This window comes from Pseudomonas sp. UBA4194, from assembly GCF_002379585.1.
Taxonomy (GTDB): Bacteria; Pseudomonadota; Gammaproteobacteria; order Pseudomonadales; family Pseudomonadaceae; genus Aquipseudomonas.
Genome location: NZ_DFUE01000016.1, coordinates 7,178 through 63,264, shown reverse-complemented (window position 1 = coordinate 63,264; position 56,087 = coordinate 7,178). Strand labels below are relative to the sequence as shown.

Annotated in this window: 53 protein-coding genes and 1 tRNA gene (1 of these 54 cut by a window edge); 24 read left to right on the top strand and 30 right to left on the bottom strand. The window is 62.3% G+C overall.

What is annotated here, in order from left to right:
* From B3397_RS04010 to acnA, 8 genes are all read right to left on the bottom strand, one after another.
* Positions 1-236, bottom strand: partial view of a metal ABC transporter permease gene (locus tag B3397_RS04010; RefSeq protein WP_296247503.1) — the beginning only. It extends 664 nt beyond the left edge of the window; 236 of the gene's 900 nt are visible here — the first part of the coding sequence; its start codon is at positions 234-236; the stop codon falls past the left edge of the window.
* Positions 236-985, bottom strand: coding sequence for a metal ABC transporter ATP-binding protein (locus B3397_RS04005; protein ID WP_296247500.1), 750 nt, complete (start codon positions 983-985; stop codon positions 236-238). Before B3397_RS04005 ends, B3397_RS04010 begins: the two co-directional genes overlap by 1 nt.
* Complete coding sequence (locus B3397_RS04000) at positions 982-1,911, bottom strand: metal ABC transporter substrate-binding protein (RefSeq protein ID WP_296247499.1); 930 nt, start codon at positions 1,909-1,911, stop codon at positions 982-984. Before B3397_RS04000 ends, B3397_RS04005 begins: the two co-directional genes overlap by 4 nt.
* A gap of 35 nt (positions 1,912-1,946) precedes the next feature.
* Positions 1,947-2,510, bottom strand: a complete 564-nt coding sequence (locus tag B3397_RS03995; RefSeq protein ID WP_296247497.1) for a DUF6162 family protein — start codon at positions 2,508-2,510, stop codon at positions 1,947-1,949.
* Positions 2,507-2,842: a hypothetical protein gene (locus B3397_RS03990; RefSeq protein WP_296247495.1), complete on the bottom strand. Its 336-nt coding sequence runs from the start codon at positions 2,840-2,842 to the stop codon at positions 2,507-2,509. The genes B3397_RS03995 and B3397_RS03990 overlap by 4 nt, the downstream gene beginning before the upstream one ends.
* On the bottom strand, positions 2,839-3,378 hold the full coding sequence (locus B3397_RS03985; RefSeq protein ID WP_296247494.1) for a thiamine pyrophosphate-binding protein: 540 nt from the start codon (positions 3,376-3,378) through the stop codon (positions 2,839-2,841). Before B3397_RS03985 ends, B3397_RS03990 begins: the two co-directional genes overlap by 4 nt.
* Complete coding sequence (locus tag B3397_RS03980) at positions 3,375-4,583, bottom strand: PepSY-associated TM helix domain-containing protein (protein WP_296247492.1); 1,209 nt, start codon at positions 4,581-4,583, stop codon at positions 3,375-3,377. The genes B3397_RS03985 and B3397_RS03980 overlap by 4 nt, the downstream gene beginning before the upstream one ends.
* Positions 4,584-4,885: 302 nt before the next feature.
* Positions 4,886-7,633, bottom strand: coding sequence for an aconitate hydratase AcnA (gene acnA, locus B3397_RS03975; protein ID WP_296247490.1), 2,748 nt, complete (start codon positions 7,631-7,633; stop codon positions 4,886-4,888).
* A gap of 136 nt (positions 7,634-7,769) precedes the next feature.
* Here acnA and rlmM point away from each other — a divergent pair, with 136 nt between their 5' ends.
* Both rlmM and tusA read left to right on the top strand, forming a co-directional pair.
* On the top strand, positions 7,770-8,834 hold the full coding sequence (gene rlmM, locus B3397_RS03970) for a 23S rRNA (cytidine(2498)-2'-O)-methyltransferase RlmM (RefSeq protein WP_296247488.1): 1,065 nt from the start codon (positions 7,770-7,772) through the stop codon (positions 8,832-8,834).
* A gap of 136 nt (positions 8,835-8,970) precedes the next feature.
* Positions 8,971-9,219, top strand: coding sequence for a sulfurtransferase TusA (tusA, locus tag B3397_RS03965; protein WP_296247485.1), 249 nt, complete (start codon positions 8,971-8,973; stop codon positions 9,217-9,219).
* A 2-nt stretch (positions 9,220-9,221) separates the two neighbouring features.
* Here tusA and B3397_RS03960 read toward each other — a convergent pair whose 3' ends face one another.
* Entirely contained in the window at positions 9,222-10,082 is an 861-nt protein-coding gene (locus B3397_RS03960; RefSeq protein WP_296247483.1) for a universal stress protein, read from the bottom strand.
* Positions 10,083-10,217: 135 nt separating this feature from the next.
* On the opposite strand from B3397_RS03960, the gene B3397_RS03955 reads away from it, so the two are divergent.
* The 3 genes from B3397_RS03955 to B3397_RS03945 all read left to right on the top strand — a co-directional run bounded on the left by B3397_RS03955 (position 10,218) and on the right by B3397_RS03945 (position 12,213).
* Positions 10,218-10,844, top strand: a complete 627-nt coding sequence (locus B3397_RS03955; protein ID WP_296247481.1) for a tRNA-(ms[2]io[6]A)-hydroxylase — start codon at positions 10,218-10,220, stop codon at positions 10,842-10,844.
* A gap of 369 nt (positions 10,845-11,213) precedes the next feature.
* Positions 11,214-11,558, top strand: coding sequence for a YggL family protein (locus B3397_RS03950; protein ID WP_296247479.1), 345 nt, complete (start codon positions 11,214-11,216; stop codon positions 11,556-11,558).
* 220 nt (positions 11,559-11,778) lie between these two features.
* Complete coding sequence (locus B3397_RS03945; RefSeq protein ID WP_296247478.1) at positions 11,779-12,213, top strand: NUDIX hydrolase; 435 nt, start codon at positions 11,779-11,781, stop codon at positions 12,211-12,213.
* 30 nt (positions 12,214-12,243) lie between these two features.
* Here B3397_RS03945 and B3397_RS03940 read toward each other — a convergent pair whose 3' ends face one another.
* The 6 genes from B3397_RS03940 to B3397_RS03915 all read right to left on the bottom strand — a co-directional run bounded on the left by B3397_RS03940 (position 12,244) and on the right by B3397_RS03915 (position 16,444).
* Positions 12,244-13,002: a response regulator gene (locus B3397_RS03940; protein WP_296247476.1), complete on the bottom strand. Its 759-nt coding sequence runs from the start codon at positions 13,000-13,002 to the stop codon at positions 12,244-12,246.
* A gap of 45 nt (positions 13,003-13,047) precedes the next feature.
* Positions 13,048-13,674, bottom strand: a complete 627-nt coding sequence (locus B3397_RS03935) for a response regulator transcription factor (protein ID WP_296247474.1) — start codon at positions 13,672-13,674, stop codon at positions 13,048-13,050.
* Positions 13,675-13,954: 280 nt separating this feature from the next.
* Positions 13,955-15,286: a deoxyguanosinetriphosphate triphosphohydrolase gene (locus B3397_RS03930; RefSeq protein ID WP_296247645.1), complete on the bottom strand. Its 1,332-nt coding sequence runs from the start codon at positions 15,284-15,286 to the stop codon at positions 13,955-13,957.
* Positions 15,287-15,400: 114 nt separating this feature from the next.
* Positions 15,401-15,742 carry a hypothetical protein gene (locus tag B3397_RS03925; protein WP_296247472.1) on the bottom strand — a complete coding sequence of 114 codons (342 nt, stop codon included), beginning with the start codon at positions 15,740-15,742 and terminating at the stop codon, positions 15,401-15,403.
* Positions 15,739-16,128, bottom strand: coding sequence for a phage holin family protein (locus B3397_RS03920; RefSeq protein WP_296247470.1), 390 nt, complete (start codon positions 16,126-16,128; stop codon positions 15,739-15,741). Before B3397_RS03920 ends, B3397_RS03925 begins: the two co-directional genes overlap by 4 nt.
* A gap of 1 nt (position 16,129) precedes the next feature.
* On the bottom strand, positions 16,130-16,444 hold the full coding sequence (locus B3397_RS03915; RefSeq protein ID WP_296247469.1) for a DUF883 family protein: 315 nt from the start codon (positions 16,442-16,444) through the stop codon (positions 16,130-16,132).
* A 190-nt stretch (positions 16,445-16,634) separates the two neighbouring features.
* On the opposite strand from B3397_RS03915, the gene B3397_RS03910 reads away from it, so the two are divergent.
* Both B3397_RS03910 and B3397_RS03905 read left to right on the top strand, forming a co-directional pair.
* Positions 16,635-16,949, top strand: coding sequence for a transcriptional regulator (locus B3397_RS03910; protein WP_296247467.1), 315 nt, complete (start codon positions 16,635-16,637; stop codon positions 16,947-16,949).
* Positions 16,950-17,016: 67 nt separating this feature from the next.
* The gene (locus tag B3397_RS03905; protein ID WP_296247466.1) at positions 17,017-17,907 is read left to right on the top strand and encodes a pseudouridine synthase; all 891 of its coding nucleotides are present in this window, start codon (positions 17,017-17,019) and stop codon (positions 17,905-17,907) included.
* Positions 17,908-17,969: 62 nt separating this feature from the next.
* Here B3397_RS03905 and B3397_RS03900 read toward each other — a convergent pair.
* From B3397_RS03900 to mobA, 3 genes are all read right to left on the bottom strand, one after another.
* Positions 17,970-18,046, bottom strand: a tRNA-Pro gene (locus B3397_RS03900).
* A 111-nt stretch (positions 18,047-18,157) separates the two neighbouring features.
* Complete coding sequence (locus tag B3397_RS03895) at positions 18,158-18,379, bottom strand: YgdI/YgdR family lipoprotein (RefSeq protein WP_296247464.1); 222 nt, start codon at positions 18,377-18,379, stop codon at positions 18,158-18,160.
* Between the two features lie 105 nt (positions 18,380-18,484).
* Positions 18,485-19,069: a molybdenum cofactor guanylyltransferase MobA gene (mobA, locus tag B3397_RS03890; protein ID WP_296247462.1), complete on the bottom strand. Its 585-nt coding sequence runs from the start codon at positions 19,067-19,069 to the stop codon at positions 18,485-18,487.
* Between the two features lie 74 nt (positions 19,070-19,143).
* On the opposite strand from mobA, the gene moaB reads away from it, so the two are divergent.
* Positions 19,144-19,683 (top strand): molybdenum cofactor biosynthesis protein B, encoded by a 540-nt coding sequence (gene moaB / locus B3397_RS03885; RefSeq protein WP_296247459.1) that lies wholly within the window; start codon positions 19,144-19,146, stop codon positions 19,681-19,683.
* A gap of 22 nt (positions 19,684-19,705) precedes the next feature.
* A complete protein-coding gene (gene glp, locus B3397_RS03880) occupies positions 19,706-20,890 on the top strand; it encodes a gephyrin-like molybdotransferase Glp (RefSeq protein ID WP_296247643.1) in 1,185 nt (394 codons plus the stop codon).
* Between the two features lie 15 nt (positions 20,891-20,905).
* Here the strand turns inward: glp and B3397_RS03875 are convergent, their stop codons facing one another.
* Positions 20,906-22,375: a mannose-1-phosphate guanylyltransferase/mannose-6-phosphate isomerase gene (locus B3397_RS03875; protein WP_296247457.1), complete on the bottom strand. Its 1,470-nt coding sequence runs from the start codon at positions 22,373-22,375 to the stop codon at positions 20,906-20,908.
* A gap of 368 nt (positions 22,376-22,743) precedes the next feature.
* On the opposite strand from B3397_RS03875, the gene yegS reads away from it, so the two are divergent.
* The 3 genes from yegS (at position 22,744) to B3397_RS03860 (ending at position 25,536) form a co-directional block, all read left to right on the top strand.
* On the top strand, positions 22,744-23,658 hold the full coding sequence (yegS, locus tag B3397_RS03870) for a lipid kinase YegS (RefSeq protein ID WP_296247455.1): 915 nt from the start codon (positions 22,744-22,746) through the stop codon (positions 23,656-23,658).
* Positions 23,659-23,739: 81 nt separating this feature from the next.
* Complete coding sequence (locus B3397_RS03865; protein ID WP_296247453.1) at positions 23,740-24,669, top strand: chemotaxis protein CheV; 930 nt, start codon at positions 23,740-23,742, stop codon at positions 24,667-24,669.
* A gap of 66 nt (positions 24,670-24,735) precedes the next feature.
* Positions 24,736-25,536, top strand: coding sequence for an MOSC domain-containing protein (locus B3397_RS03860; protein ID WP_296247451.1), 801 nt, complete (start codon positions 24,736-24,738; stop codon positions 25,534-25,536).
* 39 nt (positions 25,537-25,575) lie between these two features.
* Here B3397_RS03860 and B3397_RS03855 read toward each other — a convergent pair whose 3' ends face one another.
* The gene (locus tag B3397_RS03855) at positions 25,576-27,507 is read right to left on the bottom strand and encodes a transglycosylase SLT domain-containing protein (RefSeq protein ID WP_296247449.1); all 1,932 of its coding nucleotides are present in this window, start codon (positions 27,505-27,507) and stop codon (positions 25,576-25,578) included.
* A gap of 178 nt (positions 27,508-27,685) precedes the next feature.
* Here B3397_RS03855 and B3397_RS03850 point away from each other — a divergent pair, with 178 nt between their 5' ends.
* Positions 27,686-29,605, top strand: a complete 1,920-nt coding sequence (locus tag B3397_RS03850) for an ATP-binding cassette domain-containing protein (RefSeq protein WP_296247448.1) — start codon at positions 27,686-27,688, stop codon at positions 29,603-29,605.
* A 91-nt stretch (positions 29,606-29,696) separates the two neighbouring features.
* Here B3397_RS03850 and B3397_RS03845 read toward each other — a convergent pair whose 3' ends face one another.
* Complete coding sequence (locus tag B3397_RS03845; RefSeq protein ID WP_296247446.1) at positions 29,697-30,140, bottom strand: universal stress protein; 444 nt, start codon at positions 30,138-30,140, stop codon at positions 29,697-29,699.
* Between the two features lie 109 nt (positions 30,141-30,249).
* On the opposite strand from B3397_RS03845, the gene B3397_RS03840 reads away from it, so the two are divergent.
* From B3397_RS03840 to B3397_RS03810, 7 genes are all read left to right on the top strand, one after another.
* The gene (locus tag B3397_RS03840) at positions 30,250-30,687 is read left to right on the top strand and encodes a hypothetical protein (protein ID WP_296247445.1); all 438 of its coding nucleotides are present in this window, start codon (positions 30,250-30,252) and stop codon (positions 30,685-30,687) included.
* A gap of 519 nt (positions 30,688-31,206) precedes the next feature.
* Positions 31,207-33,384, top strand: a complete 2,178-nt coding sequence (gene fadB / locus B3397_RS03835; RefSeq protein WP_296247443.1) for a fatty acid oxidation complex subunit alpha FadB — start codon at positions 31,207-31,209, stop codon at positions 33,382-33,384.
* A 3-nt stretch (positions 33,385-33,387) separates the two neighbouring features.
* Entirely contained in the window at positions 33,388-34,563 is a 1,176-nt protein-coding gene (fadA, locus tag B3397_RS03830) for an acetyl-CoA C-acyltransferase FadA (RefSeq protein WP_296247441.1), read from the top strand.
* A 78-nt stretch (positions 34,564-34,641) separates the two neighbouring features.
* Entirely contained in the window at positions 34,642-34,893 is a 252-nt protein-coding gene (locus B3397_RS03825; RefSeq protein WP_296247439.1) for a DUF1653 domain-containing protein, read from the top strand.
* A 98-nt stretch (positions 34,894-34,991) separates the two neighbouring features.
* The gene (gene topA, locus B3397_RS03820; protein WP_296247437.1) at positions 34,992-37,604 is read left to right on the top strand and encodes a type I DNA topoisomerase; all 2,613 of its coding nucleotides are present in this window, start codon (positions 34,992-34,994) and stop codon (positions 37,602-37,604) included.
* 124 nt (positions 37,605-37,728) lie between these two features.
* Positions 37,729-38,250, top strand: a complete 522-nt coding sequence (locus B3397_RS03815) for a DUF6586 family protein (RefSeq protein WP_296247435.1) — start codon at positions 37,729-37,731, stop codon at positions 38,248-38,250.
* A 50-nt stretch (positions 38,251-38,300) separates the two neighbouring features.
* Complete coding sequence (locus B3397_RS03810; protein ID WP_296247433.1) at positions 38,301-38,534, top strand: hypothetical protein; 234 nt, start codon at positions 38,301-38,303, stop codon at positions 38,532-38,534.
* A gap of 76 nt (positions 38,535-38,610) precedes the next feature.
* Here B3397_RS03810 and sulA read toward each other — a convergent pair whose 3' ends face one another.
* Positions 38,611-39,087: an SOS-induced cell division inhibitor SulA gene (sulA, locus tag B3397_RS03805; RefSeq protein WP_296247432.1), complete on the bottom strand. Its 477-nt coding sequence runs from the start codon at positions 39,085-39,087 to the stop codon at positions 38,611-38,613.
* A 9-nt stretch (positions 39,088-39,096) separates the two neighbouring features.
* Positions 39,097-39,705, bottom strand: a complete 609-nt coding sequence (gene lexA, locus B3397_RS03800; protein WP_296247429.1) for a transcriptional repressor LexA — start codon at positions 39,703-39,705, stop codon at positions 39,097-39,099.
* A gap of 230 nt (positions 39,706-39,935) precedes the next feature.
* Here lexA and B3397_RS03795 point away from each other — a divergent pair, with 230 nt between their 5' ends.
* Positions 39,936-40,643, top strand: coding sequence for a TetR/AcrR family transcriptional regulator (locus B3397_RS03795; protein WP_296247428.1), 708 nt, complete (start codon positions 39,936-39,938; stop codon positions 40,641-40,643).
* A gap of 153 nt (positions 40,644-40,796) precedes the next feature.
* Complete coding sequence (gene nagZ / locus B3397_RS03790) at positions 40,797-41,795, top strand: beta-N-acetylhexosaminidase (protein WP_296247641.1); 999 nt, start codon at positions 40,797-40,799, stop codon at positions 41,793-41,795.
* A gap of 1 nt (position 41,796) precedes the next feature.
* Here the strand turns inward: nagZ and B3397_RS03785 are convergent, their stop codons facing one another.
* Both B3397_RS03785 and B3397_RS03780 read right to left on the bottom strand, forming a co-directional pair.
* On the bottom strand, positions 41,797-42,744 hold the full coding sequence (locus tag B3397_RS03785; protein WP_296247426.1) for a D-2-hydroxyacid dehydrogenase family protein: 948 nt from the start codon (positions 42,742-42,744) through the stop codon (positions 41,797-41,799).
* A 23-nt stretch (positions 42,745-42,767) separates the two neighbouring features.
* Positions 42,768-43,784, bottom strand: coding sequence for an alpha/beta fold hydrolase (locus tag B3397_RS03780; protein WP_296247425.1), 1,017 nt, complete (start codon positions 43,782-43,784; stop codon positions 42,768-42,770).
* 202 nt (positions 43,785-43,986) lie between these two features.
* On the opposite strand from B3397_RS03780, the gene B3397_RS03775 reads away from it, so the two are divergent.
* On the top strand, positions 43,987-44,760 hold the full coding sequence (locus tag B3397_RS03775) for an enoyl-CoA hydratase (protein WP_296247424.1): 774 nt from the start codon (positions 43,987-43,989) through the stop codon (positions 44,758-44,760).
* Between the two features lie 319 nt (positions 44,761-45,079).
* On the opposite strand, the gene B3397_RS03770 is transcribed toward B3397_RS03775, so the two are convergent.
* From B3397_RS03770 to B3397_RS03760, 3 genes are all read right to left on the bottom strand, one after another.
* A complete protein-coding gene (locus tag B3397_RS03770) occupies positions 45,080-46,231 on the bottom strand; it encodes an acyl-CoA dehydrogenase family protein (RefSeq protein ID WP_296247423.1) in 1,152 nt (383 codons plus the stop codon).
* A 14-nt stretch (positions 46,232-46,245) separates the two neighbouring features.
* Positions 46,246-47,337 carry an enoyl-CoA hydratase/isomerase family protein gene (locus B3397_RS03765; RefSeq protein WP_296247422.1) on the bottom strand — a complete coding sequence of 364 codons (1,092 nt, stop codon included), beginning with the start codon at positions 47,335-47,337 and terminating at the stop codon, positions 46,246-46,248.
* Between the two features lie 258 nt (positions 47,338-47,595).
* Complete coding sequence (locus B3397_RS03760; protein WP_296247420.1) at positions 47,596-48,867, bottom strand: nitrate regulatory protein; 1,272 nt, start codon at positions 48,865-48,867, stop codon at positions 47,596-47,598.
* A gap of 222 nt (positions 48,868-49,089) precedes the next feature.
* On the opposite strand from B3397_RS03760, the gene B3397_RS03755 reads away from it, so the two are divergent.
* Positions 49,090-50,016, top strand: a complete 927-nt coding sequence (locus tag B3397_RS03755) for a Gfo/Idh/MocA family protein (RefSeq protein WP_296247418.1) — start codon at positions 49,090-49,092, stop codon at positions 50,014-50,016.
* Between the two features lie 152 nt (positions 50,017-50,168).
* Here the strand turns inward: B3397_RS03755 and B3397_RS03750 are convergent, their stop codons facing one another.
* Together B3397_RS03750 and mfd are read right to left on the bottom strand one after the other, a co-directional pair.
* The gene (locus tag B3397_RS03750) at positions 50,169-52,493 is read right to left on the bottom strand and encodes a DEAD/DEAH box helicase (RefSeq protein WP_296247416.1); all 2,325 of its coding nucleotides are present in this window, start codon (positions 52,491-52,493) and stop codon (positions 50,169-50,171) included.
* Position 52,494: 1 nt separating this feature from the next.
* Positions 52,495-55,944, bottom strand: a complete 3,450-nt coding sequence (gene mfd, locus B3397_RS03745) for a transcription-repair coupling factor (RefSeq protein ID WP_296247415.1) — start codon at positions 55,942-55,944, stop codon at positions 52,495-52,497.
* Positions 55,945-56,087 lie beyond the last annotated feature (143 nt).

Genomic DNA, 56,087 nt, shown 5'->3' with positions numbered 1-56,087 from the left:
TAGGGTTCGCCCAGCAGGATGCCGATGGCCACACCGGTCAACGCTGCGTGGCCCACGGCTTCGGAGAAGAACGCGAACCGCTTGACCACGACCAGCGTACCCAGACCGCCCAGCACCGGACCGATCAGCAGGCCTGCCAGCAGCGCGTTGACCACGAAACCATAGGCCAGCGCGGCGGGCAGGTAGCCCGACGAGGCCAGGCCCTGGATGAACAGGCGAAAATGCTCGTAATCCATCAGACACTGGCTCCGCTGCGGGGATGGGTAGAGAACAGGTTGAGCAGACGCTCCGGGGTCAGGGCCTCGCTGGGTGAGGCGTCGAACAGCACTCGGCGGTTGAGCCCGGTGACCCGGTCAGCCAGGCGCTTGACCGCTTCCAGGTCATGCTCGATCCACAGCACGGTGATGCCGGCCTGTTGCCAGTCCTGCAGCAGGCGTTCGAACACCTGAATACCCGCTTCGTCCAGCGCCGACATCGGCTCATCGAGCACCAGCATCTGCGGCGCCGGAATCAGCCCCTGGGCCAGCAGCACACGTTGGCGCTCGCCGCCGGACAGGGCGCCCATGCGCCGCTTGCGCTTGTCCTGCATGCCAACGCGTTCCAGGGCTTCGCCGATGGCTGGGGCGTAGTGCCGGGACAGCCCGAGGAAGGCCGGGCGGCGTTGGCACATGGCAGCCATGAAGTCATCGACGGTCATCGGCAGGCCCCGGTCGAACTCCAGCGCTTGAGGCACATAGCCGAGTATCCCCGGCGTGCCGGGCCAATGCAGGCTCAACCGGCCGCGGTGGGGCATCTGCCCGAGCAACGTCTTGATCAGCGAACTCTTGCCGCCGCCATTGGGCCCGACGATGGCATGCACGCTGCCCGCGGCGACCTTGAAACTCACGGCTTGCAGAATGTCGGTCCGACCCAGGGTCAGGCCAACATCGGCGAACTCGATGGCGGGGCCTTGGTGAGCCAGCCGCAACTGCTCCACTGCGGTCATGCGCCGGACTCCTGAATGGCGCGCACGACCGTGTCCAGGTTGCCCTTCATTTCCTTCTCGTACTTTTCCGGGCTGTATTCGCCATAGGAAATATGGGACAGCGGATACAGCTTCACGCCGGATTCGCGCTGGATGGTCTCGACGTAAGCGGAGGGGAAGTCCATCTCCGAAAAAATCACCTTCACGTCCAGCTCGCGCAACTGGTCGATGGTCTTCTTCAACTGGCTGGGGCTGGGCTCGATGCCGTGCGCGGGCTCGACCACAGCAGTGACTTCCAGGCCGAACTCGCGCAGCAGGTAATCGTAGGCGGCGTGCACGGTGGCCACCCGCAACTCGGCATTGGGTGCCTGGGTCAGCTGCGCCAGCGCATCCGCGCGCAAGGTGCGCAGGCGCTTGCCATAGGCCCGTGCGTTGGCGGTGTAGAACCTGGCGTTGTCCGGGTCCAGCTTGCCCAGTTCCCGGGCAATGTTGTTGACCTGGGCGATGGAGGCGCTGATGGACAGGAAAGTGTGCGGGTTGACCACCTTGCCCGCGCCGCGGGCCATGGTGCCGGTGGCGGCCAGCAACGGCACGTCCGCGTTGGCCTCGATGACGGCGATGTCCGGTTTCTCGCTGGCCTCGATCATGCGGTCGGCGAAGTCATCGTGGCCTACGCCATTGAGCACGATCACGTCCAGGCTGCCGATGCGCTTGATATCGTCGGCGCGCGGCTCGTAGGCGTGGGGGTTGAAACCTGCGGGGATCAGCGGCACCACCTCGGCCTTGTCACCGACGATGTTGGTCACATAGCTGTAGTAGGGGTGCAAGGTGATGCCGATGCGCAGCTTTTTCGCCGTATCGGCGTAGGCGGATTGACCCAGCAGGGCGGCCAGCAGGCCGAAAGACAACAACCGCAGCAGCGGGCGACGATTCAATAGGTTGGGCATGGGTAAGCGGTCTTCTGGTCGAATAGGGCGGGGGATCAATGGCGATGCTGACGCGTCACGCCGGCATCGAACTGGGCAACCACTTGCTGCCAGCCGGCCTCCATCAAGGCCTGGTCACCGAGTGCAGTGGGGGCGACTGCGCCAGGGGTGCGGTTGACCCAGACGTCGGCGTCCGCGTCCGGCGCGGTGACGCGCAGCAGGAACGAGCCGGCCACTGCAGGCGCCTGACTCAGGCCCAGATAGGCGCCGTGCAGCAGTTGCCAGGCATGACTGCCGCGGCTGACCGAGCTGGCGTCCTGGGCAAAGGGGGCAAACCCTTCTTCGGCCAACTGCGCCGGAGTAACGGGGCCCTCCTGCTCCTGAGCCAGCAGCCTGACCTCGTCCAGCGTCACCCGCAGATCGGCGTAGATGCCCTGTTCGGCGGCGGTCAGGTCGCGCCGGGCGTCCAACTGGTGCGCGGGCACCTGCGCCACGTCGTGGCTTTCGCCGTGCAAAGCCACCACGCCAGCGGCCGCCAGTAGGATGAACAGGCTCAGCAGGGCCACGTAAAGGGTTTCATGACCGGCCCCGGCGGGCCGCACGACATGGGTGGTGGTCATGGTGCCTGGATGTCCGCTTGGTCGATTTCGACGACATGGCCGGGACCGGCATCGAACAGCACATAGAATTCGGCATTGGGCTTCTTGAAGGTGACGGTGGAGTCACTGCCCAGCTTGCCGGGGACCAGAATGCTCTCGTCATAGCCCACGACATCCAGCGTCACCCCAGGGGCGCCACTGCCGTCGGAGAAACCGCCGGTGCATTTGATCTGCTCGGCGTCGATCTGCTTGCATTCGCACATCGGGTTGTGGGCAACGGCCAGGCCGCTGAAACCGGCGCTCAGCAGCGCCATGGCCAGGGCCGAAGCGTAGCGGGAGAAGGTCTTGTTCATGGTGTGTTTCCTTGTGCGTTCAGCCAGGCGATGGTGGCAGGCGAGGCCTGGCTCAAGGGAATGGAGGCCTGATGCATGGAGCCGTCCCAGCCTTCCATGGTGATCCACAGCTCGGAATCGACAGGCGTACGGGTGGGTATCGGCAAGCCGGCGAACATGCGGTAGCCGCTGCCGAAGAAGATCACCCCGGCGGCGCGCAGGCTGCGCGGTTTGCCGATGCGTAGGTAGGTGGCCTTGACCTGGTTGACGCAGGCCTTGCACAGCGCGGCGTGGAAGGACTTGATGTCCTGGCCGGCGGAAGGCTGCGGGCCTTCCATGAGCGGTTCGGCCAGGGTCAGGCTCCATGGGCCCACGGCGATATCGCCGACGATGCGCTCGCCAAGTCCTGCATCACCGCGCTCCCGGGCGTTCTCGGCGAAGTAGTGGGGCATGAAGCTCAGCGGGATAACCACCAGCGCGACGTTGAGGTGAAAGCGCCATTTGTGCCAGAACTGGCCAAACGTCGAGCGCCGGGGCGCGGCAGCGGTTCTGCTCACAGGTTACCCTCCCGGGATTCTTGGGTCATGGGGCTCAACTGCCGGGCCGGCGCGCGTTCGGTCTTGGCCGTGCGTTTCAGCGCCTGAGCGGTGGCCAGGGCGGTGCGCTTGCTCCAGATCAGCAGCCCGCTAAGCACCATCATGCTCAACAACAGGCCGAAGAAGGCCCAGATCAGCTTGATCCACAGGCCGCCAAAGTCTCCGGTGTGCAGCGGCCGCATGGATTCGGTGACGAACTCCAGCTTGTTGCGGTCGCTGAGCAGGTGCGAGCTGATCAGTTGGCCGGTGTAGGGGTTGATGTTCGCGGTCTGGAACATCAGCGGATACCAACTGCGACCGCCGACCTCCATGGGGCTGTAGGCGTTGAGCGGCAGCGACACGTAGCTGGCATCCAGGCCAGGCACCTGTTGGCGTACCACGGCGATGGCCTGCTCCACAGGAATCATTGCAGCGGGCTTGCCATCGGCCATGATGGGCACATCGGCGCGGGCGATAACCGAGGTCACCGGGTTATAGCTGGAGATACTGATCTGGTTGTCCCAGAGAATCGCCCGAATCAGGAACCATACGCCGGTGATGGAAATGACCGCGATGAACCAGATCGACCAGATCCCGCTCAGGCGGTGAAAGTCACCCCAGAAGATCCGCGCGCCCTGATTGAGCCGCAGGGTGGGTTTGAGGAAACCTTTCCAGAACTTTTTGTACACCACCAGCCCGGTGATCAGCGATACCAGCATCGGCAGGCCGAGGAACGACACCAGGTACCAGCCCCACGAGAAGCCGTTGGTGAAGGGCACCAGCCACCAACCGTGCAGGGCCCGGGTGAAGGCCGGAAAATCGAAGCTTGGGCTCAGGCCCTGAAGCACCCCGGTGTACGGGTTCACGTAGACCGTCAGCGAGCGACCGTCCGGGTAGGTGACGCTGGCGTTGACCGCGAAGTAGTCGCCGTCGGGGTGCACCAGGTTGCTCACGCTGAGGTCAGGGTGGTCGCGCTTGAGGGTGCTCAACAGTTGGTCGTAGTTGAGCATCTGGGCATCGTCGGCGGGCCTGTTGGCGCGCATTTCCGGGTTGATCAGCCATATGATTTCGGTGCTGACCACTGCCAGCGTGCCGGTCACGCACACGATCAGAACAAAGAACCAGATAGGCAAAGCCAGCCAGCTGTGCACCAGGAACCAGATTTTCGAGCGAGATTTCTTCGACATGGGGTAACGGTCTCTATCCACGACACCGGCGCTTCAACGAGCGCAGCGGTGCAAGCGAATGTCTAGCCAAGGGTGGAAAGCGGCTATTGCAATCGATAAACGTGAATGAGAACAGGAATGTCTTACATATGTAGCTGAGTTATTTTTTACTAAATGTTTCTGAGGGTGGTGGGATGTGCGGGGGACGGTCCCCTCTCACAGAGAGAGGGAGCCAACCACCGATCTGCCTTTAGTCCCCTCTCCCTCAGGGAGAGGGTTAGGGTAAGGGGACCATCCACCTCGGTCCTACCTGCTATACCAGATCAAGCCACCTCACCAATCAACTGCCGCAACACATAATGCAGAATCCCGCCGGCCTTGAAGTATTCAACCTCATTGAGCGTATCGATGCGGCACAGCAGCTTGACCGTTTCCTGCTCGCCCCCCTCACGGGTAATGCGCAGATCCAGGCTCATGTGCGGCTGCACCTGGGCACCACTCAAGCCGACGATGTCCAGGGTCTCGCGACCGGTCAGCTTCAGGCTCTTGCGGCTTTGGCCATCGGTGAACTGCAGCGGCAGCACGCCCATACCCACCAGATTGGAGCGGTGGATACGCTCGAAACTTTCCGCGATCACCGCCTTGACCCCCAGCAGGTTGGTCCCCTTGGCGGCCCAGTCACGACTCGAACCGGTGCCGTACTCCTGACCGGCTATGACCACCAGCGGCGTGCCTGCCTGCTGATAGCGCATGGCTGCGTCGTAGATCGCCAGCTTTTCACCCGTCGGTATGAACAGGGTATTGCCGCCTTCCTCGCCGTCGAGCATCTCGTTGCGGATGCGGATGTTGGCGAAGGTGCCACGCATCATCACCTCATGGTTGCCGCGCCGTGAGCCGTAGGAGTTGAAATCACGTGGCTCCACGCCTTTTTCCCGCAGGTAGCGCCCGGCAGGGCTGTCTGCCTTGATGTTGCCGGCCGGCGAGATATGGTCGGTGGTGACCGAGTCGCCAAGGAGGGCCAGCACGCTGGCGCCGCGCACGTCTTCGATCACCGGCAGAGGGCCGGCGATGTCGTCGAAGAAGGGCGGATGCTGAATGTAGGTGGAATCGTCCTGCCAGACATAGGTAGCGGCCTGAGGCACTTCGATCGCCTGCCATTGTTCATCGCCGGCAAACACCTCGGCATATTCCTTGTGAAACATCTGCGTGGTGACCTGGGCCACCGCCTCGGCAATCTCTTTCTGGCTGGGCCAGATGTCACGCAGGTACACCGGCTTGCCGTTCTGATCCTTGCCCAACGGCTCGCTGCTGATGTCGACCCGCACGCTGCCGGCCAAGGCGTAGGCGACGACCAGGGGCGGGGAGGCGAGCCAGTTGGTCTTGACCAGCGGGTGCACCCGGCCTTCGAAGTTGCGATTGCCCGACAGCACCGATGCCACGGTCAGGTCGGCGCTCTGAATGGCCTTTTCGATCGGCTCGGCCAGGGGGCCGGAGTTGCCGATGCAGGTGGTGCAGCCATAGCCCACCAGGTCGAAGCCCAGCTTGTCCAGATACTCGGTAAGACCCGCAGCATGGTAGTAATCGGTCACGACCTTGGAGCCGGGGGCCAGGGAGGTCTTCACCCATGGCTTGGTCATCAGACCTTTCTCCACCGCCTTCTTGGCCACCAGGCCCGCCGCCATCATCACGCTGGGGTTGGAGGTATTGGTGCAAGAGGTAATGGCCGCGATCACTACGGCGCCGTTCTGCAGGCTGTAGGTCTGGCCTTCCCAAACGTATTCCGCACCTTCGGCCTGGTCGGCATTACCGACCGCCACGCCACCGCCGCCTTCACTTTCCAGGCGGCCTTCTTCCTTGCTGCTCGGTTTGAGCTGCAACCCGATGAAGTCGTTGAACGCGGCACTCACGTTGGGCAGCGCAACACGGTCCTGTGGACGTTTGGGGCCGGCAAGGCTGGCCTGCACTTCGCCCATGTCCAGGCCCAGGCTGTCGGTGAATACCGGCTCCTGGCCGGGCTCGCGCCACAGGCCCTGGGCCTTGCAATAAGCTTCCACCAGTTTGACGGTGTTCTCGGGACGCCCGGACAGGCGCAGGTAGCCCAAGGTCACGTCGTCCACCGGGAAGAAGCCACAGGTGGCGCCATATTCCGGGGCCATGTTGGCGATGGTGGCGCGGTCTGCCAGGGGCAGGTCGGCCAGACCGTCACCGTAGAATTCAACGAACTTGCCCACCACGCCTTTCTTGCGCAGCATCTGGGTCACGGTAAGCACCAGGTCGGTGGCAGTGATCCCTTCGTTGAGCTTGCCGGTCAACTTGAAGCCGATCACTTCAGGAATCAGCATCGACACTGGTTGGCCGAGCATGGCTGCCTCGGCTTCGATACCGCCCACGCCCCAGCCCAGCACGCCCAGGCCGTTGATCATGGTGGTGTGCGAGTCGGTGCCCACCAGGGTGTCGGGGAAGGCATAGGTGCGGCCGTCTTCCTCTTTGGTCCACACGGTTCTGCCCAGGTACTCCAGGTTGACCTGGTGGCAGATCCCGGTGCCCGGTGGTACCACGCTGAAATTGTCGAAAGCGCTTTGACCCCAGCGTAGAAACGCGTAGCGCTCGCCGTTGCGTTGCATTTCGATGTCAACGTTCTGTTCGAAGGCTTGGGTGGTGGCGTATTTATCGACCATCACCGAGTGGTCGATGACCAGGTCCACCGGCGACAGCGGATTGATTCGCTGTGGATCGCCCCCGGCCTTGGCGACGGCGGCGCGCATGGCGGCGAGGTCGACCACTGCCGGCACGCCGGTGAAGTCCTGCATCAGCACGCGGGCAGGGCGGTACTGGATCTCGCGATCCGAGCGGCGCTCGTGCAGCCAGTCGGCCAGTGCTTGCAGGTCGGTGCCGGTAACGGTCTTGCCGTCCTCCCAGCGCAACAGGTTTTCCAGCAGGACTTTGAGCGACATCGGCAGCTTCTGCAGGTCACCCAGGCTCTTGGCAGCGTCGGGCAAGCTGAAGTAATGGTAAGGCTTGCCATCGACGTCCAGTGTTTTGAGGGTCTTCAGGCTATCGAGGGAGGGCATGAGCAAACTCCTTATTGGGCCCGCACGGCACGGGCCGATTATTCAAGTTCTGTTTGAGGGACTTCCTTTGCATGTCGAGGGTTCCGATTTCCTTTATCATGCGCCGATTTCGGCCCATGGCGATGAAAGTCAGTTTATGAATACCTTGTTTATGCATTGCCGCCCCGGTTTCGAAGGAGAGGTCTGTTCCGAGATCGCCGATCATGCGGCCCGTCTGGGTGTGGCGGGGTATGCCAAGGCCAAGCCGCAGAGCGCCTGCGCCGAATTCATCTGCCACGAACCGGCCGGTCCCGAGCGGCTGATGGCGCAGCTACGGTTTAGTGACCTGATATTTCCGCGGCAATGGGCGCGGGGCGATTTCGTGCAGTTGCCCGAGACCGACCGCATCAGTGTGCTGCTTGAGCATCTGGTGGAGTTTCCGCGCTGCGGCAGCCTGTGGCTGGAGGTGCTGGACACCAACGACGGCAAGGAGCTGTCGAACTTCTGCAAGAAATTCGAGGCGCCGCTGCGCAAGGCGTTGATCCAGGCCGGTAGGTTGGTGGATGACCCGCAACTGCCGCGTTTGCTGCTGACCTTCAAAAGCGGCCGTGAAGTGTTTCTGGGGATGGCACCGGCGGACAACCTGGCCATGTGGCCAATGGGAATTCCCCGCCTGAAATTCCCCCGGGAGGCGCCCAGCCGTTCGACGCTGAAGCTGGAAGAGGCGTGGCATCACTTCATCCCTCGCTCAGAGTGGGATGAGCGCCTGCATGGCGACATGACGGGCGTCGATCTGGGCGCCGCGCCTGGCGGCTGGACCTATCAGTTGGTGCGTCGCGGCATGCTGGTGACGGCAATCGACAACGGCCCCATGGCTGAGAGTCTGATGGACACCGGCTTAGTCACGCATCTGATGGCCGATGGCTTTACCTACCGCCCGAAGCAGACGGTCGACTGGATGGTCTGCGACATCGTCGAGAAGCCGGCGCGCAATGCGGCGCTGCTGGAAACCTGGCTGGGCGAAAACCTCTGCCGCGAGGCGGTGGTCAATCTGAAGTTGCCGATGAAACAGCGCTACGCCGAGGTCAAGCGGTTGCTGGAACGTATCGAAGACGGCTTCAGGGATCGGGGCATCAAGGTGCAGATCGGCTGCAAGCAGCTGTACCACGATCGCGAGGAAGTGACCTGCCATCTGCGCCGGTTGGAAGGGGCCAAGCGGTAGGGTGTGTGGCGCCTGGGCTGGCGGCTTCGCGGCTTCACGCCGCTCCTACAAGGGGGGGCAGGATCCCCCACCAACAGCCATGCTATTGCCGCCACCGCTGCTACGGTTACAATGCCCTCCTGATCTGGAGCCCCCTATGACCGAACACTCGACCATCGACGCCACCCTCGATGCCACTGGCCTGTTTTGCCCCGAGCCCGTCATGATGCTTCATCAGCATGTGCGCGATCTGCCCGCAGGCGGGCTGCTCAAGGTCATCGCCACCGACCCTTCGACGCGCCGCGACATCCCCAAATTCTGCGTTTTCCTGGGCCACGAACTGGTCGAACAGCAGGAAGAGGCGGGCACCTACCTCTACTGGATTCGCAAAAGCGCCAGTGCCTGAGCTCAACCGGCGGCCTGTGCCTGGAGCTGGTCGATGATGTCCTGAGGCTTGAGCACCAGCACATCGCTTTCAAGCGCATCCAGGACCGTTTCTGCGGTGTTGCCGATCAACGCACCGGACAGCCCGCTGCGCGCCACCGTGCCGATCACCGTGACCACTGCGTCCAGTTCACGGGCGGTCTGGGTTATCGATTCGTCTGGCGGTCCCTCGGTGATATGCAGGTCGAATTGATCGATGCCGTAGGTTGCCTGAAACGCCTGGCATTGCTGACGATAGCGTTCGTCGATGCCGCCCTCGGTGTTTAGCACCGGTTCGGCGGTTGCCATGATGGGCGAAGGGTAGGCGCTGACAACGTGCAGTTGCCCCTTGGCCAGCGCGGCAATGTCGTGGGCATGGGCAACGATGCTGTGGTGCAGGCTGCGATGCTCACCGTCCGGGTTGGCAACGTCGACGGCTGCCAGCACGGCACCCTGCGCCCAGCGGCGGCGGGTCTTGACCATGAGCACTGCGCACGGGCAGTGGCGCAGGAGCTTCCAGTCCAGCGGCGTAAGCAGAGCCTTGGCCACACCGCTATCGGGCACATGCTGCTTGATCAGCAGCTCGCAGCCGTAAAGGGCCAGCTCGAACAGAATGGTCTTCTCGACGCTGTCCTGCCAGGCCTGCTCGCCCTCCGCGGTATAGCCAGCATCGCGCATGCAGCGCACCAGTTCGGCCATGGCATGGGAGTGGTCGGCCTGCTGGTCGCAGATCAACAGTTGCAGGCGGGCCCCGGTCTTGCTGGCGATCAGCTGGGCTCGATGCAGCGCCAGGTCATCCTCGGCGATGGCTTCCAGGTACACCAGGATACTGCGGATCTCTTGCATGGCGGCATCTCCAGGCGTGCGGGGGGCTTGTTCGATCAGCTCACTATAGCCGTCTGGCGCGCAGGCTCCAGCCCGCATACCCAGTTCGCTGACAGCTGGGTATAATCGCCCCCTTTTTTGCCTGGGGCCTGCGCGATGTTGTCTGAAATCCATGACTTTCTGGGATGCCGCACCCCTGACGCCTGGGTCGAGGCGGCCCTGGCCGACCCTGAAACCATGCTGATCGACCACAAGAACTGCGAGTTCAAGGCCGCCTCCACCGCGCTGAGCCTGATTGCCAAGTACTGCACACATCTGGACCTGATCAACATGATGTCGCGTCTGGCCCGTGAAGAACTGGTACACCATGAACAGGTGCTGCGCCTGATGAAGCGGCGCAAGATCGAGTTGCGCCCCCTAGGGGCTGGTCGCTATGCGTCGTCGCTGCGCAAGCAGGTGCGCTCCCACGAGCCGGTCAAGCTGGTGGATACCTTGGTGGTCGGCGCCTTCATCGAGGCCCGCAGCTGCGAGCGCTTCGCCGCGCTGGTGCCGCACCTCGACGAAGAACTGAGCAAGTTCTACAACGGCCTGTTGATGAGCGAAGCCCGCCATTACCAGGGGTATCTGAAGTTGGCCCACCAATATGGCGATGCCGCTGATATCGCCCGCGTGATCGAAAAGGTTCGCGAAGCCGAAGCCTGCCTGATCACCTCTCCAGATACCGAATTCCGTTTCCACAGCGGCACCCCCGGCGGGGCTGGGGTGCCCGTAGGAGCGGCGTAAAGCCGCGAAGGGGCCGGTGTGAACGCCAGGGATGTGCGCCTGCCCGTGCGGACGTCTTCGCGGTTGCACGCCGCTCCTACAGGGGGACAGTGTCTCCACGGTTGTACGCCGACCCTGCAGGTGTGCGGATGTCTTCGCGTTGTGCGCCGATCCTGCGGGGGTGCGGATGTCTTCGCGGTTGTACACCGATCCTGCGGGGGGCTGGGACACCTGTAGGAGCGGCGTAAAGCCGCGAAGGCGTCCGTGCCCGCACTGCACATCCTCAACCCCCCATCCAGCCCTCGGACCGCCGGGCACCGGTATTAGGTTTTAACGCCCCGAGCTGCTAAAGTGCCGCGCGTTATTACTTAAGCTTGAGAGGATTGTTTCATGGCCACTAACCGTTCCCAGCGTCTGCGCAAAAAGCTCTGCGTGGATGAATTTCAGGAACTGGGTTTCGAATTGAACCTGGATTTCAAGGAAAACCTGGCGGAAGAAGCAATCGATGCTTTCCTCGACGCCTTCCTCAAGGAAGCCATGGAGGCCAATGGCCTCGGCTACGTTGGCGGCGATGACTACGGCCTGGTTTGCCTCGGCAAGCGCGGTTCGGTCAGCGAAGAGCAGCGCAGCACCGTCGAAGCCTGGCTTAAAGGCCGCGACGAGCTGACCAAGGTCGAAGTCAGCCCGTTGCTGGACGTCTGGTACCCGGAAAAGCCGATCAACCCGGTCGCCTGATCCGAACGGGAGGCCGCAGCCCTGCGGCCTTCCGGTTGTAAACATCGCGCATCCCGCGCACCCTCGCTAAATACTCCCGCCATTCCCCGCACCGTCGACCGTTTTTCCACGTCGCACTGAACTTACGAAATCATCGAAAGGTCATCTTACCGACACCTTGGTGAAGCATGCTCATCCATGATTTGTGTTCAGAGCAGCCTGACCAACCGAGATCGACCCCATGGGATCAACAACAGGTGCATCGCAAGCCAACCCTGCCGCGCGCAAGGGTTTGAAGCAGCGTGCGACGGTCATCTACCGTCGTGATGAACAGATACTGTTCGTGCGCAAGCGCAACGCCAAGTGGAATCTGCCCGGTGGGCGCGTGGAGGAGGGCGAGACGCCTCTGCAAGCGGCGGTTCGCGAAATGGCCGAAGAGACCGGGCTGACGTTCGATAACCTGTGCTATGTGTCCGAATACGAAGAAGATCGCGTGATTCACTTCCTGTTCGAGGCCACCCGAACAACGTCGAAAAAGCCCAAGCCCTGCAACGAGATCGACGACTGCCGTTGGATCTCCGCCAAAGACGTCGACAAACGCAATGTCCGCGACCCGATCCGTTCATTGCTCAAGCGTTGCGCCTCCAAATTGCAGAGCAGTTGGGCCGTTCACTGATATCCAATCTCCACCGCTCAGCGAATCCTCTCAAAGAGTCGCCAGCGCATGGTCCAGCTGTTGGTGCAGGTCATCGAGGGCATGGCACAAGGCGATACGCAGAGGGGCCAGATCCGTACCAGCCCTGACGCGTTCCAGAGCATCGCAGGCACGGCACACGGCATCGGCGCGGACGATACGTGCCGCACCCTTGATCCTGTGGGCGAGGTCGATAATGGTTCGAGGGTTCGCCTCGTCCCACAGCTGCGCCCGATCGGCCGCGCAGTTGCTGCGCACTTCCTCGAGCAAACGCCGAGTCAGGCCGATATCGCCGCCGGTAAGTGCCTGCAATGGTTGCAAGCGCAACGCCGTAGGCGCCGGGCGAAGTTGCTGCAATCGCGTGCGCAAGGCCTCCAGGCCGATAGGCTTGAGCAGGCAGTCGTCCATGCCGGCGGTCCTGCAGCGATCTCGCACCTGGTCCGTGACGTGCGCGGTATAACCCAGCACTGTACAGGGCATGTGGCCGCTGAGCCGTTCGTGCTGACGCAGCGATTGGGTCAGCTCATAGCCGTTCATGTTTGGCATGTTGCAGTCGACGATGACCGCATCGAAGGGCTCACTCATCCATGCCTGCAGACCGGCCTGACCGTCGCTGCGGGTCGTGGGCCGCACGCCGAGGAACTCCAGCTGTTGGGTCAGTAGCAGGCGATTGGCGGATTGGTCGTCTACTACCAGAACGCGCAATGCGGCAAAGGTGGGCGTGTCCCCAGCAGTTGTTTTGTCAGTGGCAACTTTCGCAGAGTTATTCAAGAAGTAAACTGCCGTTCTGGCGGATGGGACGATATCGTTGCTTGTTCAAACCAACGAATTTCTTTTTGCCATTTCGATCAGCTCGACCAGTGAGCCGGCCTGGAGTTTCTGCATCAGGCGCTTTTTGTAGGTGCTCACCGTCTTGTTACTTAGAAACATGCCGGTGGCGATCTCCTTGTTGCTGCGGCCCTGTGCAAAAAGTTGCAAAACCATCAGTTCACGATCATTGATGGCCTTGAACAGTTCAAGTTCGTGCAACTGTCCGTCATCGTCGCGGGTCGGCTGCACGGCTTGGCTGGGGAAGTAGTTGTAACCGGAGAATACCGCGCGCACCGCACTCAGCAACTCGCTGAGAGCCTCCTGCTTGCACACGAAGCCGGCGGCGCCCGATTGCATGCAGCGGATCGCGAACAACGCCGGAGCCTGGGCCGTGAGCACCAGTATCTTGTAAGGCACGCTCATGGCATGAAAGCGGGTGAGTACTTCCAGACCGTCGAGTTTGGGGATGCTGATGTCCAGAATGACCATGTCGGGTTGACATTCGCGGATCATCTGCATGGCGTCCACCCCGTTGTCGGTCTCGCCCACGACGCAGTAGCCTTCGTTTTCGAGAAGCATTCGGACGGCGAGTCGGATAACCGGGTGGTCATCGATGATGAATACAGTCTGCATGCAGCCTCTCCTGAACGTGCCAGTAAAAGCGCGCACCATAGCGGAGTTGAACGAGAGGGCATATAAATGGAGTTGCCAAACAGTCAATATAGGAAATTTCCTACAAGTATTGGCGTAATGGAATACAAGAATCTTGCAATTCAAAAGAGTCAACTATCGTTTGAATTCGTTTTATGTCCAGCGGACGGTGCCATTGTCGCGTGCAAAAGTAGTCATGCAATGAATGCCCCGAACATGTTCACGAGGCCAGGGCCACCCTGCCAGAGCGGCCCACGAACGGCTAGAACGGGTGCGAGTGCCCGGTCATCTCGCGAGCCATTTCACCGGCGTAGCTGTCGGTCATGCCAGCGATGAAATCGATCATGCGAAGAAACGACTTGTGCAGCGGCCAGTCAGGCTGAGGGGCGTTGTGACCCAGCAAATCCATGATGCGCTGATGCTTGAACGACAGGCGGCCACTGGTGTGCTGCTCCAGCGCCGCGCCGCAGAAGGCATTGAGCAGCACTTCTAGCGTGGTGTAGGCACCGATTTCATGCAGGGTTTTGCGCTTGTCCTGGAAGATCTTGTTGCGGGCCATATCCTTGGCATTGAGCACGCAACGCTTGGCCGGCCCGTGCATGTGCTCCACCAGGTCACCGCTCAGATGACCGCCCAGCAGGGCGTCCTGCTGTTCGACAAACGCCCGGGCGGCCGCGTTGGTCAGATGCTCGATCGCCTTGCCTCGCAGTATCGCCAGTTTACGCCGACGTGAATCGTCCGGGCCCAGTTGACGGTAGGTTTCCGGCAAATCGTCCCCCACCAGGTCCAGCAGCAGCGACTCGACTTCGGCGTAGTCGAGCAACTCCATTTCCAGGCCGTCCTCAAGGTCGATCAGGCCGTAGCAAATGTCGTCCGCAGCTTCCATCAGATAGACCAGCGGATGGCGCGCCCAGCGCTGCTCTTCAAGTTGCGGCAAGCCCAGTTTTGTGGCGATCTGCTCCAGAAGCCCCAGCTCACTCTGATAGCAGCCGAACTTGTGCTTCTTGTAACCCAGGGCATCAGCATGGCGTGCCGTCCAGGGATACTTCAGGTAGGTGCCGAGGGTGGCGTAGGTCAGCCGGGTACCGCCATCGAACTGGTGATACTCCAGTTGGGTCAACACGCGGAAACCTTGGGCGTTGCCTTCGAAGTTGAGAAAGTCCTGCCGCTCGACCTCGCTCATGCCATCCAGCCAGCCACGTCCGGCAGCCTGTTGAAACCAGTGGCGAATGGCGTCTTCGCCCGAGTGGCCGAAGGGCGGGTTGCCAATGTCGTGGGCCAGGCAGGCGGACTGGACGACCATGCCCAGATCACTCGGCTCGCACCAGTCAGGCAACTGCCCGCGCAGGGTTTCGCCCACGCGCATGCCGAGGGATCGGCCCACGCAGCTGACTTCCAGCGAGTGGGTCAGGCGGGTGTGGATATGGTCATTACTGGATACGGGGTGGACCTGAGTCTTGCGCCCGAGGCGGCGAAAGGCACCGGAAAAAATGATCCGATCGTGGTCTTTGTGAAACGGAGTGCGACCCAGTTCTTCCGGACTGTGTACGGTTTTGCCGAGCCGTTCCCGAGTGAGCAGGGTTTGCCAATCCAAGGCGATTTCTCCAGGGCCGATGTGTGGCTCCAGTGTCGCGGCGCAGGTGACGCCGCGCAAGGCTTTACTGCGTCGGCCCGCCACGCAAGGCACGGGCCGAGCAGTCAAGGCTGGTCAGCCTTTGCGAGCGTTGCCTTGCATCGCCAGCTTGATCAGGGGCAGCAGGGTGGCGCCAACCTTGGTCAAGCGCGACAGCGAGCCCGTACCGCCGTTTCGGGCGCCCTTGCCGGTCAGGAAACCGAGCACCAGAACACCTGCAACGCCCCACAGCGGCGCGTGCTTGATGCCCATGCCGCTCTGCACCGACTGGCCTAGGCCGCGCAGGCGCGTGAGGGGATTCACCAACTGGCGAGACTCGTGGCGAATTTCCTGCCGATGCATTTCCATGCGTAGGCGAATCAGCGCCTTGCGCATGTCGCGGCGATTCTGAGTAGTGGGTGCTTCAGGTCGGCTCATGGCAACAGGCGCTCCCGATCATTGGCCAGTTCTTCAAGCGTACCGCTGAAGGGCGAGGATTCGTCGAACACGGCGGCTTTCAGACGCAGGGCACAGAACAGTCCAGCCAGAACGTAGAAGCACGCCAGCCCGATCATCCCCGCCATACGGTAGTTATCCCACAGCAGGATGAGGATCAGGCCCGACAGCGCAACCAGTGCCAGCAATGCAAACACCAGCGCCAGTCCGGCGAACAGCAACAGGCTCACCGTGCGCGATTTCTGCTCCTGCAACTCGATGCCGAACAGTTCGACATGGCTGTGCAGCAGGCCCAACACCGCAGCGCCCAGGCGACGCGATGAAGAACCCGTACTGTTATCTTTGGAATCGGGGTCGAGAACAGACATATCAGCGCCTTGTAGCCAGCAGACCGATCAGGAAGCCCACGCCGGCAGCGATGCCGATGGATTGCCAAGGGTTGTCTTGAACATAGACTTCGGCGGCCGCGACGGCCTCCTGACCACGCTCCGTGGCAGTCTCCTTGGTTTGCTGCAATGTCTCGCGAGCCTTGAGCAGGCTTTCGTTGATCTGCGCGCGAAGCTCTTCAGCTTGATCGCCGGCCAGGGTTGCCGTGTGTTCGAGAAGCTTCTCGGTGTCGCGGATCAAGGTCTGAAAATCCGCCTTGAGGACTTCTTGGGCAACTTTTGCGGTGCTGGTGGCCATGTTGATCTCCATATGGGTGGCGTCTGGATGTTTCGAGGGCCGCGAGCCCGGAAGGTTCACTGCAAATGCCTGCTACCTTCCTTCGACCAGAATCGAGCCTGCCTGACCGCTGAGCACTGCGACGATTGACGAAGAAAACAGCGCTGCCTTATGCTGTATATAGATACAGTATAGGGAAGAGAATGACCCCATGGTCAACGTCGAGCAACTGAAATACAGCGTCAACCGGATGGCCCCGGATGTGGTCAGTGAGGCGGTGCTGGAGCTGCGCCTGGATGGTTTGGTGACAGAAGGCAAGACGCCGTTCACCAAGCTGCATTTCAACACCTGTTTTGCCGAGATCGAAGCGCTGTTCCAGCGCGCCGGGTTCCACCGGCCATTGGATGTGGTCGGCTACCAAGGCCTGCTTTACGCGCTGTACGACCCCACCCGTTGGGAGGCTGTGGACGTACTGCGCTGGCTCAAGGAATTCACCGACGCCGCCCAGGCCGTCCACGCGCGATAACCCACGTGCAATGACAGGTCGTGGGCCATGGGCGATAATCTTCGCCTGATATCGCCCCGGAGCCTGCATGTCCGTCCCCATGTTCGACCCTTCCGCCGTTCAGGCCAGTACGCTGTGCCTGCCGCCCGGCGCCTGGAATACCGTGCTCGATTGCCTGTGCGATCACTTCCAGGCGATCGATCGCGCGCAGTGGCTCAGCCGCATGGAGCGGGGCAGGGTGCTGAATGCCGACGGCACCCCGATCGGACCCCTGCAACCGTACCGGCAGGGCCTGCGTATCCACTATTTTCGCGAAGTGCCGAACGAGAAGCCGATTGCCGCGCAGGAAACCATCCTGCATGTCGACGAGCACCTGGTGGTGGCCGACAAGCCCCATTTCCTTCCTGTCACCCCTACCGGCGAATATGTCGAGCACACCTTGCTGCGTCGTCTCATCCGGCGCCTGGACAATCCCCACCTGGTGCCGCTGCACCGCATTGACCGGCACACTGCCGGACTTGTGTTGTTTTCCGCCAATCCCGACACTCGCACGGCCTACCAGCAACTGTTTCCCACCCGGCAGATCGAAAAGCGCTACGAGGCGATTGCCCCAGCGCTGCCTGAGGTGAGTTTCCCCCACGTCCACACGAGTCGGCTGGTGAGCGGCGAGCCATTCTTCCGCATGCGCGAAGCCGAGGGCGTCAGTAACAGCGAGACATGGATGGACGTAGAAGAGAAGCAGGGTGCGTTCTGGCGCTATGCGCTCAACCCGGTGACCGGCAAGACTCATCAGTTACGGGTGCACATGACGGCCGTCGGCGCCAGTATCTGCAACGATCCGTTCTACCCGCAGCTGGTTCGGGTGGCTGAGGATGATTACGACCGCCCTCTGAAGTTGCTGGCCCAGGCTTTGCGTTTCAACGATCCACTCACGGGCGAGCAGCGCAGCTTTGAGAGTCGGCTGAAGCTGTATTTCTAACAGGCGGCTTCTAGTCAGGGGCCATCAACGACAAAGCCCGCACTAGGCGGGCTTTGCTGAATTGGTCGGAGAGACAGGATTCGAACCTGCGGCCTTCTCGTCCCGAACGAGACGCGCTACCTGGCTGCGCTACACTCCGATGCCCGACGATGGCTGCCGCCTGAATCCGATCGGATCGGCGTCACTCGCCGCCGTCGGAAGTTGAGCAGGCAAGGGGATCACCTTACCTGATCAATACCAACGCTCTGGATCAGAGCTCTTTGACCGTACGCACCTGGTCCTTGTTGACGCGGGTGGTTTTGCCGTCCAACTGCTCGAACTCGTAGAACCCAGCATCATCGTCGTATTTCGGGGTGTCGACGGCCTGGATTTCACGCCCGTCATTCAAGGTGATCACGGTAGGCGAGGAGCAACCGGCGAGGGCTGCCAGGCCTGCAGCGAGCATGAAAGCGGGAAGGATCCGATGAGTCATTATGTTTCTCCGTTATGGGAATACTGGCTTTACCGAGTTGAGACGTGAGTTCCAACGGCAAAGTTCCGTTCGTCAGAAGCATTGCTGCAGTTGCCTGATCGGCCCTCAATCATGGAGCAGGTCAGGGGTGTTCAGGTTGGCCAGGCGCGGATCACCGGCGGGACATTGCAACGCCTGCGCGCCAAGTTGCAGCATGACCTGGCGTGGACTGCGCTCACCGGCCTGCCACGCGCGCTGGAACGCAGCGAGGTGATGCGTCGGGATCACGCAGAGCAACGGCTCCCAGAATTCGCCCTGACGGATCATCAACGGGCGATCCGGTTGCGTTGCCGCCGTGGCGCGCATCAGCTGGAGCAAGGCCGGGTCCACCGCGGGAACATCACACGGCAGCACCAGCAGCATGGCGTGAGCGGCTTGAGCCAGGCCTGCCAGAATCCCGGCCATGGGACCGGGAAAATCGGCGTCGGTATCGTGCACCAGATGGTCTGCAAACGCCGCGTACCTGTCGGCGTTGCGGTTGCAGGAAATGATCAGGTCGTCGGTCAAGGGCCGCACACGCTCATGCAGATGGGCGATCAGCGGCCGGTCCCGCCAATCCAGCAGACCTTTGTCCTGACCACCCATGCGCTGTCCGCGCCCTCCCGCCAGTAGCAGGATGGAACAGGCGGGCAGTGAGTCGAGCGGCTTCATCGGGGGCTCTCGGGCGGCGGTGGCGGTGCTGTGATATAACACCGTCCATCCCGTCAAACAACCGGACCTAGCCAATGAAAGCCAAGGCAGATGTACCTTTCGTGCCGCTCAATATTGCGGTGCTCACTGTCAGCGATACGCGCAGCGTGGAGACCGATACCTCCGGCCAGCTGTTTGTCGATCGCCTCACTGCGGCGGGCCACGGGCTGTATGCCCGTGTACTGCTCAAGGATGACCTGTACAAGATCCGCGCCCAGGTGGCGCAATGGATCGCCGACGATCAGGTGCAGGTGGTGTTGATCACCGGCGGTACCGGCTTCACTGGTCGCGACAGCACGCCAGAAGCGGTGAGCTGCCTGCTCGACAAGCAGGTCGACGGCTTCGGCGAGCTGTTCCGGCAGATCTCGGTAGCCGATATCGGCACTTCGACCGTGCAGTCCCGCGCGCTGGCCGGTTTGGCCAATGGCACACTGGTGTGCTGCCTGCCTGGCTCCACCAATGCCTGTCGCACCGGCTGGGATGGCATTCTGGCCGAACAGTTGGATGCCCGTCACCGTCCTTGCAACTTCGTTGTCCACCTCAAGCAGGCCGAGCCCTGCGTCAGCCGTGGCTGAGCTGCCGGCGGCGCAGCCGCTGATGCCCGTCGAGCAGGCGCTGGAGCAATTGCTGGCGATGGCCGATAGCGCGCCCATCGAGCAGGTCCAGACCGTGCGGTTGGGCGACGGTGCAGGGCGGGTACTGGCCGAGGACCTGTTTGCCGAACTGGACCTGCCACCGTGGCCCAACAGCGCCATGGACGGGTATGCCTTGCGCCTGGCGGACTGGACGGGCGAACCATTGCGGGTGAGCCAGAAGATCTTCGCCGGCAAGGCACCCGCGCCACTGGAGGCGGGCACCTGCGCGCGGATCTTCACCGGTGCGCCGTTGCCCGATGGCGCGGATTGCGTCGAGATGCAGGAAAATGCCCGCGTCGAGGCCGATCAGCGAGTGAGCTTCACCGAGCCGCTGAGGGCCGGTCAGAACGTGCGGCCCAAAGGCCAGGAAACCCGGGCCGGGGACCGCGTACTGGCGGCCGGCACGCGTCTTGGGGCCATCGAGCTGGGCCTGATCGCTTCGTTGGGTCACGCCCAGGTTCGGGTGCGGCGCAAGCCGCAGGTGGCGGTGTTGTCCACGGGTGACGAATTGGTCGAGCCGGGACAGCCTTTGCAGCCTGGTCAGATCTACAACAGCAATCGTCAGATGTTGTGCAGTGCCTTGCAGGGATTGGGGTGTGAAGTGGTGGACGCCGGCATATTGCCGGACGATCTCGACGAGACCCGCGCGCGCCTGGCGGCGCTGGGCGATGTGGACCTGATTCTGTCCACGGGCGGGGTGTCGGTAGGCGAAGCCGATTTTCTCGGCATCGCTTTGCGTGAAGAGGGGCAGCTGGCGTTGTGGAAACTGGCCATCAAGCCGGGCAAACCATTGACCTGCGGGCATTTTCGCGGCGTGCCGGTGATCGGCCTGCCGGGCAACCCAGCGTCCACTCTGGTGACCTTCACCTTGCTGGCTCGGCCTTACCTGTTGCGCCGTCTGGGCATGCAGGACGTGGCGCCGATGCAGTTCCAGGTGCCCGCCGGATTTGCCTGGCCCAAGCCAGGCAATCGCCGGGAGTACCTGCGCGGGCGGATGGAGCGCGGCCGCGCGATCATCTATCCCAACCAGAGCTCCGGCGTGCTGCTCAGTGCAGCCTGGGCCCAGGGCCTGGTCGAGGTGCGCGAGAACTGCACGCTGGTGGAAGGGGACTGGGTCAACTTCATCCCCTTCGGCGAGTTGTTCTAGCGCGCCTGCCCCGGGTCAGGCCTGGCTTTTGTCAGCGATTTCTGCGGTCGGGACCCGGCCGTAGATATCGGTGAAACGCACGATGTCGTCTTCGCCCAGGTACTCGCCGCTCTGCACCTCGATCATCACCAGATCGATGACCCCGGAGTTGACCAGGCGGTGCACCCGTCCCGGCTTGATGAAGGTCGACTCGTTGGTGTCCAGCAGAAACTCTTCGTCACCATTGGTGACTTTGGCCATACCGCTGACCACGATCCAGTGCTCGCTGCGGTGGTGGTGCATCTGCAACGACAGTGAGCCGCCGGGTTTGACCACGATGCGCTTGATCTTGAAACGCTTGCCTTCCTCGAGCACGGTGTAGGTGCCCCATGGCCGGGTCACGGTGCGGTGCAGGCGGTAGGCGTCGTGGCCTTGGCGTTTGAGTTGCTGAGCCAGGTATTTCACATCCTGGCTGCGGGTGCCGTCGGCGATCAGCAGGGCATCAGGGGTGTCGATGACGATCAGATTGTCCAGGCCCACCGCGCCGACCAGGCGTCGCGGCGAGTCGATGTAGCAGTTATGCACGTCGTGCAGCACGGTTTCGCCGTTGCACTGGTTGCCCTGTTCGTCAGCCGAGGTCAGCTCACGCACAGCCTGCCATGAGCCAATGTCGCTCCAGCCGATCTGGCAGGGGATCACCGCGACCCGGCTGGAGCGTTCCATCAGGGCGTAGTCGATGGAAATGTCCGGGGCCAGGGCGAAGGTGCTGCTGTCCAGTTCGATCTGCAACTCACGATTGCCTTGCTTGCTGTGGCTGACCTGCAGGCATGTCTTCGCGGCGAGCAGCACGTCTGGCGCATGTTTCTGCAATTCGGCCAGCAACGTATCCACGCGCATGCAGAACATGCCGGCGTTCCACAGATAGCCGCCGGACTGCAGGTATTGCTGGGCGGTAGCCAGGTCCGGCTTCTCGCGGAACTGCGCGACCTGATAGCAGCCGTCGCCGATCAGCTCACCTTGTTCGATGTAGCCAAAGCCGGTTTCCGGTGCGTTGGGCACAAGGCCAAAGGTGACCAGCCAGCCATCTTCGGCTTTGGCCGAGGCCGCGGAGACAGCAGCCTGGAACGCTGCGACGTCCTGGATCAGGTGGTCGGCCGGCAGCACCAGCAGCTGCGCATCGGGACCGTAATGGCTGGCGGCATGCAGCGCGGCGCTGGCGATGGCCGGCGCGGTGTTGCGGCCCATTGGCTCGAGGATGAAATCGAGCAGGGCATCGGTGTTGTTCAACTGGCGATAGTCATCCAGCGTGCGGAAGAACACCTCGCGGCTGGTCACGGTCAGTACACGCTCGACCCCTGGCAGGCCGGCGGCGCGGTTGAAGGTTTTCTGCAACAGGCTCTCGCCGTCCGGCAGGCGCATGAACGGCTTGGGCATGGCTTCGCGGGAAACGGGCCAGAGCCGGGTGCCGGCACCGCCGGCAATGATGCAGGGTACGAGTGTGGTCATGGGGCAAACCTCAAGGTCTGTGGCGGCCAGTGTTACGCCCGGGCGCGAGGGGCGCAGAACCAGGCAGGCTGGATGCAGGAGCGACGAATGGATAACGTTTGGGATGCCGCGACGGGCAAATCGAACCAAGAAAGCAATGCTACCGCCACCCGGAAAAGAGGGTGGGCAGGGGGCTAATCAGGGTAACTGCTGTTGATCAGAGAGAATTGACCTGGGCGCTAGTGGCCAGTTGCTCCGAGTAGAACGCAAACAGGAATGGTTGGCGAGTAGAATATGCACCAGCGGTTAAAAATTTTGGCCCATGGCTTTTTTTCGTGTTGGCGCGGTCACATCAGGCAGAATCGAATACATGGCTAGGGGAACCCGATATGAGTGAGCACAAGGCTTTATTGATCCTGCACGGCAAGCAAGCCTTGAACGAAGACGTTCGGGCGGCAGTCGAGCAGTATCGGCAGCAGGGGCACGAACTGGCCGTGCGTGTCACCTGGGAAGGTGGCGATGCCCAGCGGCTGGTCGATGAGGCACTCGCACAAGGCTACGGGCAGATCGTTGCCGGCGGCGGCGATGGCACCCTGCGTGATGTTGCCGAAGCCATGGCGTTGGCCAAGACCGATGCCAGCCTGGCGTTGATGCCTCTGGGAACCGCCAATGACTTCGCTCGCGCTGCCGGTGTGCCTCTGGAACCTGCCAACGCCTTGGCGCTGCTGGCGCGTGCGCCGGTGCCCGTCGATTTGGGTGAGGTGGGCGGGCAGATCTTTCTCAATATGGCCACCGGTGGCTTCGGCAGCCAGGTCACGGCCAATACCTCAGAGGACCTGAAGAAAGTCCTGGGCGGGGCCGCTTATCTGTTCACCGGACTGTCGCGCTTCAGCGAACTTCGCGCCGCCCACGGTTCTCTCAGTGGGCCCGACTTTCACTGGGAGGGCGACTTGCTGGCGCTGGGCATCGGCAATGGCCGGCAGGCCGGTGGCGGTCACGAGCTGTGCCCCGAAGCGGTGGTCGACGACGGCCTGCTGGAGATCAGCATCCTGCCAGCGCCGACTGAAGTGGTGGGCACCTTGAAGAATCTGTTGGCCGGGGGCTTGGGCCTGGACAACCTATTTGTGCGGGCGCGCCTGCCCTGGGTTCAGATCAACAGCCAGGAAAACCTGGACATCAACCTCGATGGCGAGCCGCTACGGGGTGAAAACCTGCGCTTCAATGCGCTGCCGGGGGCGCTCAAGGTGCATTTGCCCGCGGGTTCACCGCTGCTGAGTCGCGGTGCAGCCTTGCCCGCCAATTAACCGCACCTAATCGTCAAGTTTCATGGCCTGGGGCCGATAACTTCCAGAACCAAACCTTTTCTCGCGGCTCTGGAGTTATCAATGGCGGGCATTCTCGACACGGTCGACCAACGTACACAGCTGGTCGGTGCAAACCGTCTTGAAATTCTGATGTTTCGCCTGGCCGGGCGACAGTTGTTCGCGATCAACGTCTTCAAGGTTCAGGAAGTCCTGCAACTGCCCAAGCTGACCTTGATGCCGCAACGTCACCCCTACGTCTGCGGCGTGGTCAATCTGCGCGGGCAAACCCTGCCGGTCATCGACCTGTCCCAGGCCATTGGCATGCGCCCGCTGGTGCCGGGGCCCAACAGCACCATCATCGTCACCGAGTACAACCGCTCGGTGCAGGCATTCCTGGTGGGCGGCGTGGACCGCATCGTCAACATGAATTGGGAAGCCATCATGCCGCCGCCCACCAGCGCCGGCCGCCAGCACTACCTGACCGCCATCAGCAAAGTCGATGAGCAACTAGTGGAAATTATCGACGTGGAGAAAGTGCTGGCCGAAATCGTCCCCTACAACGCTCGCGTCTCCCGGGAAAAGCTCGACGATCCGTTGCTGGCCCGTGCTCGCGGTCGGGAAGTGCTGCTGGTGGATGACTCCACGGTTGCCCTTGCCCAGCTACGCGATACCTTGTCCCAGTTGGGCATCAAGATGCATGTGGCCAGTGACGGCCTGAAGGCGCTGAACAAGCTGAAGGCCTGGGCCGACGGCGGCGAACGCCTCACCGACAAACTACTGATGGTGTTCACCGACGCCGAGATGCCGGAGATGGATGGCTACCGCCTGACCACCGAGATCCGCAATGACCCGCGCCTGCGCGACCTGTACGTGGTGTTGCACACCTCGTTGTCGGGCTCGTTCAACGAATCGATGGTGAAGAAGGTCGGCTGCGATAACTTCCTCTCCAAGTTCCAGCCCGACAAACTCGTCGATGTGGTGCGCGAGCGCCTGGCGTTGGATCGCGGCTGACGCGTTGATTGGTTATTGCCCAGCCGGTTCGGATAGACTTCCTTTTTCATCTGTGGAAGTCCATCCATGTCCAGCCTCGCTGCGCTCTATCGCTACCCCCTGAAGTCCGCCATCGGCCAGCCGCTGCAGCGATCCTCGATCGATGCGCTCGGCCTGGCCGGCGATCGCCGCTGGATGCTGGTGGACGCGGCCAGCGGACGTTTCTTTAGTCAGCGGGCGGTGGCCAGGATGAGCCAGCTCAACGCGCTGATGTCTGACGATGGCCTGGAATTGACCGCTGCGGGGTACCCCTCCCTGCAGGTGAAGGTGCCGGAGCACGGTGAGCTGCGCGGCGTGACTATTTGGCAGGACACCCTGCGCGTGCCCGACGCCGGTGACGAGGCAGCCGAGTGGGTCAGCGATTTCGTCGGCAAGGCCACGCGACTGGTTTATGTGCCTCAAGAGCGGGCGCGGACGGTGGATGCCGGGTATGGCGAGGCTGGCGACAAGGTGGCCTTTGCCGATGGCTTTCCGTTGTTGTTGATCGGCCAGGGGTCTCTGGACGATCTGTCCAGCCGAGTAGGGCGGCCGCTGGAAATGTTGCGCTTTCGGCCCAATCTGGTCGTCGACGATATAGCCCCCTTTGCCGAAGATGGCTGGAAGCGGATTCGCATTGGCTCCCTGGACTTTCGCGTGCTCAAGCCTTGCTCGCGCTGCATCCTGACGACTCTGGACCCCCGAACCGGCGAACGCAGCGCCGATCGTGAGCCGCTGACCACGCTCAAGACCTACCGCGAACAGGACGGCAACGTCATGTTCGGGCAGAACCTGGTGTGTGATGGGACAGGGGTGATCGAAGTGGGAATGCCAGTGCAGGTGCTGGAGTGAAGCGACTCGGCAGCGGCGCAAGCCGCTGCCGGTGAAGGTTCACTGATCGTCGAAGAAGCGTTCGTGCCAGTCGACCACGGGCTGCGGCGCGTTGAGCTTCTGGCCATAGATGACCGCGTAGGACAGGACGTTCTGCACGTACTGACGGGTCTCATCGAACGGGATCGATTCCACCCACACATCGAAGCTCAGGTGGTTGGCGCCTCTGAGCCACTGACGCACGCGCCCTGGGCCCGCGTTGTAGGCTGCCGAAGCAAGCACCCGGTTGCCGTTGAACTGACCATGCACCTGGCTGAGGTAGGCAGCGCCCAGCTGGATGTTCTTGTCCGGGTCCAGAACCTGTTGCGGCGAAGACAGCGGAATGCTGAATTTGCGCGAGGTTTCCTTGGCGGTGCCCGGCATCAGTTGCATCAGCCCCATGGCACCGGCACCGGAACGGGCGTCGTCCATGAAAGCGCTTTCCTGACGGGTAATGGCAAATACCCAGCTGGTATGCAATCCGCGCACATTGGCCTCGCGCACCAGGGTGTCGCGGTGCGCCATGGGGAAGCGGATATCCAGGTCATCCCAATACTGAGCCTGGCTGATGGTGCGGATGGCCGGGAAGTACCAGCGCATGTCGTAGGCCAGCTTGGCCTGGGCCACCATCTCGTCGCGGTTGAAATGCCGGCTGACGTGATACCACTCACGGCGTGCGTCGACGATCTGGCCGCGGGCATACAGCTCCAGAGAGCGGCGAATGCCTGCAGTGGTGCGAACCTTGTTGACCAGCGCCTGACTCATCACCAACGGCTTGTTGTTCAGCGAGTAGGGCGTCTGCGTCCTGTCGGCGGCCAGGAAACCATAGAAATCACGTTCCTTGGCCACCGCTTTGTACAGCAATGGCACCTGGGGGCTTTGCGGCTGCGCCAGTTCCAGGCTGCGCGCCTGCCAGTACTTCCAGCGGTTGGTCTCGGCCAGGTCCTTGGGCAGGCGTTTGGTCAGGTCGTACGCATCCTGCCAGCGGCCCAGGCGCAGCAGCAGGCGCAGGCGCCATTCGGTGACCGTATCGTCGCGCAGGTCCGGGTCGTAGCGGGTCATCAGGTCCAGGGCGCGAGGGTCGTAGCGCCGCGCCAGGGTCAGGCCGATCTCGCGGGCAATGGCGACTTTCTCAGCAGCCGAAAAGCGCATGCTGCTGGCGTAGGCATCGAGCAGCTCCATGGCGCGCTCCGGGTCCTGGCGTGCGAGTCGACGCAGGCCGAGGCTGACCACATCGGACATGGCCTCATCCACCGGCATGAAGCGCCCCGGCTGGTTCAGCAGCTCCGGCTTCTGCGCCACGTCCAGCAGCAGGCTGCCCTGGCTGGACAGTGTGGTCAGGCTCCTGACTAGGATATTGGCCAGCGGGTAGTTGCGCGCCTGGGCCGCGAGCTTGGCCCGCTCCCAGCGCTTCTGTTCGGTCAACTGGCCTTCAGCGGCCCAGCGCTGGAACAGCGCATCGCAGGCCGACGGCAACGACTTGCCCGTCAGCCACAGCTGGTCGGCGTTCTTGTAGCCTTCGGCGCGCAGCGTGGGATTGGTGAGCTGATACTGGCCGTACAGGCAGTCCAGTTCCTTGAAGTTGAGCTTGGGGTCGTAGTACTTGACGAAAGGTGCCCAGTCGCCGCGGTCAGCCAGTTGGCGCAACCAGCGCAGCTTCATCCAGTTGGCCTGGGGCAGGTCGCCGTGTTCGGCGAGGAATTTTTCGATTTCGGCGTCGCTGGCGGTTTTCAACCGGCCAGTGAGTTCGTCGTAGGCCAGGTAGGGCTCCAGCGGGTAATCCTGCAGCATGGGCGCGTAACGCATGTACGGACCACTGTCGCCCTTGGCCAGGGCGCGCTTGGCTTCATCGTAATACTGGCGCTGCAAGGGCAGGTCGCCCGCTTGGGCGCCAGCAACGGTGGAGGCTGACAGGGCAATGCACGACAACAAGCTGAACAGGCGACTGCGCATGGGACTTCCGGGCAGAAAAACGTGGCAAGTGTCGGCGGCGCCAGCACTACGGTGATGGTCTAGCTTAGCCTCTCGGGCGGTCGGTATGAAAGCGTTCAGGGTTATTCATTTTATTACCGCTTACGGCCTGCCAGGGCAAAAGTCAGTTAGAATGCGCGCCCGGTTTTTGGAGAAGCTCATGACCCTGCTCAAATTCAGCGATGTGTCCCTTGCTTTCGGCGCTATGCCGTTGTTGGACAAGGTGTCCTGGCAGATCGCCCGTGGTGAGCGGGTGTGCATCATCGGTCGCAACGGCACTGGTAAATCCAGCATGTTGAAGCTGGTCAAGGGCGTACAGAAGCCTGATGATGGCGCCGTGTGGCGAGCTCCGGGCCTGAAGATCGGCGAATTGCCCCAGGAACTGCCGGTGGCCGACGAGCGGACGGTGTTCGACGTGGTTGCCGAAGGCCTGGACGGCGTAGGTGCCCTGCTGGCCGAATATCATCATCTGAGCCAGAACATCGTCACCGACGAAGACCTGAACAAGCTGATGCATGTTCAGCAGGATCTGGAGGCGCGTGATGGCTGGCGCCTGCAGCAGCTGGTCGACAGCACCCTAAGCCGCCTGCAGCTGCCAGCGGACAAAACCCTCAGTCAACTGTCCGGCGGCTGGCGTCGCCGTGTGCTGCTGGCTCAGGCGCTGGTGTCCGAGCCTGATCTGCTGCTGCTCGACGAGCCGACCAACCACCTGGACATCGGCGCCATCGCCTGGCTCGAAGAAGCCTTGAAGGATTTCCAGGGCGCCGTGCTGTTCATCACGCACGACCGCTCCTTCCTGCAGAACCTGGCCACACGTATCCTCGAGCTCGACCGTGGCGGCCTGATCGACTGGAACGGCGACTACGCCAGCTTTCTGGTCCACAAGGAAGCGGCGCTGGCGGCCGAAGAAACCGCCAACGCGCTGTTCGACAAACGCCTGGCTCAGGAAGAAGTCTGGATCCGCCAGGGCATCAAGGCACGCCGTACCCGCAACGAAGGGCGAGTCCGTGCCCTCAAGGCACTGCGCGTTGAACGTGGCGAGCGTCGCGAGCGTACCGGCAAGGCCAATATCCAGCTCGACACGGCCGACAAGTCCGGCAAGCAGGTGATGGTGCTGGACAACGTCAGCTTCGCTCACCCGGGCGGCCCTACGTTGATCAAGGATTTTTCCATGGTGCTGCAGCGCGAGGACCGTATCGGTCTGTTGGGCGCCAACGGTACCGGCAAGACCACCCTGCTCAAGCTGATGCTCGACAACCTCCAGCCGACCCAGGGTTCGGTGGACGTGGGCACGCGCCTGGACGTGGCCTACTTCGACCAGCTGCGCCATCAGCTGGACCTGGAAAAAACCGTGATCGACAACGTGGCCGAAGGCCGCGATTTCATCGAGATCGATGGCCAGAGTCGCCACGTGCTGAGCTACCTGGGCGATTTCCTGTTCAGCCCGCAGCGGGCGCGGACGCCGGTCAAGGCCCTGTCCGGGGGTGAGCGTGCACGCTTGCTGCTGGCCAAGCTGTTCAGCAAACCAGCCAACCTGCTGGTACTCGACGAGCCGACCAACGACCTCGATGTGGAAACCCTCGAACTGCTCGAAGAAGTGTTGTCCAGTTTCAAGGGCACCGTGTTGATGGTCAGCCACGACCGGGCATTCCTCGACAACGTGGTCACCAGCACCCTGGTGTTCGAAGGCGAGGGCAAGGTGCGCGAGTACGTCGGCGGCTATCAGGACTGGATCCGTCAGGGCGGTTCGCCGAAGCTGCTGGGCGTTACCGAGAACAAGTCCGGCAAGGCCGAGCTCAACAGCGCGGTGGTGCAAGCCCCTGAGCCGGCACCTGTGGTCGAGCCCGCTGCCGCGCCTGCCAAGAAAAAGCTCAGCTACAAGCTGCAACGCGAGCTGGAAGCCTTGCCGGGCCAGATCGACGAGAAAGAGCAGCAGATCGCTGCCGTGGAAGCGGAGATGGCAGATGCGGGCTTCTATCAGCGTCCGGCGACGGAAACTGCCGCGGTGATTGCGCGGTTGGAAGCGATGCAGGCTGAGCTGGAAGTGATGGTGGAGCGGTGGGCTGAACTGGACGCCTGATCGGGGGTAGGGCAGGGGGTGGCTGGTGATTGGCCTCTTCACCCCCGGCCCTCCGGGATCGACGTATGCCCTCAGGGAGAGGGCTGCGATCTCACTCCTTGGCCTTGACCAACCGCACCGCCAATACGTCGCAAGGCGCGCCATGCAGCACGTCGTTGGCGGTCGAACCCAGCAGCAACGCCAGCCCGTGGCGGCCGTGGCTACCGACAACCACCAGATCGCACTCCGACTTCTTCGCCAGGTTGTGAATCTCCTGGCGCGGCTGGCCGTAGGTCAGGTGGCAATCACCAACCACCAGGTCCGGGTACTTGAGCTTCAGCGTTTCCAGGCGCTCCTTGGCCTGATCGAACTGCTGTTGTTGCAGTTGCGAGAGGTCCATTGGCACGTCGCCACCGAATGCCATGGCCATGGGTTCGACAATATGCACCAGAGACAGCTTGGCGCCATTGCTCACCGCCAGCTCTCTGGCCCGCTTGATGACCGGGTCACACTCTTCGGTGAGGTCGACGGCGACCAGAATGTGTTGGTAGGGCATGAGAAGCACTCCTGACGATTGCGATAGCTTGAGTATGGACTGTTTCAAGCGGCCGAGTCATGAACAAGCGTAACCGGCTCATTTAAAACGTTTTGTGGGTGCACTCTTTATGACGATCTTGATAGTGGTGTCAATCCTTGCGGTGATTCTCAGCCCCATGGTATGGCTGCGGCCGTCGCGCAGCCAGAGCGGGCGCATGGCCATGCGCATGGAGGCCCGTCGCATTGGCCTGGCCATGCAACTGGTCCCGCAGGAATGGCCCCATTGGCTGCCGCTCGAGCCACCCAATCCCTGTGCCCAGTATCATCGGCCACGGCGTGCGGGCCAGGCGCCGTGCTGGTGTTACTGGCAGACCGAGCCAGGCGTTTGGCTCAATCAATGGCGCGAGGTGTGTACCGATGCACCCCTGCTCAAGCATCTCGCCACGCTGCCTGCCAACGTCTACAAGATTGAAGCCGGTCCGCAGCTCATAGCCCTGTATTGGGGCGAAAAGGGCGATGAAAAGGTGCTTCAAGATATTGCAGCAGTGCTCAGAGCACTCGCCTGATATAAATGGCGGGCATTAAAAAGCCCGATAGGAAGCGTCGGGCTGGGGTTGGCCAGGCAGGCCGGTAATTTTGTGGGCACAGTTGGTGCGCAACGGCGTTGCGTGTGCCAGGTTGTTGCGCGCTGACTATAACCTCACGCCATCGAAAAATCCTCCTGAAATTAAATTTATCTTCTTGCCGAGCTTGTGCCTGAGGCTGTCTTGGCCCTGCGGCAGGCTGTCGCATGAACGTCCGCCGGGGCGATGTGTCGTATTCAGACATTGCCATTCAATAAATGACCGAAAGGTCGCGTTTTCGCGGGGTTTCGCGGCATTTGACAATTTCCGGGAATTCCGTGAAGGTACACACACCCAAATCAAACGGGCGTATGAATCGAGCGTTTTTCCTTGGCGTTCGCACAATCCCGACCAGCACGCTGACGGGTACGCCTGGCTACGGAGAGCGGCGGCTATGTACCGCCCCCTTTCAGCCAGCGTCCGCGGTGTACGGTCCAGCTTCCATCTCTTGGAGATCAGTTGATGATTTACGAAGGTAAAGCCATCACGGTTAAGGCTCTTGAAAGCGGTATCGTCGAACTGCGCTTCGACCTCAAGGGTGAGTCCGTCAACAAGTTCAACCGTCTTACCCTCAATGAACTGCGCCAGGCTGTCGACGCGATCAAGGCCGATGCCTCGATCAAGGGTGTGATCGTCAGCAGCGGCAAGGACGTCTTCATTGTCGGGGCCGATATCACCGAGTTCGTTGAAAACTTCAAGCTGCCCGAAGCCGAACTGGTCGCCGGCAATCTGGAAGCCAACCGTATCTTCAGCGACTTCGAAGACCTGGGCGTGCCGACCGTTGCTGCCATCAACGGCATCGCGCTGGGCGGTGGCCTGGAAATGTGTCTGGCTGCCGATTACCGCGTCATGTCCAGCGCCGCCAAGATCGGCCTGCCGGAAGTGAAGCTGGGCATCTACCCGGGTTTCGGCGGTACGGTACGTCTGCCGCGGATCATCGGTGCCGACAACGCCATCGAGTGGATTGCCTCCGGCAAGGAAAACGCTGCGGACGACGCGCTCAAAGTCGGCGCAGTCGATGCCGTGGTGGCTCCCGAGAAGCTGTTGGATGCTGCGCTGGATCTGGTCAAGCGTGCAGTGGCCGGTGAGTTCGATCACGTCGCCAAGCGCCAGCCCAAGCTGGAAAAGCTCAAGCTCAACGCCATCGAGCAGATGATGGCCTTCGAAACCGCCAAGGGCTTTGTCGCGGGTCAGGCTGGGCCTAACTACCCGGCACCGGTCGAAGCCATCAAAACCATTCAGAAAGCTGCCAATTTCGGCCGGGACAAGGCCCTCGAGGTCGAGGCTGCCGGTTTCGCCAAGATGGCCAAGACTTCGGCTGCGCAGAGCCTGATCGGCTTGTTCCTCAACGATCAGGAGCTCAAGCGCAAGGCCAAGGCCTACGACGAAGTAGCGCGCGATGTCAGCCAGGCGGCGGTATTGGGTGCTGGCATCATGGGCGGTGGCATCGCTTACCAGTCGGCGGTCAAAGGCACGCCGATCCTGATGAAGGACATCAACGAGAAGGGCATCGAGCAGGGCCTGGCCGAAGCGTCCAAGCTGCTGGGCAATCGCGTCGAAAAAGGTCGCCTGACTCCGGCCAAGATGGCCGAGGCACTCAATGCCATTCGCCCGACGTTGTCCTATGGCGATTTCGGCCATGTCGACATCGTCGTCGAAGCCGTGGTCGAAAACCCCAAGGTCAAGCAAGCCGTGCTGGCCGAGGTCGAAAGCCAGGTCAAGGACGACGCGATCCTGGCCTCCAACACGTCGACCATCTCCATCAGCCTGCTGGCCAAGGCCCTCAAGCGCCCGGAGAATTTCGTGGGCATGCACTTCTTCAATCCCGTGCACATGATGCCGCTGGTGGAGGTGATCCGTGGCGAGAAGTCCAGCGAAGTGGCGGTAGCAACCACCGTGGCCTACGCCAAGAAAATGGGCAAGAACCCCATCGTGGTCAACGATTGCCCGGGCTTTCTGGTCAATCGTGTGCTGTTTCCGTACTTTGGCGGCTTCGCCCGCCTGGTCAGCGCCGGGGTAGACTTCGTGCGCATCGACAAGGTCATGGAGAAGTTTGGCTGGCCCATGGGCCCTGCCTACCTGATGGACGTGGTCGGTATCGACACCGGCCATCATGGTCGCGACGTCATGGCCGAAGGCTTCCCCGATCGCATGAAGGATGACCGCCGTTCGGCCATCGACGCGCTGTACGACGCCAACCGCCTGGGTCAGAAGAACGGCAAGGGCTTCTACGCCTACGAAATGGACAAGCGCGGCAAGCCGAAGAAAGTTGCCGATCCAGCGGCTCTGGACGTACTCAAGCCCGTCATCTATGAACAGCGCGAAGTCAGCGACGAAGACATCATCAACTGGATGATGATCCCACTGTGCCTGGAGACCGTCCGTTGTCTGGAAGACGGCATCGTCGAAACGCCGGCCGAGGCCGACATGGGCCTGGTATATGGCATTGGTTTCCCTCCGTTCCGCGGCGGCGCGCTGCGCTATATCGATTCCATCGGTGTGGCTGAATTCGTTGCCTTGGCCGACCGCTACGCCGAGTTGGGGGCGCTGTACCACCCCACCGACAAGCTGCGCGAGATGGCCAGCAAAGGCCAGACCTTTTTCGGTCAAGCCGCCAACGTACAGAACAAGGGTGAATGACCTATGAGCTTGAATCCTAGAGACGTGGTGATCGTCGACTTCGGGCGCACACCGATGGGCCGCTCCAAAGGCGGCATGCACCGTAACACCCGCGCCGAAGACATGTCGGCGCACCTGATCAGCAAATTGCTGGAGCGCAATGCCAAGGTCGATCCGGCAGAAGTCGAGGATGTGATCTGGGGCTGTGTCAACCAGACCCTGGAGCAGGGCTGGAACATCGCCCGCATGGCGTCGCTGATGACCCAGATTCCACATACCGCGGCAGGCCAGACGGTCAGCCGTCTGTGCGGCTCGTCCATGAGCGCATTGCACACCGCGGCCCAGGCAATCATGACCGGGAATGGTGACGTCTTCGTCGTTGGCGGGGTCGAGCACATGGGCCATGTCGGCATGATGCACGGTGTAGATCCCAACCCGCACATGTCGCTGTACGCTGCCAAGGCATCGGGGATGATGGGCCTAACGGCCGAGATGCTCGGCAAGATGCATGGCATCAGCCGCGAACAGCAGGACGCCTTCGGCCTGCGCTCCCATCAGCTCGCACACAAGGCGACGGTGGAAGGCAAGTTCAAGGACGAGATCATCCCCATGCAGGGCTGCGACGAGAACGGCTTCATCAAGGTCTTCGACTACGATGAAACCATTCGTCCCGACACCACCCTGGAAAGCCTGGCGGCACTCAAGCCGGCTTTCAATCCAAAGGGTGGCACGGTCACGGCCGGCACTTCGTCGCAGATCACTGACGGTGCCTCCTGCATGATCGTGATGTCGGCCCAGCGCGCCCAGGACCTGGGGATTCAGCCGTTGGCCGTCATTCGCTCGATGGCAGTGGCCGGTGTGGACCCGGCGATCATGGGCTATGGCCCGGTTCCGGCAACTCAGAAAGCTCTCAAGCGGGCGGGGCTGTCGATCGCCGACATCGACTTCATCGAGCTCAACGAAGCCTTTGCCGCACAGGCGCTGCCGGTGCTCAAAGATCTGAAAGTGCTCGACAAGATGAACGAGAAGGTTAACCTGCACGGCGGCGCTATCGCGTTGGGCCATCCTTTTGGATGCTCGGGTGCGCGGATTTCCGGTACCTTGCTCAACGTCATGAAGCAGAATGGCGGGACTTTCGGCGTGTCGACCATGTGTGTCGGCCTGGGCCAGGGCATCACTACGGTGTTCGAGCGAGTCTGAGCCGGGTGTGGTAAAAGAGCCGGGGCCCAGTGCCCCGGTTTTGTTTTTTTCGGATTTTTTTTTCAAGCGAGGCGCAGCATGCAATTACAGCCAGGGCTTTATCGTCACTACAAAGGCCCCGAGTACCGTGTATACGGTGTTGCGCGCCATTCCGAGAGCGAAGAGGAAGTGGTCTTCTACCAGGCCCTCTACGGCGAATTCGGGCTGTGGGTAAGGCCTCTGAGCATGTTTTTGGAGTCGGTCGAGGTTGACGGCGAGCGCGTGCCGCGCTTTGCTTTGGTGCGAGCCGAAGCGAGCCTGTTTCCCTTGGCTACCTCGCCGACCGCTTGAGCCTCGGCGCTTGACCTCACGTTCTCGCCACTATATATAGCGGGGCCTCGCAAGGCACCGCACGCCTTTCATTCAAGAATTCAGGAATCTTCCGATCCATGGGCAAATCGCTGGTCATTGTGGAATCCCCGGCTAAGGCCAAGACCATCAACAAGTATCTGGGCGACCAGTACGTGGTGAAGTCGAGTATCGGCCATATCCGAGACCTGCCCACCAGCGGTTCGGCTAGCGCCAGCAAAGAGCCTGCCGCCAAGCGTGGCAAGGCGGCGGCTGCCGAAGGGCCGGTCCTGACGCCCAAGGAGAAGGCGCGCAAGCAACTGGTCGCGCGGATGGGCGTCGACCCAGAGCACGGCTGGAAGGCCAAGTACGAGATCCTTCCCGGCAAGGAAAAGGTCATCGACGAACTGCGTCGTCTGGCCAAGGATGCCGACACCATCTATCTCGCGACGGACTTGGACCGCGAAGGGGAAGCCATTGCCTGGCACCTGCGCGAGGCCATCGGTGGTGACGACACCCGTTACAAGCGTGTGGTGTTCAACGAGATTACCAAGAAAGCCATTCAGGAAGCCTTCTCCCAGCCAGGCGAGTTGGACATCGATCGCGTCAATGCCCAGCAGGCCCGTCGTTTTCTCGACCGGGTAGTGGGCTACATGGTCTCGCCGCTGCTGTGGCAGAAGATTGCCCGCGGTTTGTCCGCTGGCCGTGTGCAGTCGGTGGCCGTCAAGCTGGTAGTGGAACGCGAACGCGAGATCCGCGCCTTCATACCGGAAGAATACTGGGAAGTGCACGCCGACCTGGGCACCGCCAAGGACGCCAAGGTGCGCTTCGAAGTGGCCCGCGAGAAGGGCGAGGCCTTCAAGCCGCTCAATGAGGCGCACGCCATGGGTGCGCTGGCCAAGCTCAAGGATGCCAGCTACAGCATCGTCAAGCGCGAGGACAAGCCGACCAGCAGCAAGGCGTCGGCACCGTTCATTACCTCGACGTTGCAGCAGGCCGCCAGTAATCGTCTGGGCTACGGCGTGAAGAAAACCATGATGATGGCCCAGCGTCTGTACGAAGCCGGCTACATCACTTACATGCGTACCGACTCGACCAACCTGTCGACCGACGCCGTGGACATGGCGCGTGCCTACATCGAAAAAGAGTTCGGCAAGAAGTACCTGCCCGAAGCGCCTGTGGTCTATGGCAGCAAGGAGGGCGCTCAGGAGGCGCACGAAGCGATTCGTCCTTCTGACGTCAATACCCATCCGAGCAAGCTCAGCGGCATGGAGCGTGATGCCGAGCGCCTGTACGAGCTGATCTGGCGTCAGTTCCTGGCCTGCCAGATGCCACCGGCTCAATACCTGTCGACTACGGTCACCGTGGCGGCTGGCGACTTCGAATTGCGCGCCAAGGGCCGCATTCTGAAGTTCGACGGCTATACCCGAGTATTGCCACAGATGAGCAAGCCGGGCGATGACGATGTACTGCCCGAGATGAACCAGGGCGAAGTGCTCAAGTTGATCAAGCTCGATCCTACCCAGCACTTCACCAAGCCGCCGGCCCGCTACTCCGAAGCCAGCCTGGTCAAGGAAATGGAAAAGCGCGGCATTGGTCGCCCATCGACCTATGCCGCCATCATTTCCACCATCCAGGACCGTGGCTATGTGGCGTTGCACAACCGCCGCTTCTATTCCGAGAAGATGGGCGATATCGTCACCGAGCGTTTGTCCGAGAGCTTCTCCAACCTGATGGACTACGGCTTCACCGCCGGGATGGAAGAGAACCTCGATGACGTGGCGCACGGCGAGCGCGACTGGAAAAACGTGCTCGACGAGTTCTACGGTGACTTCAAGACCAAGCTTGACGTGGCCGGTGCAGCCGACAGTGGCATGCGCGCCAACCAGCCAACGCTGACCAATATCGCCTGCCGTGAATGCGGCCGTCCGATGATGATCCGTACCGCCTCCACTGGCGTGTTTCTCGGTTGCTCGGGTTATGCGCTGCCGCCCAAGGAGCGCTGCAAGGCCACCATCAACCTGATCCCCGGCGACGAAATTGCTGCCGACGATGAGGGTGAATCGGAGTCGCAGATCCTGCGGACCAAGCACCGTTGCCCGATCTGCGCCACGGCCATGGACGCCTACCTGCTGGATGAGAAGCGCAAGCTGCACATCTGCGGTAACAATCCCGACTGCCCGGGCTATGAGATCGAAGAAGGCAATTATCGCATCAAGGGTTATGAAGGCCCGAGCCTGGAGTGCGACAAGTGCGGCAGCGAGATGCAGCTCAAGACCGGCCGTTTCGGCAAGTTCTTCGGTTGCACCAACCCGGAGTGCAAGAACACCCGCAAGCTGCTCAAGAGCGGTGAGGCGGCGCCGCCCAAGATGGACGCGGTGAAGATGCCCGAGCTCAAGTGCGAGAAGGTCAATGACACCTACGTGCTGCGCGACGGTGCCTCGGGGTTGTTCCTGGCCGCCAGCCAGTTCCCGAAGAACCGCGAGACACGTGCACCGCTGGTGTTGGAAATCATCCCGCACAAGGATGAGATCGATCCCAAGTACAGTTTCCTGTTCGATGCGCCGATCAAGGACCCGGATGGCCGCCCGACCGTTATCCGCTACAGCCGCAAGACCAAGGAGCAGTACGTGCAGAGCGAAGTGGAAGGCAAGCCTACGGGCTGGAAAGCCTTCTTCGACGGCAAGTCATGGAAGGTCGAAGACAAGCGCTGATCGCTTGAACGAAACAGGCCGCGCTCACCCGAAAGGGGGGCGCGGCCTTTTCATTTGCGGCTTGCGCTATTGGCGCAGGTTCTCGACACTGTGTGTGTTCTGCGTCATCACAGAGGCTGCCATCATGGCTCACGAGCTGTACACCCGCACCAACCAAAAGATCTACTTCGCCGGGCTCGCCCTGGAAGCCATGGACAAAGCCGCTCGCGGCACCGCCATGAACGCCCAGGCCTTGCAGCAGGCGGAGCGTGAGGCGGCAGTGTTTCACCTGTACGGCGCCTTGCTGGGCCTGTGCCATGAGATCGCCGGTTTCTATCGCCTGCCGCAGGCCAACGCCGCCACGGCCGAGTCGATGCTCACACCGGCCTCCCTGGAAGGCAATGCCATTCCGGAGCTGGCAGAACTGGTGGAGCTGGCCCAGCACTCGCAAACGTGGTTGGCGCAATTGCTGGCGGCTTATGCGGCGCTTTTCGCACCGCCCAGAGCTCCGGCCAAGCCCAAGGGTGACGTTACCCAGCCGTTGATTCAGGCTGTGAACCTGGATGCCCAGCCGCCCGCGGAGCTGGAGCGTGAGGAGCTGGAGAGCTGGCGCCAGCAACTCAAAGTCCTGGCGATCCGCTTTCGCGAAGGCCTCAGTGAGTGCTGATTTGATTAAGCACTGCTACAATACCGGCCTTTCGTGGAGAACATGTCCTTATGTCAACGTCCTTTCTTGAGATTGTCGAACTGCCGGATGGCCGTATCGAATTGCGTCGCGCAGAGGACGAAGGTTCGCTGGTGACCCTGAATTTTTCCGAAGATGCCAAGGCCTTCCTGCAAGGGCAGCACGTTGAAGTTGCCAAGGCCATGCTCAGCGTCGGCGTGCAGATGGCGGGCAAGCTGGTGGAAGGCGAAATCGATAACGAAGACGGTCCACGGGTTCTGCATTGAGCCCGCGGTGTGGGGCGCACACCCCAGCCAGGGCTGATCGGCTGATCCCTGTGCCGACCGCATCCATTTCAAGGATTTAGCCCAATCTGATGTTCAGGCTTTGCGCGTCGCCAATCCTGGCGGCGGCGATCAGCTGTTGCCGCCCGGCGCTGTTCAGGGGGTTGAGCCAGCTTACCACCGTGTGGCTACGGCCCAGGCGCAACGCCTCGCATGCCAACTGCTGCGCACTCTGGCTGCCGCGTGGTTGCAGCAAGAGGATGCGCTCTCGATTGAGCCCCGCATCGCGAAGCCAGGCCTGGGTCAGGCTCGAGGGCGGGGCGATCAATGTCAGCCAGCGCGCATTGCGCTCTTCGCTGAGCTCTCGCAACATGGGGGCCAGCAGGTTCAGGCAGTTCCCGGCGGCGCCACGCAAGGACACTTCACTGAACACTTCCGGGTCCGTCGCCGTCCAGGGTGACTCTGCTGCTTCCTTGAACAGTGGCTGCATGGGTTTGGCCATGAACGCTTCGAACAAAGACATTTGAGCGTGTTGTGGTGCTTGGGGGAACTGCATGACGCCTCCTTACCGGCGAACGACGCCGACACTCAAGCCTTCAATGACCAGTTCCTGGTCCTTGAGGTTGACTTCAATAGGTGCGAAATCGGGGTTTTCCGCCAGCAGCAGGACTTTATTGCCTTCGCGGTGGAAACGCTTGACGGTGACCTCGTCGCCGATCCGTGCGACCACGATCTGGCCATTGCGCACTTCCCGGCACGTATGCACGGCGAGCAGGTCGCCATCCATGATGCCAACGTCCTTCATGCTCATGCCGTGCACGCGCAGGAGGTAATCAGCCTTGGGGTGAAAGAATGCAGGGTTGATGTTGCACGACTCTTCGATGTGCTGCTGGGCCAGGATCGGCGCACCGGCCGCGACACGGCCGATGATCGGCAGTGTCGACTCGTCGGTCTTGCTGTCCAGGCCCGGAATGCGGATGCCACGGGAGGCTCCCGGGGTCATTTCAATAGCACCCTTGCGCGCCAGTGCCTTGAGGTGTTCCTCGGCCGCATTGGGCGATTTGAAGCCCAGTTCCTGGGCGATTTCCGCGCGGGTAGGCGGAAAGCCGTTGTCTTCAAGGCAGCGCTTGATGAAGGCCAGAATCTCGGCTTGGCGTGGCGTCAGTTTTAGCATGTCTCTCGCTCTGTCTTTTTATACAGTGACTGGGATTATATACAGTGGAACTGCCTTGGCAATACCGTTTTCTCCCCGCCTTGGCCCCGGTTGTCGGTCAACTGCAGATAACGTTTTGAATTTGTATGCTTTAATACGTGACCGCCCGGCCATAAAGAGGCCGCACAGGCTTGACAATCCACAAGGGTGAAACGTATGTTTCAAACAAGTGTTTGTCAGGCGGAGTTGCCATGGCCCAGTCGGAAACCGTTGAACGCATCCTCGATGCCGCCGAACAGCTGTTCGCGGAAAAAGGCTTCGCCGAAACCTCGTTGCGGCTGATCACCAGCAAGGCCGGCGTCAACCTGGCCGCAGTCAACTACCACTTCGGTTCCAAGAAGGCGCTCATTCAAGCGGTGTTTTCCCGTTTTCTCGGGCCTTTCTGCCAGAGTCTGGATCGCGAACTCGAACGTCGCCAGTCCGCGGGCGCTGCCAAGGCTAGCCTTGAAGAGCTTCTTGAAATCCTCGTTGAGCAGGCGCTGGTGGTGCAGCCGCGCAGTGGCAACGACCTGTCCATCTTCATGCGCCTGCTGGGGCTGGCCTTCAGCCAGAGCCAAGGCCACCTGCGACGCTACCTCGAGGACATGTACGGCAAGGTGTTCCGCCGCTACATGCTGCTGGTCAACGACGCCGCCCCGCGCATTCCCCCTATAGAACTGTTCTGGCGCGTGCACTTCATGCTCGGCGCTGCGGCGTTCAGCATGTCGGGTATCAAGGCCCTCCGCGCCATCGCCGAAACCGACTTCGGTGTAGATACCTCGATCGAACAGGTGATGCGCCTGATGGTACCTTTCCTGGCCGCCGGCATGCGCGCCGACACGGGCGTGACGGATGCTGCCATGGCGAGCGCGCAACTGCGGCCGCGCAGCAAGTCCAGTGCATCAGCAGCCAAGGTTTGATTGGGATCGGCCACGCCTTGGGTTAACCTTGCCGACCGGGACCGTCGCTAACGTGCCCATCACGGCTTTCACTTCCCTTCATCACGCTGATCGGTTCGCCCGGCGAAGTCGGTCGGCTGTCGTTTCGAACAAGGACATACCATGACTGCACCCCTGCAAGGCTCTTTGATGGTGGACATCGCCGGTACCTGGCTGACCGCCGAAGACCGGCAGTTGCTGCGTCAGCCAGAAGTAGCGGGGTTGATCCTCTTTGCGCGCAACATCGAGAACCCGCGTCAGGTGCGCGAACTGGCGACGTCGATCCGCGCAGTGCGCCCTGACCTGATCCTGGCTGTCGATCAGGAGGGAGGACGCGTTCAGCGACTGCGTCACGGCTTTGTCAGGCTGCCGGCCATGCGCGCGCTGGCCGATAATCCCGATGCACTGACCCTGGCCGAGCAATGCGGCTGGTTGATGGCGACCGAGGTGCTGGCGGTAGGCCTGGACCTGAGTTTTGCACCCGTGCTGGACCTGGACCACCAGCGCAGCGCGGTGGTCGGTACGCGTGCCTTCGAAGGCGACCCTGAACGGGCCAGTGCGCTGGCCGGCGCCTTCATCCGTGGCATGAACGCGGCGGGCATGGCGGCTTGCGGCAAGCATTTCCCAGGTCATGGCTGGGCCGAAGCGGATTCCCACGTGGCCATCCCGGTCGATGAGCGCAGCCTGGAACAACTGCTTGCCCAGGACCTGGTGCCCTTCGCCCGGCTCAGCGGCCAGCTGGCAGCGGTCATGCCGGCCCACGTGATTTACCCACAGGTCGACGACCGCCCGGCAGGCTTTTCCCGCAAGTGGCTGCAGGAGATCCTGCGTGGTGAGCTGAAATTCGAAGGCATCATCTTCAGCGACGACCTGTCCATGGCTGGCGCTCATGTAGTGGGCGATGCCGCCCACCGGATCGAGGCGGCGCTGAGTGCTGGCTGTGACATGGGCCTGGTGTGCAACGACCGGGCGAGTGCCGAGCTTGCCCTCAGTGCCGTCCAGCGTCTGGGGGTGAAGCCTTCACCGCGGCTGGCCGGTATGCGCGGCCGCAGCTACGCCAACCTTGAGTATCGCCAGGCGCCGCGCTGGCAGCAGGCGATCCAGGCGCTGCGCCAGGCGCAACTGATCGACTGAGTCAGACCAGAAGGCGGATGGGCGCGCCGCCGTGCCAGGCAACGATGTCTTCGATCATCTGGCTGAAGAACATCCGGTAGTTATTGGCACTGACATAGCCGATATGGGGTGTGGCCAGCACGTTGGGCAACTCGCGAAACGGATGGTCCGGTGGCAGCGGTTCTTCGCTGAAAACATCGAACGCCGCGCCGGCCAACCGTCTTTGCTGTAACGCCTCGATCAACGCGGATTCGTCGACGATAGGGCCGCGCGAGGTGTTCACCAGCAGCGCGGTGGGCTTCATCCAGGCCAATGCCTGGGCGTCCACCAGACCACGGCTGCGTTCGCCCAGCACCAGATGCACGCTGAGGATATCGGCCTGCTCGAACAGCTGCTGCTTGTCGACCCGTTCTACCCCCACCTGGCGGGCCCGCTCTTCAGTCAGGTTTTCGCTCCAGGCGATCACACGCATGCCGAAGGCCTGACCGAACCGGGCGACCTTCTCGCCGATGCTGCCCAGACCCAGCAGCGCCAGGGTCTGGCCGTGCAAATCGCCTCCCAGGCCGACCTGCCAACCTCCCTCGCGCAGGGAATTGGCTTCGGTCAGCAGATTGCGGCTCAGCGCCATCAGCAAGGCCCAGGTCAGTTCCGGTGCGGCGTGCTTGTAACTTTCGGTCCCCGCTACGTCGATGCCCAGGGCCTTTGCCGCCACTCCATCGATGGCGGCATTGCGCATGCCGCCAGTGACCAGCAGCTTGAGTTCAGGCAGTTGGCTGAGCAGTGCCTGATCGAAGGTGGTGCGCTCGCGCATCACGCAGATCACCTGATACGGCGCCAGACGCTGGGCCAGTGTGGCCGTGTCGGCCGGATAGTCATGAAGGAATTCCAGCTCGCCAAGGGCCCGCAAGGGTGCCCAGTCGACTACCGTTTCGGCAACGGCCTGCCAGTCGTCGATCACTGCAATACGCATGGTCCAGCTCCCGGGGTAAACGTTCAGGGGGTTTTGATCGGGTTGTTCAACCAGTCCAGCAGGGCCTTATGAAAGCGTGCCGGCTCTTCCATCTGTGGCGCATGGCCCAGGCCGGCAAATTCCACCAGGGTGCTGCCCGGGATCATCTGGCTGGCCTGTTTGCCCAGCACCGAGTACTGGCCGAGCTTTGCCTTGACCTCGGGCGCGGCGATATCGCTGCCGATTGCCGTGGTATCGGCATCGCCGATGAGCAACAGCGTAGGCACCTTGAGTTCCTTGAACTCGTAGACCACTGGTTGAGTGAAGATCATGTCGTAGATCAACGCCGAGTTCCACGCCACCAGATTGTGGCCCGGCCCGTTGTTGAGCCCGGCAAGCATGTCGACCCAGCGATCGAATTCCGGCTTCCAGCGGCCAGCGTAGTAGGTGCTTTGTTCGTACTTGCGGATACCCTCGGCGGTGACCTTGGTCTCGCGCTCCAGCCACTGGTCCACGGTGCGATAAGGAACGCCCTTGGCTTTCCAGTCTTCCAGGCCGATGGGGTTGACCATGGCCAGCCGCTCGGTGTCTTCAGGGAACATCAGGGCGTAACGGGTGGCAAGCATGCCGCCGGTGGAGTGGCCCAGGATGACGGCTTCCTTGACACCGATCTTGGTCAGCAACTCGTGGGTGTTTGTGGCCAGTTGCTGGAAGGTGTATTGATAGTTCTCTGGCTTGCTGGAGGTGCAGAAGCCGATCTGGTCCGGCGCCACTACACGAAACCCTGCGTCGCTCAGCGCCTTGATCGACGTCTCCCAGGTGGCCCCGCAAAAGTTCTTGCCATGCATCAGCACCACGGTGCGGCCGTTGGGCTTGCCATTGGCAGCGACGTCCATGTAGCCCATCTGCAAGCGCTTGCCTTGGGATTCGAACGCGTAGTGCTGCAAGGTGTAGGGGTACTCGAAGCCTTGCAGCTCCGGGCCGTAGCTGGGCTTGGTCTCGGCTGCCAGCAACGGCGTGGCGAACAGGCTGGCGAGCAGCAAGGTGGTCAAGCGTGGCATCGATGCCTCCAGGTCTGGGTGTAAGGGACAGGGCAATGACCCCATGGTCGAGGCCCGGGTTCCACCCTATCATTTCACGGTGGTGATTGGCGCCTGCGCGGCTTGCCGCGCCGGGCTGCAGACATACAATGAAAAACATTCGCCTAGGCTGGTGACGGCATCCACGTCCAAAGCCTTTCGCTCTTGCCCTGGAGATTCTGCAATGCCTTTCGAGACCCTGATACTGGAAACCCGCGAGCGTGTCGGCCTGATCACGCTGAACCGCCCTCAGGCCCTGAATGCCTTGAATGCCCGCCTGATCGACGAACTGAACCAGGCTCTGGATTCCCTGGAGGCGGACCGCAATATTGGCTGCATCGTGCTGACCGGTTCAGCCAAGGCTTTTGCCGCCGGTGCCGACATCAAGGAAATGGCGGAGCTGCGCTACCCTCAGATCTACCTCGATGATCTGTTCTGTGAAAGCGACCGGGTCGCCAATCGGCGCAAACCGCTGATTGCGGCGGTCTCCGGGTTTGCCTTGGGCGGGGGCTGTGAGCTGGCGTTGATGTGCGATTTCATTCTGGCCGCGGACAACGCCAAATTCGGTCAGCCGGAGATCAAGCTCGGGGTATTGCCAGGCATGGGCGGCACTCAGCGACTGACCCACGCGGTGGGTAAGGCCAAGGCCATGGAACTGTGCCTTACCGGCCGCTTGATGGATGCCGAAGAAGCCGAGCGGGCAGGGCTGGTGGCGCGCATCGTGCCCCAGGCGCAGTTGCTGGAAGAGGCGATGAATGTGGCTGCGCAGATCGCTGCGAAGTCCTTGCCGATTGCGATGATGGTCAAGGAAAGCGTGAACCGCGCGTTTGAAGTAAGCCTGGCCGAAGGAGTCAGGTTCGAACGCCGGGTGTTTCACGCGGCGTTTGCCAGCGAGGATCAGAAGGAGGGGATGGCGGCGTTCATTGCCAAGCGCGAGCCGGTGTTCAAGGGGCGGTAGGTTGGGTGACTGGGGGAGCGGCGGTGGATGGTCCCCTCACCCCAGCCCTCTCCCTGAGGGAAAGGGGGCTAAAAGCGGATCGCGGTGTTGCGGATGCAGGTGTTTAGCTCCCGCTCCCCTAATCTTCTCCTTGGGAGAGAGGGGGCTAAAAGCGGATCGCGGTGTTGCGGATGCAGGTGTTTAGCTCCCTCTCCCCCAATCTTCTCCTTGGGAGAGAGGGGGCTAAAAGCGGATCGCGGTGTTGCGGATATAGGTGTTTAGCTCCCTCTCCCCCAGGGAGAGGGCTGGGGTGAGGGGACCATCCACCACAAATCCCCAACTAAACCAGATAATTCCTCAACTCCCTCGCAATCAACATACGCTGAATCTCGCTCGACCCCTCGTAGATCTGGGTGATTCGGGCATCCCGGTAGTATTTCTCCACTGGATAATCCTCCAGATACCCGTATCCGCCATGAATCTGCACGGCGCTGGAGCACACTCTCTCCGCCATCTCCGAAGCAAACAGCTTGGCCTGGGATGCCTCTGACAGACAGGGCAATCCTGCACTGCGCAAGCGGGCCGCGTGCAGCACCAGCAAGCGTGCGGCGTTGATCTGCACCTGCATGTCGGCCAACAGGTTGGCGATGCTCTGGTGTTCAAGAATCGGCTTGCCGAACTGTACCCGCTCGCGGGCATAGCCCAGTGCTGCTTCGAAAGCCGCTCGGGCGATGCCGAGGGCTTGCGCGGCAATGCCGATACGGCCGCCTTCGAGGTTGGACAGGGCGATAGCCAGGCCCTTGCCGCGCTCACCCAGCAGATTGGCTGCCGGCACGCGGCAGCGGCTCAACGTGATGGCGCAGGTATCCGATGCACGAATGCCCAGCTTGTGTTCGCTGCGATCGACCGTGAAGCCTGGCGTATCGGTGGGCACCAGGAAAGCCGACAGTCCTTTCTTGCCCTGCTCCGGATCGGTCACGGCAAACACGATGGCCAGCTTCGCTCGGCGCCCATTGGTGACGAACTGCTTGGCACCATCGATCACCCAGTGCTCGCCATCCAATACGGCGCGGGTGCGAAGGTTGTGCGCCTCGGAACCGGCGTGAGGTTCGGTCAGACAAAAGCAGCCGATGGTCTGGCCGCTCGCCAGTCCAGGCAACCAGGCCTGTTGCTGGGCATCGGAGCCGTACTTGAGCAACGGGCCGCAACCGACCGAGTTGTGCACGCTCATGAGTGCACCCACCGCACCGTCGGCCGCGGAGATCTCTTCTACCGCCAGGGCATAGGCGACGTAATCGGTATAGCTGCCGCCCCATTGCTCGGGCACCACCATGCCCAGCAAGCCAAGTTCTCCGAGTTTGGCCACCAGGCCGTCATCGATCCATGCCGCCTGCTCCCAGGCACGGGCGTGGGGGGCGATCTCGGCGCGGGCAAAATCTCGCGCCATGTCGCGAATCATGATCTGTTCTTCAGTCAGTTCCAGGTCTTGCATGGCAGGCTCCAGGCTTAAAGGCCTTCGAAAAATCGCTCGACACGGGCAGGCTCGAGCAGCTCCAGCGTGGGTGGGTTCCAACGCGGTTTCTTGTCTTTATCGATCAGCAGGGCGCGTACGCCCTCAATCAGGTCGCCGTGTTCGAACCACTGCTGGTCCAGGTGCAGTTCCATGGCGAAGCACTCGTCCAGGCTCATGTGGCGACCACGGCGCAGCAACTCCAGGGTCACGGACATGGCCAGGGGCGAACGAGTCTGCATCAGATGGGCAGTGTTCTCGGCCCATTGGTGGCTGTCGGCGACGGTGACTGCCTGCAATTGCTCGATCATGCTGGCGATGTCCGGCAAGCCGAAAAAATGGTCGATGGCCGGACGCAGGCGATTCAAAGGGGCGCCCGGCAAGGTCTGGACGCCCAGCTTGGCCAGCACGCCCTGCAGATCCTTGAGTGGGCTGCTGCTCCATTCCAGTTTGTCCAGGCGCTCATCCAGCGTCGCGAGGCACTCGCTCTCCAGGAACCAGTCGGCCAGGCCACAGTACAGCGCATCGGCGGCTTCGATCTGCACGCCGGTGACGCCCAGGTAAGTACCGATCTCACCGGGCACGCGGCTCAGGAAGTAGCTGGCGCCGACATCGGGAAAATAGCCGATACCCACTTCCGGCATCGCCAGCCGGGTGCGCTCGGTGACCAGGCGTAACTCGGCGCCTTGAGCCAGGCCCATGCCGCCCCCCAGGGTGTAGCCGTCCATCACTGCCAGCACCGGTTTGCGGTAGTGGTGCAGGCACTGGTCGAGGGCATATTCCTCGGCGAAGAACTGTTCATGTACCGTGTCGCCGGCCTTGAAGCTGTCGTACAGGCTGCGAATATCACCCCCGGCACAGAACCCGCGCTCGCCAGCGCCGCGCAGCACCACCGCCTGTATATGGTTGTCGAGCGCCCAGGCGTCCAGATACCCGCGAATGCCACGCACCATGTCCAGGGTCAACGCGTTGAGCCCGGCGGGGCGATTGAGGGTCAGGTGGCCGATACGATTGCGGACTTCGCCCAGCACATGGGTATCGAGGTCGAGAGCGGGGCGCTGGAGAAAGGGGAAGACTTGAGCTGTCATCGCTGATTCCCTGCCTTGTTCTTGATTTTCCAGTGATTAATGAGCGGACCAGGCGATCGTGACAGGCAATTTTGCCGGTATCAATGGAGATTAATGCAGGCCGGCACTGCAAATTTGCGCGGTGGTCGTCTTGGCCAGAGAACGGTAGACAGGGAGAGGGGGGCTTGGTTCGCGGTGCACGCCAGGGGCGCATGTGGGTGCAGCGGTGCGCAGTAATGGGGCGCTCGGGGCAGGTTGTGGGTGTGGGTGAATGGCAACTCAACCCTTACCGGCCACCGCCAACATGCTCTGCGCCATGTCCACCATACGCAACCCACGGGACATCGCCGATTGGCGCAAGCGGCCGTGGGCATCATTCTCGCTCAAGCCGAACTCCTTCATCAGCAGCTGCTTGGCGCGCTCCACCAGCTTGCGTTCGTTGAGTGCCTGACGGGCCTCGTCCAGTTGCAGATTGGCATCCTGCAGACGGTGGGTCTGGGCTTGCAAGAGGTCCAGCAGAGAGCGGCCCATCTGCGGCCCGTGGCCGTCCGGTGCCGGGCTGTCGAGGTCGGTCGCCTGCACGCTGAACAGACGCGCATCGCCACATCCCATGGTTTCCAGGCTGGCCAGGCGTTGCAGCAATACGCGATGGTTATCCAGGTCGGCATGCGCGTGCTTGATGCTCTGGCGGCAGGTGCTGAGCAACTGCTCCGCCAGGTGCTGCTCCACAGCCTGCATGGCATCGATCCGCTGGCTGTAGAGCTCGAACCACAGTTGCGACAGGCCAGGGTCTACCGGATGGCTGGCCGAGGTGCGCAGGGCCACTTCGCGAAGGCGGGCCACTTGGGTGGTTTCGGTGCTGGCTTGCAGCGTACGCCAGAGGGTCAGGGCCTGCGGGTCGGCAAAGTCGCTGAAGGTCTGGAAACAACGCTCCTGGCTCTGGGCCAGGTGCAGGATACGCTCGTGCAGATTGGCATCGAAGAAACCGGCCGAGAAACCTGCCACGCCCGTAGCGCGCTCCTGCCCGGCGAGTTCCTTGCCTTGCATGAAGTTGAACAGCGCCACCAGTACCCGGGTGATGCTGGGGTCGATGGCGGTGTCTGCCGCCTCGAACACCACCGCCAGCAGCCCGCCGATCAAGCGGGTGAGGGCGGCCGTGGCATCCAGCGGGCTGAGCACGCGCTCGCGGATTCGTCGGCGCAGGCCCGGCAGCTCGCCGAAGCCGTGCAACACATAGGCAATGCGGTTGAACAGGCGGGCACGGTCGGCAGCACTGGAGGCTTCCAGGTCCATGCTTAACAGGCGCTGCTGGACGTCCTCGGCCAGCGCGCTGGCCTGCTCGGTGTGCAGGTCGAGCTGGGCGCGGTGGTCTTCGTGCTGGCTGCCCAGGTAGATATTGGAATAGCCGCGTTCGCGCTGCAGGGCATGCACCAGTTGGCTGATCAGGGTGACCAGCTCACAGGTCGCGGCCAGACCTTCAAGCCCGTCGAGTTCGCTGCGTCGGGCAGCGAGCATGAAACGCAGGGTTGGCGGCATGAGGCGGTCGGACATGGCGGGGCTCTTGGCAGGCAACGGTCGATGGGGTGAGGCATGCAATTGTTGGTCCTGTGCGGATTGGATGGGGCCAGGAGGATCGATTTCGGGAATGGACGCTGCGCCTGCAGGAGGCGTGCGTAGAGCTGTAGGCGCGCCGTGTAGCTGCCATCCACCAGGGTGCCAGTTGAACCGATTGCTGCTATAAGCCCTGAGCCCAACAATAAAAAAGGAGTCGCCATGCAGCCCATTCGTCTCGGTCTGGTGGGGTACGGCAAGATCGCCCAGGACCAGCATGTGCCTGCCATACGCAACAACCCCGCATTCGACCTGTGTGCCGTCGCCACTTTAGGCGAGCCGTGCCCGGGCGTGGACACCTATGCAAGCCTGAGCGAGCTGCTCGCCAAGCGCCCCGAGGTGCAGGCCGTAGCGTTCTGCACGCCGCCTCAAGGGCGCTACGCCCAGGTGCGCGAAGCCTTGCTGGCTGGCAAGCATGTGCTGGTCGAGAAGCCGCCGTGTGCCACCTTGGGCGAGGCCATGGCGCTGGTCGAACTGGCCCGCAGCCAAGGGGTTACCTGCCTGTTTGCGTGGCACTCGCGGTACGCCGCCGGGGTCGACGGCGCCAAAGCCTGGCTGGAAGGCAAGTCCCTGACCAGCGTGGCCATTGCCTGGAAGGAGGATGTACGCAAATGGCATCCGGGGCAGCAATGGATCTGGCAACCCGGTGGGCTGGGGGTGTTCGACCCTGGTATCAATGCGTTGTCGATCCTGAGCTACCTGATGCCCGAACCGCTGTTCGTCAGCACCGCGCATTTGCGGGTGCCCAGCAACCGTCAGGCGCCCATTGCAGCCAGCCTGCGCCTGACCGATTGCAACGGGTTGCAGGTCGATGCCGAATTCGATTGGGATCATGGTCGGGATGAATTGTGGCAGATCGAGGTCCACTGCGAAGAGGGCAGTGCCCGCCTGAGCCATGGCGGGGCGCGGCTTTGGCTGGATGGCGTGGAGCAGGGGGTGACGGACCTGGGTGAATACGCGCGGGTGTATGGGCATTTTGCGCAACTGGTGGGGAGTGGGGGCAGCGATACCGATGTGCAGCCGTTGCGGTGGGTGGCGGATGGGTTTTTCGTGGGGAGCCGGGAGGGGGTTGCCGAGTTTATTGATTGAGTGGGTTTGGTTGGGATTTGCGGTGAATGGTCCCCTCACGCCCTCCCACAGATATCAGTGATCTGCTTTTCGCTCCCTCTCCCTCAGGGAGAGGGCTGGGGTGAGGGGGCCATTCACCGCAGATCCCGCCCCATCACCCCCGCCCACAACATTCACTTCCTGCGCCCCTTGCCCCCCGGCAAGGGCGCAAACAGTGCGTCGATGTCTTCACCCTGCAGCCGCCAGTCGCCTGCCTGCCGCCCTTCCAGCACGCCGGCCGCCAGTGCTGATTTCTCCAGCTGCAAATGCTGAATCTTTTCCTCCACCGTGCCCCGGGTGATCAGTTTGTACACGAACACCGGCTTTTCCTGACCGATGCGATAGGCGCGGTCGGTAGCCTGGTGCTCGGCGGCAGGGTTCCACCAGGGGTCGTAATGGATCACCGTGTCGGCGGCCGTCAGGTTCAGGCCCACGCCACCGGCCTTCAGGCTGATCAGGAAGATCTGCAAGCGGCCTTCCTGGAAATCTTTCACCGGCGTGCGTCGGTTGCGCGTCGCCCCCGTGAGCAGTGCGTACTCGATGCCACGCTGTTGCAACTCCTGCTCGATCAGCCCGAGCATCGAGGTGAACTGCGAGAACAGCAAAATGCGCCGACCTTCGGCAATCAGCTCGTCGAGCATCTCCATCAGGCTGTTCAACTTGCCCGAGCTGCCACCTCGTGCAGGCGGGGCCACACTGTTGACCAGGCGCAGGTCGCAACACACCTGGCGCAGTTTCAGCAGGGCCTCGAGAATGATGATCTGGCTGCGGGCCACGCCCTTGCGATTGATCTCGGCGCGTACTTTCTGGTCCATGGCCAGGCGCACGGTTTCATAGACATCGCGCTGGGCATCGTTGAGGTCGACCCAGTGCACGATCTCGGTCTTGGCCGGCAACTCGGTGGCGACCTGCTCCTTGGTGCGGCGCAGCAGAAAAGGCTTGATGCGCCCGTTCAGGTGCAGCAGGCGGGCCTCGTTGCCATGTTTTTCGATAGGCACCCGATACTCCTGGCTGAAGCGCTTGCTGTCGCCCAGCCAGCCCGGAAGCAGGAAATGGAACAGCGACCAGAGTTCTCCCAGATGGTTTTCCAGCGGCGTGCCGCTCAGGCACAGGCGTTGTCGCGCGTTGAGCTGGCGGGCGGCCTGGGCAGCCTTGCTGCCGGGCGTCTTGATGTACTGCGCTTCGTCGAGTATCAGCACGTGCAACGGCAGCTTTTCCAGGTGCTCGATGTCCTTGGGCAGCAGCGCGTAGGTGGTCAGCAGCAGGTCGTACTCGTGCAGCAGCGGGAAGTATTTCTTGCGGCCGGCGCCTTGTAGCGCCAGCACCTTCAGATCGGGGGCGAAACGTGCCGCTTCGTCTTGCCAGTTGGGGATCAGGCTGGTCGGCATCACCACCATGGCCGGCCGATCCAGGCGCCCGGCCTGCTTTTCGCTCAGCAGGTGCGCCAGGGTCTGCAGGGTTTTCCCCAGGCCCATGTCATCAGCGAGGATGCCGCCCACCTCCAGCTGACGCAAGGCCTGCATCCAGCTCAGACCTTCGATCTGATAGGGCCGCAAGGTGGCGCGCAGGCCCGTGGGCACGACGGCTGGAGTTTGGCGGATGTCGCGCAGGCGCTCGGCGAACTGGCGCACCCGCTCGCCGCCTTCCCAGTTCAATGGCAGCGCCTGCAGGGCGTTGAGGCGAGTGGCATCCGGCCTCGACAGGCGCAGGGTGGTTTCCCCGGGCTCGCGCAGATAGAAATCGCCCAGTGTCGCCAGCACGGGCTTGAGCCGACCGTAGGGCAGGGCGACCTGCATCAGGCGCTGCTTGCCATGATGCAGGCCATGGATCGGCACCAGAAGTTGCTCGTCGTCCCGTCGTCGGGCCAGCTGGGCGGGGTTGAGCCATTCCGGATGGCTGCGCAGCAGGTTGAGCAGAATGGGCAGCAGGCTCAGGCGTTCGCCGTTGACCACGATGCCCAGCTCCAGATCGAACCAGTCGCGATCCGGACTTTCGTCGACCACCGCGTACCACGCCTCGACGGGCGTCAGGTCGAAAGCAAAGTCCTCGGCGTATTCGATTTCCCAGCCTTCGTCACGCAGCCCCGGCAGCTCATTGAGGATGAAGCGCAGCCAGGCCCCATCACTGGGCAGCTCGAAGATGTCACCGGCGCTTTCGGGTAGCGCCTTGCTCTGGCGCGTCGCGAGCTTGAAGCCCAGGCCCTGAAGCTTGTCGCGCAGCGCCTTCTCCAAAGCCGGCTGGCGCTGGATACGAAAGGTCTCGTTGTCGCGCTGCTGCAGCAGGACAGCGCTGCGGGCGCTGCTGACGTACTCGCCCGCGTAGCCATAGGCAAGTGCCGCGCGGTGCTGCACGTAACGCTGCATCTTGCCGTTGCGCGGCTCGAAGGCGCTGAACTCGACACTGCCCAGCCACAGCCGGGGTCGTGGCTGCAGGTCGTCGATCAGGCGTTCGCCGCGCATATCAACCGGCTTTTGGCGTCAGGCGCTCGAACAGCGCTTCAATGGTGTTGAAGCGCTCCTCGGCACGTTCCATCGGCACCATGAACTTGAACAAGGTCGCTCCTTCGAATTTGTAGCGCTTGGGCTGGCTCTGGATCAGCTTGATCAGGGTCAACGGGTCGACCGGGGTATCGGCAGCGAATTCGATGCGGCCGCCCTGGGGGCCACCGTCGACCTTCTTGATCCCCAGTTGCTCGGCTTGCAGCTTGAGCAGGGTCAGGCGCACCAGGTTCTTGGAGGGCTCGGGGAGCAGACCGAAGCGATCGATCATTTCCACTTGCAGGTCCTTGAGCCCCTCTTCGTCAGCGGCCGAAGCGATGCGCTTGTACAGGATCAGACGGGCGTGCACGTCGGGCAGGTAGTCCTCGGGGATCAACGCCGGCACGCGCAGGTTGATCTCGGGGCCACCCCCCAGAGGCTGGTCGAGGTTGGGCTGTTCGCCCTTGCGGATGGACTTCACCGCGCGCTCGAGCATTTCCATGTACAGGGTGAAGCCGACGGCTTGAATCTGTCCGCTTTGGCCTTCACCGAGCAGTTCACCGGCACCGCGGATCTCCAGGTCGTTGGTGGCCAGCACGAAGCCGGCGCCCAGGTCCTGGGTATTGGCGATGGCTTCCAGGCGCTTCTCGGCGTCCGGGGTGATCTGCTGGCGCGGCGGCGTCAACAGGTAGGCGTAGGCCTGGTGGTGGCTGCGCCCGACGCGGCCGCGCAACTGGTGCAATTGGGCCAGGCCGAACTTGTCGGCGCGTTCGATGATGATGGTGTTGGCGCTGGGTACGTCGATGCCGGTCTCGATGATGGTCGAGGCAATCAGCACGTTGAAGCGCTTGTGATAGAAGTCGCTCATCACCTGTTCCAGCTCGCGTTCGCGCATCTGCCCGTGGCCGATGCCGATACGCGCCTCGGGCACCAGTTCGGCGAGGTCGGCGGCACATTTCTCGATGGTCTTCACGTCATTGTGCAGGTAGTACACCTGACCACCGCGCAGCAGTTCGCGCAGCAAGGCTTCCTTGACCGTGCTCTTGTTCTGCTCCATGACGAAGGTACGCACCGACAGGCGCCGCGCGGGCGGCGTGGCGATGATCGACAGGTCGCGCATGCCGGCCACGGCCATGTTCAGGGTGCGCGGGATCGGCGTGGCGGTGAGGGTCAGGATGTCCACCTCGCTGCGCAGCGCCTTGAGCGCTTCCTTCTGACGCACGCCGAAACGGTGTTCTTCGTCGATGATCACCAGGCCCAGGTTCTTGATCTTGACGTCGTCCTGCAACAGCTTGTGGGTGCCGATGACGATGTCGATCTTGCCTTCGGCCAGTTGCTCCACCGCGGCACTGACTTCCTTGGCCGATTTGAAGCGGCTCATCACCTCCACGGTCACCGGCCAGTCGGCAAAGCGGTCGCGGAAACTGTTGTAGTGTTGCTGGGCGAGCAGGGTGGTAGGGACCAGGATCGCGACCTGGCGCCCGCCATGCACGGCGATGAATGCCGCCCGCATGGCCACCTCGGTCTTGCCGAAGCCGACGTCGCCGCACACCAGGCGGTCCATGGGCTTGGGCGCGAGCATGTCTTCGCGCACCGCTTCGATGGCGGTTTGCTGGTCGGGGGTTTCCTCGAACGGGAAGCCGGCACTGAAGGTGGCGTAATCCAGGGTTGGGTCGGCGAAGGCATAGCCCTCGCGAGCGGCGCGGCGGGCATAGATGTCGAGCAATTCGGCGGCGACATCGCGCACCTGCTCGGCGGCCTTGCGCTTGGCCTTCTGCCAGGCCTCGGAACCCAACCGGTGCAGCGGTGCCAGGGCGTCATCGCTGCCGGTGTAGCGCGCGATCAGGTGCAGGTTGGCCACCGGCACATAGAGCTTGGCGTTCTCGGCGTATTCCAGCGTGAGGAATTCGGCCGTCTGGTTGTCGATCTCCAGGGTGGCCAGGCCCAGGTAGCGGCCGACACCGTGGTCGATATGCACCACCGGCGCGCCTTCGCGCAGCTCGGTGAGGTTCTTGATGACGTTGTCGTTGCTGGCGTCGGCGCGCTTGTCGCGGCGCCGGCGCTGCATCACACGCTGACCGAACAGCGGGCTTTCGGCAATCAGCGCCAGCGCCGGGTCGAGCAGTTGCAAGCCCTCGTCCAGAGGCGCGATGGTGATCGCCAGGCGCTCCTTGCCCTTGGCGAAATCATGCCAGCCATCGACGGTCTTGGGCCGCAGCTTGAGGCGTTCGAGCAGCTCCAGCAGCACTTCACGGCGCCCGGCGGATTCGGCGGTGAACAGCACGCGTCCGGGGAAGTCGTCGAGAAAGCCGGAAAGAGCGGCCAGCGGTTGGCTGGCTTTGGCCTCGATTGCCAGATCCGGCAGTTTCGCGGCGGCGAAGCGCTCGCGGCCAGGGCCCGATTCCAGGTCGTCCTGGCTGACAACGATACGCGGCCAGGTTTTGAGCTGGGCAAAGCAGTCTTCCACCGGCATGAACAGCTCGGCGGGCGGCAGCAATGGCCGCGATGGATCGATCCGGCGTTCCTCGTAGCGGTTGCGCACGTCGCTCCAGAAGTGCTCGGCGGCCTGCTCGATGCCCGGCAGCGAAAACACCTGCGTGTCCTGGGGCAGGTAATCGAACAGGGTCGAGGTCTCTTCGAAGAACAGCGGCAGGTAGTACTCGATGCCGGCGGGGGTGATGCCGCTGCTCAGGTCCTGAAAGATCGGGCAGCGTCGGAAGTCGACGTCGAAGCGCTCGCGGAAGCGTGCCTTGAAGCGGGTGATGGCTTCTTTCTGCAGCGGAAACTCGCGGGCCGGCAACAGGCGGATCGAGTCGACCTTGTCGATGGAGCGCTGGTTCTCGGGATCGAAGGTGCGCAGGGTTTCGATTTCGTCATCGAACAGGTCGATGCGATAGGGCAGCTTGCTGCCCATGGGAAACAGGTCGATCAATGCGCCGCGCACGGTGAATTCGCCATGTTCGTAGACCGTGTCGACATAGCGGTAGCCGCTGGCTTCCAGGCGACTGCGCATCTGCTCCACATCGAGCCGCTGACCGACGTCCAGTACCAGGCTGCTGCCGAGCAGGAACCTGGTCGGTGCCAGGCGATGTAGGGCCGTGGTGATGGGCACTACCAAAACACCGTGATCGAGCTCCGGCAGGCGATACAGGCTGGCGATGCGCTGGGAGATGATGTCCTGATGCGGCGAGAACAGGTCGTAGGGCAGGGTTTCCCAGTCGGGAAAGTGCAGTACGGGCAGTTCGGGCGCAAAGAAGCGCAGTTCCTGCTCCAGACGGTCGGCGCTCTGGCTGTCGGCGGTCAGCAGCAGGGTGAAGCGCTTGGCGGCGCTGGCCGCCTCGGCAATCGCCAGGCTCAGGGCAGCCCCGGGCAAGTTGCCCCAGGCGTGTTTGCCTGCCGAAGCAGGGAGTTGCGGAAGGCGCAGAACAGGCACGGGAGGTTCAGCTCCAAGCGTTGCGGCGGGAAAACGAGGATTGTACCGGGGTGGGGGTGGGCTGTCAGGTTCTGTTGCGGGGTGGGTGGCTGGCGTGGGGTGATGGGGTTGGCATTTGGGGTGATTTGGGGTGAATGGTCCCC

What these genes read in the sequence shown, in the direction of transcription:
- B3397_RS04005 (WP_296247500.1), bottom strand. Translation starts at nt 985, where the DNA reads ATGACCGCAGTGGAGCAGTTGCGGCTGGCTCACCAAGGCCCCGCCATC.
- B3397_RS04000 (WP_296247499.1), bottom strand. Translation starts at nt 1,911, where the DNA reads ATGCCCAACCTATTGAATCGTCGCCCGCTGCTGCGGTTGTTGTCTTTC.
- B3397_RS03995 (WP_296247497.1), bottom strand. Translation starts at nt 2,510, where the DNA reads ATGACCACCACCCATGTCGTGCGGCCCGCCGGGGCCGGTCATGAAACC.
- B3397_RS03990 (WP_296247495.1), bottom strand. Translation starts at nt 2,842, where the DNA reads ATGAACAAGACCTTCTCCCGCTACGCTTCGGCCCTGGCCATGGCGCTG.
- B3397_RS03980 (WP_296247492.1), bottom strand. Translation starts at nt 4,583, where the DNA reads ATGTCGAAGAAATCTCGCTCGAAAATCTGGTTCCTGGTGCACAGCTGG.
- acnA (WP_296247490.1), bottom strand. Translation starts at nt 7,633, where the DNA reads ATGCCCTCCCTCGATAGCCTGAAGACCCTCAAAACACTGGACGTCGAT.
- rlmM (WP_296247488.1), top strand. Translation starts at nt 7,770, where the DNA reads ATGAATACCTTGTTTATGCATTGCCGCCCCGGTTTCGAAGGAGAGGTC.
- tusA (WP_296247485.1), top strand. Translation starts at nt 8,971, where the DNA reads ATGACCGAACACTCGACCATCGACGCCACCCTCGATGCCACTGGCCTG.
- B3397_RS03960 (WP_296247483.1), bottom strand. Translation starts at nt 10,082, where the DNA reads ATGCAAGAGATCCGCAGTATCCTGGTGTACCTGGAAGCCATCGCCGAG.
- B3397_RS03955 (WP_296247481.1), top strand. Translation starts at nt 10,218, where the DNA reads ATGTTGTCTGAAATCCATGACTTTCTGGGATGCCGCACCCCTGACGCC.
- B3397_RS03950 (WP_296247479.1), top strand. Translation starts at nt 11,214, where the DNA reads ATGGCCACTAACCGTTCCCAGCGTCTGCGCAAAAAGCTCTGCGTGGAT.
- B3397_RS03945 (WP_296247478.1), top strand. Translation starts at nt 11,779, where the DNA reads ATGGGATCAACAACAGGTGCATCGCAAGCCAACCCTGCCGCGCGCAAG.
- B3397_RS03935 (WP_296247474.1), bottom strand. Translation starts at nt 13,674, where the DNA reads ATGCAGACTGTATTCATCATCGATGACCACCCGGTTATCCGACTCGCC.
- B3397_RS03925 (WP_296247472.1), bottom strand. Translation starts at nt 15,742, where the DNA reads ATGAGCCGACCTGAAGCACCCACTACTCAGAATCGCCGCGACATGCGC.
- B3397_RS03920 (WP_296247470.1), bottom strand. Translation starts at nt 16,128, where the DNA reads ATGTCTGTTCTCGACCCCGATTCCAAAGATAACAGTACGGGTTCTTCA.
- B3397_RS03915 (WP_296247469.1), bottom strand. Translation starts at nt 16,444, where the DNA reads ATGGCCACCAGCACCGCAAAAGTTGCCCAAGAAGTCCTCAAGGCGGAT.
- B3397_RS03910 (WP_296247467.1), top strand. Translation starts at nt 16,635, where the DNA reads ATGGTCAACGTCGAGCAACTGAAATACAGCGTCAACCGGATGGCCCCG.
- B3397_RS03905 (WP_296247466.1), top strand. Translation starts at nt 17,017, where the DNA reads ATGTCCGTCCCCATGTTCGACCCTTCCGCCGTTCAGGCCAGTACGCTG.
- B3397_RS03895 (WP_296247464.1), bottom strand. Translation starts at nt 18,379, where the DNA reads ATGACTCATCGGATCCTTCCCGCTTTCATGCTCGCTGCAGGCCTGGCA.
- mobA (WP_296247462.1), bottom strand. Translation starts at nt 19,069, where the DNA reads ATGAAGCCGCTCGACTCACTGCCCGCCTGTTCCATCCTGCTACTGGCG.
- moaB (WP_296247459.1), top strand. Translation starts at nt 19,144, where the DNA reads ATGAAAGCCAAGGCAGATGTACCTTTCGTGCCGCTCAATATTGCGGTG.
- glp (WP_296247643.1), top strand. Translation starts at nt 19,706, where the DNA reads ATGCCCGTCGAGCAGGCGCTGGAGCAATTGCTGGCGATGGCCGATAGC.
- B3397_RS03875 (WP_296247457.1), bottom strand. Translation starts at nt 22,375, where the DNA reads ATGACCACACTCGTACCCTGCATCATTGCCGGCGGTGCCGGCACCCGG.
- yegS (WP_296247455.1), top strand. Translation starts at nt 22,744, where the DNA reads ATGAGTGAGCACAAGGCTTTATTGATCCTGCACGGCAAGCAAGCCTTG.
- B3397_RS03865 (WP_296247453.1), top strand. Translation starts at nt 23,740, where the DNA reads ATGGCGGGCATTCTCGACACGGTCGACCAACGTACACAGCTGGTCGGT.
- B3397_RS03860 (WP_296247451.1), top strand. Translation starts at nt 24,736, where the DNA reads ATGTCCAGCCTCGCTGCGCTCTATCGCTACCCCCTGAAGTCCGCCATC.
- B3397_RS03855 (WP_296247449.1), bottom strand. Translation starts at nt 27,507, where the DNA reads ATGCGCAGTCGCCTGTTCAGCTTGTTGTCGTGCATTGCCCTGTCAGCC.
- B3397_RS03850 (WP_296247448.1), top strand. Translation starts at nt 27,686, where the DNA reads ATGACCCTGCTCAAATTCAGCGATGTGTCCCTTGCTTTCGGCGCTATG.
- B3397_RS03845 (WP_296247446.1), bottom strand. Translation starts at nt 30,140, where the DNA reads ATGCCCTACCAACACATTCTGGTCGCCGTCGACCTCACCGAAGAGTGT.
- B3397_RS03840 (WP_296247445.1), top strand. Translation starts at nt 30,250, where the DNA reads ATGACGATCTTGATAGTGGTGTCAATCCTTGCGGTGATTCTCAGCCCC.
- fadB (WP_296247443.1), top strand. Translation starts at nt 31,207, where the DNA reads ATGATTTACGAAGGTAAAGCCATCACGGTTAAGGCTCTTGAAAGCGGT.
- fadA (WP_296247441.1), top strand. Translation starts at nt 33,388, where the DNA reads ATGAGCTTGAATCCTAGAGACGTGGTGATCGTCGACTTCGGGCGCACA.
- B3397_RS03825 (WP_296247439.1), top strand. Translation starts at nt 34,642, where the DNA reads ATGCAATTACAGCCAGGGCTTTATCGTCACTACAAAGGCCCCGAGTAC.
- topA (WP_296247437.1), top strand. Translation starts at nt 34,992, where the DNA reads ATGGGCAAATCGCTGGTCATTGTGGAATCCCCGGCTAAGGCCAAGACC.
- B3397_RS03815 (WP_296247435.1), top strand. Translation starts at nt 37,729, where the DNA reads ATGGCTCACGAGCTGTACACCCGCACCAACCAAAAGATCTACTTCGCC.
- B3397_RS03810 (WP_296247433.1), top strand. Translation starts at nt 38,301, where the DNA reads ATGTCAACGTCCTTTCTTGAGATTGTCGAACTGCCGGATGGCCGTATC.
- sulA (WP_296247432.1), bottom strand. Translation starts at nt 39,087, where the DNA reads ATGCAGTTCCCCCAAGCACCACAACACGCTCAAATGTCTTTGTTCGAA.
- lexA (WP_296247429.1), bottom strand. Translation starts at nt 39,705, where the DNA reads ATGCTAAAACTGACGCCACGCCAAGCCGAGATTCTGGCCTTCATCAAG.
- B3397_RS03795 (WP_296247428.1), top strand. Translation starts at nt 39,936, where the DNA reads ATGGCCCAGTCGGAAACCGTTGAACGCATCCTCGATGCCGCCGAACAG.
- B3397_RS03785 (WP_296247426.1), bottom strand. Translation starts at nt 42,744, where the DNA reads ATGCGTATTGCAGTGATCGACGACTGGCAGGCCGTTGCCGAAACGGTA.
- B3397_RS03780 (WP_296247425.1), bottom strand. Translation starts at nt 43,784, where the DNA reads ATGCCACGCTTGACCACCTTGCTGCTCGCCAGCCTGTTCGCCACGCCG.
- B3397_RS03775 (WP_296247424.1), top strand. Translation starts at nt 43,987, where the DNA reads ATGCCTTTCGAGACCCTGATACTGGAAACCCGCGAGCGTGTCGGCCTG.
- B3397_RS03770 (WP_296247423.1), bottom strand. Translation starts at nt 46,231, where the DNA reads ATGCAAGACCTGGAACTGACTGAAGAACAGATCATGATTCGCGACATG.
- B3397_RS03765 (WP_296247422.1), bottom strand. Translation starts at nt 47,337, where the DNA reads ATGACAGCTCAAGTCTTCCCCTTTCTCCAGCGCCCCGCTCTCGACCTC.
- B3397_RS03760 (WP_296247420.1), bottom strand. Translation starts at nt 48,867, where the DNA reads ATGTCCGACCGCCTCATGCCGCCAACCCTGCGTTTCATGCTCGCTGCC.
- B3397_RS03755 (WP_296247418.1), top strand. Translation starts at nt 49,090, where the DNA reads ATGCAGCCCATTCGTCTCGGTCTGGTGGGGTACGGCAAGATCGCCCAG.
- B3397_RS03750 (WP_296247416.1), bottom strand. Translation starts at nt 52,493, where the DNA reads ATGCGCGGCGAACGCCTGATCGACGACCTGCAGCCACGACCCCGGCTG.